The 57,671-nt window shown below is 53.9% G+C and carries 54 protein-coding genes (1 of these 54 only partly in view); 32 read left to right on the top strand and 22 right to left on the bottom strand.

The genetic code is table 11. The annotated features are described in order from the left end of the window. Positions 1–212 precede the first annotated feature (212 nt). The 5 genes from ACTU44_RS21670 (at position 213) to ACTU44_RS21650 (ending at position 6,620) form a co-directional block, all read left to right on the top strand. The gene (locus ACTU44_RS21670; RefSeq protein WP_114096951.1) at positions 213–1,406 is read left to right on the top strand and encodes an efflux RND transporter periplasmic adaptor subunit; all 1,194 of its coding nucleotides are present in this window, start codon (positions 213–215) and stop codon (positions 1,404–1,406) included. Further along, complete coding sequence (locus ACTU44_RS21665; RefSeq protein WP_462096351.1) at positions 1,403–3,349, top strand: MacB family efflux pump subunit; 1,947 nt, start codon at positions 1,403–1,405, stop codon at positions 3,347–3,349. The genes ACTU44_RS21670 and ACTU44_RS21665 overlap by 4 nt, the downstream gene beginning before the upstream one ends. A 2-nt stretch (positions 3,350–3,351) precedes the next feature. After that, positions 3,352–4,746 (top strand): efflux transporter outer membrane subunit, encoded by a 1,395-nt coding sequence (locus ACTU44_RS21660; RefSeq protein ID WP_462096350.1) that lies wholly within the window; start codon positions 3,352–3,354, stop codon positions 4,744–4,746. Between the two features lie 118 nt (positions 4,747–4,864). Further along, the gene (locus ACTU44_RS21655; RefSeq protein ID WP_114097182.1) at positions 4,865–5,563 is read left to right on the top strand and encodes a response regulator; all 699 of its coding nucleotides are present in this window, start codon (positions 4,865–4,867) and stop codon (positions 5,561–5,563) included. Beyond that, positions 5,553–6,620, top strand: coding sequence for an ATP-binding protein (locus ACTU44_RS21650; RefSeq protein WP_181850153.1), 1,068 nt, complete (start codon positions 5,553–5,555; stop codon positions 6,618–6,620). The genes ACTU44_RS21655 and ACTU44_RS21650 overlap by 11 nt, the downstream gene beginning before the upstream one ends. A gap of 216 nt (positions 6,621–6,836) precedes the next feature. Here the strand turns inward: ACTU44_RS21650 and bglB are convergent, their stop codons facing one another. Next, entirely contained in the window at positions 6,837–7,925 is a 1,089-nt protein-coding gene (gene bglB, locus ACTU44_RS21645; protein WP_336083315.1) for a beta-galactosidase BglB, read from the bottom strand. A gap of 49 nt (positions 7,926–7,974) precedes the next feature. After that, positions 7,975–8,949, bottom strand: coding sequence for a TRAP transporter substrate-binding protein (locus ACTU44_RS21640; RefSeq protein ID WP_462096349.1), 975 nt, complete (start codon positions 8,947–8,949; stop codon positions 7,975–7,977). Between the two features lie 446 nt (positions 8,950–9,395). Between ACTU44_RS21640 and ACTU44_RS21635 the strand changes: the two genes are divergently transcribed. The 3 genes from ACTU44_RS21635 to kduD are packed head-to-tail and all read left to right on the top strand — an operon-like array spanning position 9,396 to position 12,005. Beyond that, the gene (locus ACTU44_RS21635; RefSeq protein ID WP_336083311.1) at positions 9,396–9,899 is read left to right on the top strand and encodes a TRAP transporter small permease; all 504 of its coding nucleotides are present in this window, start codon (positions 9,396–9,398) and stop codon (positions 9,897–9,899) included. Position 9,900: 1 nt separating this feature from the next. Then, positions 9,901–11,223: a TRAP transporter large permease gene (locus ACTU44_RS21630; protein WP_258548610.1), complete on the top strand. Its 1,323-nt coding sequence runs from the start codon at positions 9,901–9,903 to the stop codon at positions 11,221–11,223. A gap of 41 nt (positions 11,224–11,264) precedes the next feature. Next, entirely contained in the window at positions 11,265–12,005 is a 741-nt protein-coding gene (kduD, locus tag ACTU44_RS21625; protein WP_220150274.1) for a 2-dehydro-3-deoxy-D-gluconate 5-dehydrogenase KduD, read from the top strand. A 41-nt stretch (positions 12,006–12,046) separates the two neighbouring features. On the opposite strand, the gene ACTU44_RS21620 is transcribed toward kduD, so the two are convergent. Then, positions 12,047–13,069, bottom strand: coding sequence for a LacI family DNA-binding transcriptional regulator (locus ACTU44_RS21620; RefSeq protein WP_114096958.1), 1,023 nt, complete (start codon positions 13,067–13,069; stop codon positions 12,047–12,049). Positions 13,070–13,261: 192 nt separating this feature from the next. Between ACTU44_RS21620 and kduI the strand changes: the two genes are divergently transcribed. The 6 genes from kduI to ACTU44_RS21590 all read left to right on the top strand — a co-directional run bounded on the left by kduI (position 13,262) and on the right by ACTU44_RS21590 (position 21,308). Beyond that, entirely contained in the window at positions 13,262–14,092 is an 831-nt protein-coding gene (gene kduI / locus ACTU44_RS21615; protein WP_462097446.1) for a 5-dehydro-4-deoxy-D-glucuronate isomerase, read from the top strand. A 3-nt stretch (positions 14,093–14,095) separates the two neighbouring features. Further along, entirely contained in the window at positions 14,096–16,564 is a 2,469-nt protein-coding gene (locus ACTU44_RS21610; protein WP_462096348.1) for a hypothetical protein, read from the top strand. A 318-nt stretch (positions 16,565–16,882) separates the two neighbouring features. Next, complete coding sequence (locus ACTU44_RS21605; protein ID WP_462096347.1) at positions 16,883–17,815, top strand: L-lactate dehydrogenase; 933 nt, start codon at positions 16,883–16,885, stop codon at positions 17,813–17,815. Positions 17,816–17,887: 72 nt separating this feature from the next. After that, positions 17,888–18,832, top strand: a complete 945-nt coding sequence (locus ACTU44_RS21600) for an alpha/beta hydrolase (protein WP_462096346.1) — start codon at positions 17,888–17,890, stop codon at positions 18,830–18,832. A 325-nt stretch (positions 18,833–19,157) separates the two neighbouring features. Further along, positions 19,158–19,571, top strand: a complete 414-nt coding sequence (locus tag ACTU44_RS21595; RefSeq protein ID WP_336083300.1) for a universal stress protein — start codon at positions 19,158–19,160, stop codon at positions 19,569–19,571. 66 nt (positions 19,572–19,637) lie between these two features. Then, a complete protein-coding gene (locus ACTU44_RS21590) occupies positions 19,638–21,308 on the top strand; it encodes a BCCT family transporter (RefSeq protein WP_462096345.1) in 1,671 nt (556 codons plus the stop codon). Between the two features lie 104 nt (positions 21,309–21,412). On the opposite strand, the gene ACTU44_RS21585 is transcribed toward ACTU44_RS21590, so the two are convergent. Then, positions 21,413–21,868 (bottom strand): META domain-containing protein, encoded by a 456-nt coding sequence (locus tag ACTU44_RS21585; RefSeq protein WP_462096344.1) that lies wholly within the window; start codon positions 21,866–21,868, stop codon positions 21,413–21,415. 279 nt (positions 21,869–22,147) lie between these two features. On the opposite strand from ACTU44_RS21585, the gene ACTU44_RS21580 reads away from it, so the two are divergent. The 6 genes from ACTU44_RS21580 (at position 22,148) to ACTU44_RS21555 (ending at position 27,743) form a co-directional block, all read left to right on the top strand. Beyond that, a complete protein-coding gene (locus ACTU44_RS21580; RefSeq protein WP_462096343.1) occupies positions 22,148–23,143 on the top strand; it encodes an Ldh family oxidoreductase in 996 nt (331 codons plus the stop codon). Between the two features lie 302 nt (positions 23,144–23,445). Then, positions 23,446–24,291 carry a phosphonate ABC transporter ATP-binding protein gene (gene phnC, locus ACTU44_RS21575; RefSeq protein ID WP_336083292.1) on the top strand — a complete coding sequence of 282 codons (846 nt, stop codon included), beginning with the start codon at positions 23,446–23,448 and terminating at the stop codon, positions 24,289–24,291. Positions 24,292–24,359: 68 nt separating this feature from the next. Then, positions 24,360–25,376, top strand: coding sequence for a phosphonate ABC transporter substrate-binding protein (gene phnD, locus ACTU44_RS21570; protein WP_114096968.1), 1,017 nt, complete (start codon positions 24,360–24,362; stop codon positions 25,374–25,376). Positions 25,377–25,445: 69 nt separating this feature from the next. Next, positions 25,446–26,258 (top strand): phosphonate ABC transporter, permease protein PhnE, encoded by an 813-nt coding sequence (gene phnE, locus ACTU44_RS21565; RefSeq protein WP_114096969.1) that lies wholly within the window; start codon positions 25,446–25,448, stop codon positions 26,256–26,258. Between the two features lie 4 nt (positions 26,259–26,262). After that, positions 26,263–26,910 (top strand): LbetaH domain-containing protein, encoded by a 648-nt coding sequence (locus ACTU44_RS21560; protein ID WP_462096342.1) that lies wholly within the window; start codon positions 26,263–26,265, stop codon positions 26,908–26,910. 134 nt (positions 26,911–27,044) lie between these two features. Then, entirely contained in the window at positions 27,045–27,743 is a 699-nt protein-coding gene (locus ACTU44_RS21555; RefSeq protein WP_462096341.1) for a DUF1045 domain-containing protein, read from the top strand. A gap of 62 nt (positions 27,744–27,805) precedes the next feature. On the opposite strand, the gene phnN is transcribed toward ACTU44_RS21555, so the two are convergent. The 8 genes from phnN to phnG are packed head-to-tail and all read right to left on the bottom strand — an operon-like array spanning position 27,806 to position 34,179. After that, complete coding sequence (gene phnN / locus ACTU44_RS21550) at positions 27,806–28,411, bottom strand: phosphonate metabolism protein/1,5-bisphosphokinase (PRPP-forming) PhnN (protein ID WP_462096340.1); 606 nt, start codon at positions 28,409–28,411, stop codon at positions 27,806–27,808. Continuing rightward, a complete protein-coding gene (locus ACTU44_RS21545; RefSeq protein ID WP_462096339.1) occupies positions 28,408–29,550 on the bottom strand; it encodes an alpha-D-ribose 1-methylphosphonate 5-triphosphate diphosphatase in 1,143 nt (380 codons plus the stop codon). The genes phnN and ACTU44_RS21545 overlap by 4 nt, the downstream gene beginning before the upstream one ends. Further along, on the bottom strand, positions 29,543–30,247 hold the full coding sequence (phnL, locus tag ACTU44_RS21540) for a phosphonate C-P lyase system protein PhnL (RefSeq protein WP_220150275.1): 705 nt from the start codon (positions 30,245–30,247) through the stop codon (positions 29,543–29,545). The genes ACTU44_RS21545 and phnL overlap by 8 nt, the downstream gene beginning before the upstream one ends. 13 nt (positions 30,248–30,260) lie before the next feature. After that, on the bottom strand, positions 30,261–31,043 hold the full coding sequence (gene phnK, locus ACTU44_RS21535) for a phosphonate C-P lyase system protein PhnK (protein ID WP_462096338.1): 783 nt from the start codon (positions 31,041–31,043) through the stop codon (positions 30,261–30,263). Then, positions 31,043–31,969, bottom strand: a complete 927-nt coding sequence (locus tag ACTU44_RS21530) for an alpha-D-ribose 1-methylphosphonate 5-phosphate C-P-lyase PhnJ (protein ID WP_114096973.1) — start codon at positions 31,967–31,969, stop codon at positions 31,043–31,045. Before ACTU44_RS21530 ends, phnK begins: the two co-directional genes overlap by 1 nt. Positions 31,970–31,973: 4 nt before the next feature. After that, positions 31,974–33,107 (bottom strand): carbon-phosphorus lyase complex subunit, encoded by a 1,134-nt coding sequence (locus ACTU44_RS21525; RefSeq protein WP_114096974.1) that lies wholly within the window; start codon positions 33,105–33,107, stop codon positions 31,974–31,976. A 2-nt stretch (positions 33,108–33,109) separates the two neighbouring features. Then, positions 33,110–33,718 carry a phosphonate C-P lyase system protein PhnH gene (gene phnH, locus ACTU44_RS21520; protein WP_114096975.1) on the bottom strand — a complete coding sequence of 203 codons (609 nt, stop codon included), beginning with the start codon at positions 33,716–33,718 and terminating at the stop codon, positions 33,110–33,112. Beyond that, complete coding sequence (gene phnG, locus ACTU44_RS21515) at positions 33,715–34,179, bottom strand: phosphonate C-P lyase system protein PhnG (protein WP_462096337.1); 465 nt, start codon at positions 34,177–34,179, stop codon at positions 33,715–33,717. Before phnG ends, phnH begins: the two co-directional genes overlap by 4 nt. A 183-nt stretch (positions 34,180–34,362) precedes the next feature. Here phnG and phnF point away from each other — a divergent pair, with 183 nt between their 5' ends. Beyond that, on the top strand, positions 34,363–35,076 hold the full coding sequence (gene phnF / locus ACTU44_RS21510) for a phosphonate metabolism transcriptional regulator PhnF (protein WP_258548611.1): 714 nt from the start codon (positions 34,363–34,365) through the stop codon (positions 35,074–35,076). A 104-nt stretch (positions 35,077–35,180) separates the two neighbouring features. On the opposite strand, the gene ACTU44_RS21505 is transcribed toward phnF, so the two are convergent. Both ACTU44_RS21505 and ACTU44_RS21500 read right to left on the bottom strand, forming a co-directional pair. Beyond that, positions 35,181–35,816 (bottom strand): trimeric intracellular cation channel family protein, encoded by a 636-nt coding sequence (locus tag ACTU44_RS21505; protein ID WP_114096978.1) that lies wholly within the window; start codon positions 35,814–35,816, stop codon positions 35,181–35,183. 10 nt (positions 35,817–35,826) lie between these two features. After that, positions 35,827–36,780, bottom strand: coding sequence for a LysR family transcriptional regulator (locus ACTU44_RS21500; RefSeq protein WP_114096979.1), 954 nt, complete (start codon positions 36,778–36,780; stop codon positions 35,827–35,829). Between the two features lie 101 nt (positions 36,781–36,881). On the opposite strand from ACTU44_RS21500, the gene pcaH reads away from it, so the two are divergent. From pcaH to map, 4 genes are all read left to right on the top strand, one after another. Next, on the top strand, positions 36,882–37,595 hold the full coding sequence (gene pcaH, locus ACTU44_RS21495; RefSeq protein WP_114096980.1) for a protocatechuate 3,4-dioxygenase subunit beta: 714 nt from the start codon (positions 36,882–36,884) through the stop codon (positions 37,593–37,595). A gap of 3 nt (positions 37,596–37,598) precedes the next feature. Beyond that, positions 37,599–38,228 (top strand): protocatechuate 3,4-dioxygenase subunit alpha, encoded by a 630-nt coding sequence (pcaG, locus tag ACTU44_RS21490; protein WP_114096981.1) that lies wholly within the window; start codon positions 37,599–37,601, stop codon positions 38,226–38,228. 206 nt (positions 38,229–38,434) lie between these two features. Next, entirely contained in the window at positions 38,435–40,105 is a 1,671-nt protein-coding gene (locus ACTU44_RS21485; protein ID WP_336083262.1) for a GGDEF domain-containing protein, read from the top strand. 98 nt (positions 40,106–40,203) lie between these two features. After that, on the top strand, positions 40,204–40,953 hold the full coding sequence (gene map / locus ACTU44_RS21480) for a type I methionyl aminopeptidase (protein ID WP_114096983.1): 750 nt from the start codon (positions 40,204–40,206) through the stop codon (positions 40,951–40,953). Positions 40,954–41,059: 106 nt separating this feature from the next. Here the strand turns inward: map and ACTU44_RS21475 are convergent, their stop codons facing one another. After that, entirely contained in the window at positions 41,060–43,252 is a 2,193-nt protein-coding gene (locus ACTU44_RS21475) for a malate synthase G (protein WP_462096336.1), read from the bottom strand. Positions 43,253–43,482: 230 nt separating this feature from the next. Beyond that, positions 43,483–44,919: an MFS transporter gene (locus ACTU44_RS21470; protein WP_462096335.1), complete on the bottom strand. Its 1,437-nt coding sequence runs from the start codon at positions 44,917–44,919 to the stop codon at positions 43,483–43,485. Between the two features lie 437 nt (positions 44,920–45,356). On the opposite strand from ACTU44_RS21470, the gene ACTU44_RS21465 reads away from it, so the two are divergent. Continuing rightward, positions 45,357–46,313, top strand: a complete 957-nt coding sequence (locus ACTU44_RS21465; RefSeq protein WP_114097189.1) for a TAXI family TRAP transporter solute-binding subunit — start codon at positions 45,357–45,359, stop codon at positions 46,311–46,313. A gap of 73 nt (positions 46,314–46,386) precedes the next feature. Then, positions 46,387–48,153 (top strand): TRAP transporter permease, encoded by a 1,767-nt coding sequence (locus tag ACTU44_RS21460; protein ID WP_462096334.1) that lies wholly within the window; start codon positions 46,387–46,389, stop codon positions 48,151–48,153. Positions 48,154–48,217: 64 nt separating this feature from the next. Here the strand turns inward: ACTU44_RS21460 and ACTU44_RS21455 are convergent, their stop codons facing one another. The 3 genes from ACTU44_RS21455 to ACTU44_RS21445 form a co-directional block, all read right to left on the bottom strand. Continuing rightward, entirely contained in the window at positions 48,218–48,409 is a 192-nt protein-coding gene (locus ACTU44_RS21455; protein ID WP_336083253.1) for a PLD nuclease N-terminal domain-containing protein, read from the bottom strand. Between the two features lie 134 nt (positions 48,410–48,543). Further along, entirely contained in the window at positions 48,544–49,728 is a 1,185-nt protein-coding gene (locus tag ACTU44_RS21450) for a BaiN/RdsA family NAD(P)/FAD-dependent oxidoreductase (RefSeq protein ID WP_462096333.1), read from the bottom strand. 72 nt (positions 49,729–49,800) lie between these two features. Continuing rightward, positions 49,801–50,913 carry a GGDEF domain-containing protein gene (locus ACTU44_RS21445; protein WP_462097445.1) on the bottom strand — a complete coding sequence of 371 codons (1,113 nt, stop codon included), beginning with the start codon at positions 50,911–50,913 and terminating at the stop codon, positions 49,801–49,803. 177 nt (positions 50,914–51,090) lie between these two features. Between ACTU44_RS21445 and ACTU44_RS21440 the strand changes: the two genes are divergently transcribed. Next, positions 51,091–52,047: a TPR end-of-group domain-containing protein gene (locus ACTU44_RS21440; protein WP_258548613.1), complete on the top strand. Its 957-nt coding sequence runs from the start codon at positions 51,091–51,093 to the stop codon at positions 52,045–52,047. A gap of 100 nt (positions 52,048–52,147) precedes the next feature. Here the strand turns inward: ACTU44_RS21440 and ACTU44_RS21435 are convergent, their stop codons facing one another. Further along, a complete protein-coding gene (locus ACTU44_RS21435; protein ID WP_462096332.1) occupies positions 52,148–52,825 on the bottom strand; it encodes a D-lyxose/D-mannose family sugar isomerase in 678 nt (225 codons plus the stop codon). 271 nt (positions 52,826–53,096) lie between these two features. Between ACTU44_RS21435 and ACTU44_RS21430 the strand changes: the two genes are divergently transcribed. The 3 genes from ACTU44_RS21430 to ACTU44_RS21420 are packed head-to-tail and all read left to right on the top strand — an operon-like array spanning position 53,097 to position 55,682. After that, positions 53,097–53,831: an SIMPL domain-containing protein gene (locus ACTU44_RS21430; RefSeq protein WP_462096331.1), complete on the top strand. Its 735-nt coding sequence runs from the start codon at positions 53,097–53,099 to the stop codon at positions 53,829–53,831. 27 nt (positions 53,832–53,858) lie between these two features. After that, a complete protein-coding gene (locus ACTU44_RS21425) occupies positions 53,859–54,788 on the top strand; it encodes an rRNA large subunit pseudouridine synthase E (RefSeq protein WP_462096330.1) in 930 nt (309 codons plus the stop codon). Positions 54,789–54,794: 6 nt separating this feature from the next. Then, on the top strand, positions 54,795–55,682 hold the full coding sequence (locus tag ACTU44_RS21420; RefSeq protein ID WP_462096329.1) for a 23S rRNA (adenine(2030)-N(6))-methyltransferase RlmJ: 888 nt from the start codon (positions 54,795–54,797) through the stop codon (positions 55,680–55,682). 71 nt (positions 55,683–55,753) lie between these two features. Here the strand turns inward: ACTU44_RS21420 and ACTU44_RS21415 are convergent, their stop codons facing one another. Together ACTU44_RS21415 and ACTU44_RS21410 are read right to left on the bottom strand one after the other, a co-directional pair. Then, positions 55,754–56,458 (bottom strand): ChrR family anti-sigma-E factor, encoded by a 705-nt coding sequence (locus ACTU44_RS21415; RefSeq protein ID WP_336083246.1) that lies wholly within the window; start codon positions 56,456–56,458, stop codon positions 55,754–55,756. Beyond that, the gene (locus ACTU44_RS21410; protein ID WP_258548614.1) at positions 56,455–57,045 is read right to left on the bottom strand and encodes a sigma-70 family RNA polymerase sigma factor; all 591 of its coding nucleotides are present in this window, start codon (positions 57,043–57,045) and stop codon (positions 56,455–56,457) included. The genes ACTU44_RS21415 and ACTU44_RS21410 overlap by 4 nt, the downstream gene beginning before the upstream one ends. Before the next feature lie 213 nt (positions 57,046–57,258). On the opposite strand from ACTU44_RS21410, the gene ACTU44_RS21405 reads away from it, so the two are divergent. Then, positions 57,259–57,671, top strand: partial view of an NAD(P)/FAD-dependent oxidoreductase gene (locus ACTU44_RS21405; protein WP_462096328.1) — the 5' portion only. The gene runs 931 nt beyond the window's last position; the window shows 413 of its 1,344 coding nt (coding positions 1–413); its start codon is at positions 57,259–57,261; its stop codon lies off the right edge, out of view.

Below are 57,671 nucleotides of genomic sequence, written 5' to 3'. Positions count from 1 at the left end.
GCGCGTCCACCAAATCTCCACACAATGTCGACCTAACTTTCACTGCGGCGTGGGATGGTGCGTGAAGAAAGTGATCATCTTCGTGGGAACTTTTAAATCTTGCAAAGGACCGGTCCACAGTTGGCCATATCAGTCACGTCGTGGCGAGAGTGGAGCTGATGGGGCGATGGGCATTTTCCCTGGTAAATAAACTTCGGTTGGTAACAGCAAGAATGAAACTGTTGGATAGCATTGGTCGACCTCTGATCATCGGAGGCATAATTGTTGTAGCACTGGTCGCAATTGCGTCGGCCAGTGGTGTTTTCGAAGAAGAGCCGCAGGCATCTGTGCTTACCGAACGTGTCTCGCGCGGCACGATCGAGGAAACGGTTCTTGCGAACGGAGAACTCGAACCTGTCCGGGTCGTAAGCGTTGGTGCACAGGTTTCGGGCCAGTTGAAAGCGCTACACGTTGAATTGGGCCAGAAAATCAAGGCCGGGGACCTGATCGCCGAGATTGATCCGACAGCGCAGGCATACGCCCTGCGCATCGCAGAGGCAGCGCTTGCCAACGTCAAGGCCCAGCGCAAGGCCCGCGGCTTTGAATTCAAACGCGCCGAGCAAGCCTATAACAGACAGAAGAGTATGGCTCTTCAGCGTGCTGCGTCTGTGGCTGAGCTTGAGACGGCGGAGGCGGCGTTCAATGTCCTGGCGGCTGATATTGAGGCATTGGAAGCGCAGATCGCCCAAGCCGCGGTGGAGGTTGAGAATGCAAAAGCCAACCTTGGCTACACGAAGGTTGTCGCACCAATGGATGGTGTGGTGGTTGCGGTCGTGACCAAGGCTGGCCAAACCTTGAACTCCAATCTGGCCGTACCGACGATCATTGTGCTGGCTCAGCTGAACGTGATGCAGGTTAAGGTAAGGATATCAGAGGCCGATATCACCCGCGTAAAACCCGGTCAGACGGTGCGTTTCACAATCATGGGCGAAACCCATTTTCCGACAGTTGGCAGATTGGAGCAGATTGCGCCTGCCCCGACATCGATCGCGACGGATTCCGCGACCGCCTCCACAACCGGTGGGCAGGTGGCACAGGCTGTTTATTTCAACGGATTATTTACAACACCAAACCCTGATGGCCGACTGCGCCCAATGATGACAACTCTTGTAACCATTGTGGTGGGGCATGCAGAGGACGTCCCGCTTGTGCCCTGGTCAGCACTGACCGAGCGAGATCAGAACGGTCGCTATCATATTCAAGTGCGCTCTCCTTCCGGCGAAATTTCAGAACGCCTTGTCTCAGTAGGACTGACGGACCGGATCAAAGCGCAAGTGATTGATGGTCTTGAGATTGGCGAGGAAGTTGTCATTCCGGCCGACGGTCAGGCGTCAGACTCAAACGCAAACGCTATGGAGATGATGTGAGCTCTTTACTGGAAATAGAGAACGTCACGCGGCTGTTTCAAACCGGCGAAGAGACGGTTTCCGCCCTCAAGGGGATAGACCTTCGTATCGACAGCGGCGAGCTTGTTGCGATTGTGGGTGCCAGCGGATCAGGCAAGTCGACGCTTATGAATATTCTTGGCTGCCTCGATCAGCCGACTGCGGGTGATTACCGTGTCGGAGGCCACAGTGTGGCCGGTTTGAGCGCTGACGAACTGGCGGCATTGCGAAGAGAGCATTTCGGCTTCATCTTCCAGCGCTACCATTTGCTAGGCACGCTCAACTCGGCCGATAATGTGGCGATGCCGGCTGTTTATGCAGGCATTGATTCTGTGACCCGACGAGAGAGGGCAAATTTACTTCTGGAGCGCCTTGGCCTTGGTGAACGTATAGATCACCGTCCAGGTCAGCTTTCCGGTGGTCAGCAGCAGCGCGTGTCCATTGCGCGCGCGCTTATGAATGGCGGGCGTATCATCCTTGCCGACGAACCGACCGGTGCGCTGGATAGTAAAAGCGGTGAAACTGTTCTCGAGATCCTCAAGGAGCTTCATCGGGACGGCCATACAGTCATTATGGTTACCCATGATATGGAGGTCGCCTCCCACGCCGATCGTATTGTAGAAATCCGTGACGGCCTTGTTCTGTCTGACAAGCGGTGCCGCGAACCGGTCGTTGATGCGCCTTTACCTTCCTTTTTAAACTCAGATTCTGTTGGTGTTCTGGCAGGTTTCCATCGACGGGTTGCGGAAGCTTTTCCCATGGCGGTGCGCTCCATGGCGGCACATCGGGTTCGCACATTCCTTACCATGCTCGGGATCATCATTGGCATTGCTGCCGTGGTTTCAGTCGTTGGTTTGGGCGAGGGAACGCGCCAGAGGGTGCTTGCCGAGATCAGCGAACTTGGTGCCAGCACACTTTCGATTTTTCCCGGACATGGCTGGGACGATGAACGTGCCGAAAGCATCACCTCTCTGGTTGTGGCCGATGCTGAGGTGTTGTCTGCGCAAAACTATATCGACAGCGTCACACCTCTGGTGTCGACGAGTACGCGCATTCGGCTCGGTCGCACGACCATGTCAGCTAATGTTGACGGTGTTGGTGAGGATTACTTTCGGGTAAACGGCCTCAGAATCGTGCTGGGCACCGGCTTCTCGGCCGACAGTATCGCTGAACGCCGGCAGGAGGCCGTTATCGAGGAAAGAGCCGCATCTACGCTTTTTCCGGGAGATGAATCTCCGCTTGGCAAGGTTATCATGATCGATCGGGTGCCGGTGGTGATCATTGGCACGGTTGCGCAGCGGTCCGGGATGTCCGGCAAAACCCTGCAAATCTACCTTCCCTATACTGCCGTGACCGGCAGGTTGCTTGGGGCGGCAACAAGCCTTGCCGGGCTGACTGTTCGTATCTCTGACGATGTCGACACAATCGTTGCCGAACGTGCAATCGTCGGCCTGCTGACACGCCGTCACGGTACGCAGGACTTCTTCGTGTTCAATAGTGACCAGTTGCGCCGGATCATGGAAAAGACGTCGCAGACCATGACGCTGCTGATTTCGTCTGTCGCGGTGATCTCTCTGATCGTCGGTGGCATTGGCGTCATGAACATCATGCTGGTTTCCGTCACCGAGCGTACCCGTGAAATAGGTCTGCGGATGGCAGTCGGTGCTCGTCGTATCGACATCATGCTTCAATTCCTGATTGAGGCAGTCACGATTTGTATTGCGGGTTCTTTCCTCGGTGTTGGGCTGGCACTTGGTGCAGCCATTGCCTTTGGTGGACAGGGCAGCCAGTTCCCGATGATCATCTCTTTCGACGCCATCCTTTCAGCCTGTCTGGTTGCGCTTCTCATCGGCCTCGTTTTCGGTTTTCTGCCAGCCCGCAATGCCTCACGCCTCGATCCGGTCGATGCGCTTTCCAGAGAGTAGTCATGGTTTTCGTCAGATTGATTATCCCTTGTCTTTTTATTGTTCTTGTCGGTTGTACGAGCCAGTCTACAGCCTATCTGCGCCCGGATTTGCCAGAAGGGCCGACATGGTCTGCCCCGATCTCCTCAGACACTGCCAAAGTAAGTACAGATCAGTGGTGGATCGCTTTCGGAGATCGGGAACTCACCACGCTGATCCAAGAGGTGGTCGCTCGTAACAATGACATTTTCACCGCGACCCTTCGGGCGCGCAGAGCGCTCTTGCAAGCTGATCTTGCGGCGAATGCCCTGTTCCCGAAATTGAGCGGGAATCTTAACAGTTCCAGAGCAAAGCCTCTCGATGGAAATGTCGCTGCAACCTCATCCTCGTCTGCGTCTATCTGGCTCTCTTATGAAGTTGATTTATGGGGGAAACTTGCAGCGCAGCGAGATAGTTCGAGCTTTGAGGCCGAGGCAACACGTGAGGATTACGAGGCGGCTCGCCTTGCAATTATCGGCATGACCGTCGAGACCTATTTTCGTATTGCTCATGCGAATGAAGCGATTGCGTCGGCCGAAAGCAGCCTTGACTATGTAAGGCAAATACAGGACCTCGTCCGAAAACAGATGGATGTTGGCGGGGTTTCCGAACTTGAGATTTGGGAAGTTGAACAGACTGTCGAGACACAGGCTGCGCGCGTATCCGAGTTGCAGCAGGCACGCCTTGTTTTGCGAAATGTGCTTACGGTTCTTTTGAACGGTGGGCCAAATCCGGTTCCCGAACTAAACAGATTGCCACGGCAGAAGTTGCCAGAGATCACGCCAGGTTTGCCTGCTGATCTTCTTGCCCGCCGTCCAGATCTTCGTGCGGCAGAAGCACGGTTGAAGGGGGCGTTGAAGAATGTGGATGCGACGCGGACCAGCTTCTATCCGGGGATATCGTTGACTGGTGGCTTGGGGACGAGCAGCGATCAGCTCATATCTTTCATCTCCAACCCGGTCGCGACACTGGGGGCAGGGACTGTTCTGTCCTTCCTGAACCTGAAGGACATGAATCTGACGATTGCGGTTTCGCAAACACAATATGAAGAGGCTGTCTCTACGTTTCGAACCACCTTGCTCAATGCGTTTGCAGACGTTGCCAATACGCTGGGTGCGCGCTCAAACTATGCCGAGCAGTCACGTCGGTTGAATAGTGCCTATGAGGCCGCGCAGGGAGTCGAGAAGCTGACCGAGATACGTTATCGGGCAGGCGCGATAACCCTGCGCATCTGGCTTGATGCACAGGAACGTCGTCGGTCCGCTGAAGTGGCTCTCGCCGACGTTCGGCTTGCACAGTTCGTGAACGCATCAACCCTGTATCGCGCTCTTGGGGGGAGTACAGCAGTCGCTAATGACGAGGTCGCGGCAGCACGGTGATGAAGTGCATTCTTCAAGACAGAGAATTTATCGTATCAACGCCAAAAACCTTGAAATGAAACGCACCTCAATCAATTGAATTCTTGTGAGTCGAAAACCAAAGATTGAAAATATGGTCATGAACAATGCCTTAATCCTGATCATCGAAGACGAACCCGAGATTGCCGAAATTATCGGGACGTATCTGTCACGCGAAGGTTTCCGGGTGGTCACCGCTGGTGATGGCACTGTCGGGCTTGCTCATCACCAGCGCTTGCGACCAGACCTTGTGGTGTTGGACATCAAGCTGCCGGGGCAGGACGGTTATGAGGTGCTTGCTACGATACGCCGCCGGGGTGATACGCCCGTCATCATGGTCACGGCGCTCGCGGAGGATCTCGACAAGTTACAAGCACTACGCATTGGTGCAGACGATTATGTGGTTAAGCCGTTCAACCCGCTTGAGGTTGTCGCACGCGTAAAGGCGGTCTTGCGGCGAACCATCGCCCGCGATACCGGGCAGATGTTGCGCGTTGGACCGTTAACCATCGATCCGCAAGCCTATCGGGTCGAGGTCGAAAGCGCGGACGGCGCGGTTACACTTGGCCTTACCAGAACCGAATTTCGTATTCTGGCGTTTATGGCATTGAGGATAGGTCGAGTGTTCGAGCGCTCGGAACTGGTCGATGCTTGCTTGCCGGAGGGCGAGGCTCTCGATCGAACAGTGGACAGCCATGTAAGCAATCTTCGTCGCAAACTGGCTGCTGCCGGGGCTGATGGCATGCTTGTAGGTGTTCGTGGTGTCGGTTACCGACTGGACAACGCACATGGCCAATAGTCTGAACTCCCGCATCGTTCGCGCGATGATTATGCTTACCCTGCTTGCTTTTGCCGTCGTTTATTTCGGGCTGATTGCATATTTTTTCTTCATTTATGAATGGCTTTATCCCGAATTTACTGACGACGATGTATTGCGCACCGGTGATATTGTCACCTTGGGCCTCCTGCTGGGGATCGGTTTATTTACCGCCTCATTGATGGGATGGGTACTTGCGCGACGGATTGCCGATCCACTGAAATCCGTTGCTGCGGCTGCGCGCAAGGTTGCGAACGGAGATTTTTCGGCACGCGCTTCATTGAGGCGGGGCAACTTTGGAGAGGCGAGCGACCTCGTCGATGACTTCAATCAGATGGCAGGGCGACTGCAGCGGGCAGAAGCCGAGTTGAAATACTCGAACTCGGCAATAGCACATGAATTGCGAACACCCTTGACCATTTTGCGCGGGAGGTTACAGGGATTGCTCGATGGCGCCTTTACACCCAGTCCCGAACTGTATGGTCGTTTGATTAACCATGTGGATGACCTGTCGGCCATCGTAGAGGAGTTGCGAACACTGGCGCTGAGTAACGCGGGACAGCTGGATCTGCAGTATTCATCTCTGGACATTGCGACGGAGGCCGAGGCGGCACTTGCTTCGCTTGAGGGGCATTTCGATGCAGCCGGGATTACAGTAACGCGACAATTATCCAGTGCCGTTCTGAGTGCTGATCGCGCGCGGTTGCGGCAGGCTTTCGTGGCGGTTCTTGAAAACTGCTGCCGTTACGCACCGCAAAGCACGGTTCATGTCGAGACCGGCATGGACGAGAAGCATGTCTTCTTCCGCTGTACGGATACAGGGCCAGGCCTTTCCAAAGAGAGCCGCGCGCGCGCCTTCGAGCGGTTCTGGCGTGCAGATGATTCGCGGGGACGTAGCAGCGGCGGCTCCGGCTTGGGCTTGTCGATTGTCAAGGCCATCGCACAGGCGCATGGGGGTGATGCGTTGATATTCCCGGCCAACCAACCCGGTCTTGCCGTCGAAATCCGGCTGCCTTGCCAAGTGCAACCTGTCGTCTGATTGTACCAATGTCCAAAAATCCTGACTACGCCGATGACTATGCCGGTCTTGCAGAATGGGTGATCTGTAAACGTGTCAAGTCGTCTAGAGAGGAAACTACCACCTCGGCAACCTGAATATGTGGTGCAGGGGCAACAGGCGCAAAGTTCTGTTGAAACCCGTTTCCTTCAGATAAGGCGCCTGGTTCCATCAAGGGGCCAGGGCTTGTTCATGCCCTCAGTGATTGAGCGCTTCGACGAGGCATAGAAGTGCCATCGACTGTCCGTAACCGGTCGGGTGCAGCGGGATATTTTTGTAGAATTCAAGATCATGCCCCATACGGGTACCATAAGAGACTTGTTGCACGACACCATTACCGTCGATGTTGTCCAGCACAGCATGCAGAGCCTTCTGGCCGGCTGTTTTCCAACTTTGAGGCCCGAGACCCAGCCTATATCCTTTGAGCAGTGCATAGCCGATTGCAGAGGTCGCAGAAATCTCCTCGTAGGAGCTCGGGTCATCGACCAAAGTATGCCATGTGCCGTTTTCCGTCTGATATTCTATCAGGCTCGATAGTTGGGCCTTAACAACCCAGAGCAGATAGCGGCGTGTTGCTGCATCGAGATCGGCAAGATCAATCAGATCCAGTATTCCGGCGGAAATCCAAGAATTCCCACGTGCCCAGCGGGCTCGGGCGAAATTGTGATGTCCATCGAAGGTCCAGCCATGGAACCATAATCCGGTTTCGGGTTCGCAAAGATAGTGAGTGTGCACCAGAAACTGGAATTTGGCTTCTTCGACCAGATCTTTTCGACCGGAAGCCTGACCGTAGGACGCCAGAAACAGGGCGAGCATGAACAGGGTATCGTCCCAAAGTTCCCCATCGTTGATCTTGTCCGAAACGTCATGTTGGAAACCGCCTGATGTGGTGCGCGGGGCTTCCGCAATCAGCCGGTTGGCCCAATCGTCAAGCACGGGTTCCCAGCGAGGATCCCGGGTCTTATGCCATAGAATGGAAAGCGCCAGCATGGGGGCCGTCGTGTTCACATTCTGGGACGGCAGACCTAGGGAAAGTTGTTTTTCGTACCAATTTTCCAGAATGCTCCGCGCCTCTTCATCTCCGGTCTGGAGCCAGAGTTGCGCAATTCCGTACAGACCGACACCCTGTGGCCATTCCCAACTATCGAAACTGACATAATCACCGGCTGTTCCATCAAGGTTCGGCTCGTTGAACTGTCCTTCGTCTCGCAGGTTACGCAAGCCTGTCACTATCTGAGAGATTTTCTCTTTCAATTCGTCGCGAAGGCTGACGGTATCGGTTCCCATTATTGTGTCTCGCTTTTTTTGAGGAATTTGGTCGGCGCGGAGCGGAAAATTATTCTGTTTCGAGGATCTGGGTCAGGAGGCTGCCGAAATCTGGATCGTTGCGATACTCGTCAAGCAACGGCATGACTTTTTCGCGGAAAGGTGCCTGATCCGGTGAGACAAAGGTGACGCCCATTTTTTCGGCTTCTGCCGAAGCGTCTTTGACGGCTTGACCCCAGATCGCACGGAAGGACTCTGTTGCGTGAAGAGCAGCTTCCTTGACGATGGTATTCTGTTCATCGGTGAGTTTTTCGGCTGCCGCTTTGGAGATCACCAGGAAGTCCGGAATGCGAAGATGTTCGTCTTGTGAATAGAATTTTGCAACTTCGCCGTGACGTCCGATAGTCAGTGCCGTGACGTTGTTTTCCGCGCCATCGATCACGCTCATCTGCAGGGCAGTATAGATTTCGGCATAGGGCATTGGAGTGGGCGTGCCGCCCATCATTTCAACCATGCGGATCGAGCTGTTGGAGTTCAGAACCCGGATTTTCTGACCGGCGAGGTCCTCTGGCGTGTTGATCGGCTTGTCGACGGTATAGAAGGAACGTGCGCCGCTGTCGAAGAAGGTCAGGCCGACAAAGCCGTTGCTTTTTGTGGCGTTATAGACCTCATCTGCAACCGGTCCTGTCATGACCCGGTAGAAATGGTCTTCACCCTTGAAGATATAGGGAAGGGTGAATGCCTTGAATACCGGATCGAAGTTTTCGAGGTTGCCGGCGCTGACACGGGTCATGTCAACTGCACCGTTCTGAAGCTGTTCAAGAACCTCACGCTCGGAACCCAGAACCGCGTTCAAAAACAGCTGGATGGTTACTTCGCCATCTGTGCGTTCTTTGACTTCATCAGCGAATTGCTGCAGGGCCGTGCTGGTTGGATGGTCTGCCGATAGCGAGTTGGCCAGAGTCAGGCGGGTTTTGGCTTCTGCCTGGGCGGTCACAAGGGTTGCGACTGCGGTTAAGGCAAGAGCAAGTTTTTGATATTTCATTGTTTTCCTCCCTTAGGCTTCTTTCCGCCTGAATGGCGGTGACGAAAATGCCAGCGCGTTTCATCGATGGCATGTGGATAAAGCTGTCACTATGAAAATAAAATTTCTATATGTAATAAATTTTCATTTTTGGAGCGTGCTAGGAGGTGCATTGAAGCAGCTCAGAACGGCAGTCAGCATTCGAATTTATGGGCTGCAGCGCGCCAATATCTTTGTGACTGCAAATTTGAGGCAGTTACATCGTGTTGTGAATGTGATGGTGGGCGTAATGGTTTCTTGGATGCTGTTGTATCATCCAGTTTTAAAGTGTGAACCCGGCAATGAGTTGGGTGTGAAAATAATTTTCAGATTGCAGATTCTTTTTTCACATCGCATGGTCTCGAGATAATCGAAATAAAAATAATACCTGAACGTGCGCCAGGTAACTTCGACGGAGGAAACGCGAAGTGTTGCAATCTCTCAAGCATGGTATTGAGCGCCTGCTGCTGGTGATTATTTCAATCACGCTGTGCTGCATGGTGGTCCTGATGCTGTGGCAGGTTTTTACCCGCTATGTGCTGGCAACGCCCGCCTTGTTCACGGAAGAAACGCTTCGGTTTACAATGATCTGGATGGCGCTTCTGGGGTCGGCGTACTGTTTTGGCAGCCGTAAACATTTGTCACTTGATCTGTTGGTTTTTCTGGGGCCGATGTGGTGGCGTAAAGGATTGGCAATGCTGAATGGGATCATTTCCATTGCATTTGCCAGTTTTACGATGCTGATCGGCGGCTGGGGGGCAAGCATGTCGGCGATGGCACAGCTCTCACCGATCATGCAGGTCCCGATGGGGATGGTTTACCTTGCTGTTCCGGTATCGGCGGGGCTGATAATTTTGTTGCAGGCCCTTAATATTGTTCTGATCGGTCTGGGGCAACTGGCGCCGGTTGAAGACGTGCAGGAGACAGTTTGAAATGGATGTCCTTGTTGATTTCATGCTTGATCCTGCGGGCGCGGCAATTGTCCTGTTTGTTCTGTTTTTCGGTCTCTTAGCCTTGGGTACGCCGATTTCGATTGCGATCGGTGTTTCGTCGGTCGTGACGGGATTTGCCTATCTGCCGTCGAGCGTTATCAGTTTTGTCAGTGCTCAAAAGATGTTCTCGGGCATCGACAGTTTCACGCTTTTGGCAATCCCGTTTTTTGTGTTGGCAGGTAACATCATGAACAAGGGTGGCATTGCCATCCGATTGATCAATTTGGCGAAATTGCTGGGCGGGCGTATGCCCGGTGCATTGGCCCATACGAATGTGTTGGCCAATATGCTGTTTGGGTCGATTTCCGGATCTTCTATTGCAGCTGCGGCCGCTGTTGGCGGCGTTATGGGACCTTTGCAGCGAAAAGAGGGTTATGACCCTGCTTTTTCTGCAGCGGTGAATATTGCATCGGCTCCGACGGGCATTCTGATTCCGCCGAGCGGACCGTTGATCCTGTTTTCCTTGGTGTCGGGGGGCACGTCGATTTCTGCCCTGTTTCTTGGAGGGTATCTTCCGGGAATCTTGATGGGACTGTCGGTTATGATGGTCATTACCTTTTTTGCCGTGCGCCGCGGTTATCGCACGGAAGGCAGTGTCAGTTGGTCGGAAGTCCTGCAAGTGATATGGCAGGCTCTGCCGCCACTGTTGATGATTATCCTGGTCATTGGTGGCATTGCGATAGGAGCTTTCACCGCCACAGAAGGTGCCGCGGTTGCAGTTCTGTATTCATTTGTTTTGTCGCTAATGTACCGGATGGCAAGCTTGCAGGAATATCTGGAAGCTTTGAAATCGTCGGCAGTTACCAGTTGCTCAATCCTGTTTCTGATCGCGGCATCGGGCATAATGTCCTATGTCATGACGATTGCCGGTATTCCCAATGTTATTGCAGAAGCCATTCTGACTTTTGATAATCCCATCGTGATCTTGCTGGTGATGAATATCTGCCTGCTGATCATCGGATTCTTTATGGACCTGACACCGGCAGTGTTGATTTTTACCCCGATCTTTTTACCGATTGCGACCGAGATTGGCATTCATCCGGTGCATTTGGGGATCATCATGATATTTAACCTTGGGGTTGGATCGATGACACCGCCGGTCGGTAGCGTACTTTTTGTCGGATGCGCTGTTGCCAATCTGAGAATTGATCAGGTGGTAAGGCCGATCTTGCCGTTCTTCTTTGCGACATCTGCAGCCTTGCTTCTGACCACGTATGTCCCGTGGATCACATTGGCATTGCCGCGTTTCCTCGGGCTGATGTGACGCTTCACCCAACCCTAATCCTATTCAAGCGGAGTTATATCATGAATGCGTTCTCGCTGAGCGGTCGAAAAGCTTTGGTAACCGGTGCCAATGCTGGAATAGGGCAGGCTATTGCCGTTGCAATGGCACGTGCTGGCGCCGAAGTTGTCTGCGCGGGACGGCGAACCTGTGGCGAAACGGTCTCGGTGGTTCGCGATGCGGGCGGTGTCGCAAGCGAGGTTGTTGTCGATTTTGCGGATCCCATGGCAGGTGCAGCCCTGTTTGAAGGGGCCAATATCGACATTCTGGTCAATAATGCAGGCATCATCCGCCGTGCCGACTGTATCGATTTTACGGAAGAGGACTGGGATGCGGTCATGGATGTAAATGCCAAGGCTGTCTTCTTTACCTCGCAGGCGTTCGCCAAAGAGATATTTGCGCGAGAAGGGCAGGGCAAGATTGTGAATATCGCGTCGCTTCTGTCGTTTCAGGGCGGCATTCGGGTTCCGTCCTATACCACGTCCAAGCACGGCGTAGCCGGTTTGACTCGCATTCTTGCAAACGAGTGGACCGCGCGCGGCATCAATGTCAACGCGATTGCGCCGGGTTATATCGCCACAAGCAATACACAAGCATTGCGTGACGATCCCCAGCGGTCAGCGGCTATTTTGGATCGTATTCCAGCTGGTCGTTGGGGGCGTCCTGATGATATTGCGGAAACCGCAGTTTATCTGGCGGCCCCCGCATCAGACTATGTTTCGGGCGCAATCCTGAATGTTGATGGCGGTTGGCTTGCACGTTAGTGCGGTTTGCAGCGCTGATCGCGGTTAACCTGACATCTCAGTCAGCGTAGTTTTGCCGGTGGCGGGCATACGCTTTCGCGGCTGATCAGTTCGCATGCCAGTTCAATCCGGCGTGCGGGCATATCAATATCGGCGTTGGTCAGTCGGCAGGTTTCAATTAGCAAGTCCAAAGACAGGGCGCCGACTGATTGCATCGGAATTTTGACAGATGTCAGTGCGGGTGACATGTACTGGCCTTGCGGCAGGCCATCAATGCCGACCACTGAAACATCTTTGGGGACGTTGTAACCTTTGGCTTGCAGGGCGGAAACAGCGCCCACGGCCAGGATATCGCCTGCTGCGACAATGGCACTGAAGGACAGGTTGGTCTCAATGACCTCGGCAATGCGTTGGCTTGCGGCTTCGGCGGTCCAGTCATCGATATCGATCACATAGGCGGGATTGTAATGTTCGGCCATAGCATCGCGCCATCCTTCAAAGCGGCGCTGAATCGTGCGTCTGCCGGGACGGTTGAGAAACAGGATATGGCGGTGCCCCTGATTAATCAGATGTTTGGTTGCCAAAGATGCCGCAGATCGGTTGCATGGTGTGACCGAGCTTAGCTGCATTTCCGGATCATCACCGTTGACCAATACGGCGGGCATATCCGATACGCGCACAAAATCGAGTGTTGCGTCATCGACCGAGACGAGTAACAGACCAATCAAATCAGGAGCCTGCGCCGCCTTGTAGAGATCTTCGAAGGGTTGATTGGGCTGATAGATGTAAGATTCTATCCGTATATCCCGGCTTTCGGCGCGTTCCCGTACCCCTTCGAGAACATACATGGTGAATTGGCTGCGCTTGAAGTCGATCATCGCCTCTTGTGAGGAGACAATAAGGACTTTTTGTCCGGCAGCAGTGCTGGAAACGGCATAGTTCATTTCAATGGCAGCTGCGCGGATTCTGGAGGCGAGATGTTCCCTGACGTAGCCGTTGCCGCTTAGGGCACGTGAGACAGTTGCCGTAGAAACCCCAAGACGCGAGGCGATGTCACTGATTTTGGTGCGTCCACTGACTGCCATGTTCTTTCCTTTCCTGATTTCCATCAGTTTGTGGAATTTATTTACATATTGCACGAAAAATTTCTTGGTGTGATGTTTTTTTCTTGTATGGAGCAGGAAGCCACCTTCCTGTTTCTTCTAATTTATAAGTGCGCCGCTGAGAAAAGCAGTGGCTGAACGTGCAGGAACATCCTTAGGAGATATCTCGTGGCTATGGAACAACGCTATGGTGCCGGTCCCGATCAGATCAATGGAATGAACACGACCCAGTTACGCGAGAATTTTATGGTCGAGCGGCTCTTTACGCCGGGACAGATCAGCTTTGCGTATACTCATTTTGATCGGATGGTTGTTGGTGGTGCCGTGCCCACAGAGAAGGCGCTTAGCTTTGGTGATGGCAAAGATGTCGGAACGAACTTGTTCTTTGATGCACGTGAAATGGGGATCGCAAATCTTGGCGGTGCAGGCTGGGTCGAAGTCGATGGAATGCGCTATGACCTTGGGAACCGGGATGTTTTGTATGTTGGTCGCGGTGTGGAAGTCGTGACGATGGGGAGTATTGATGCAAAAAGTCCGGCGCGCTTTTACATGAACTCTGTCCCGGCCGGGCACTCTGTGCCGACGCGTCTGATCACCCGTGCCGAAGCCAAAGTCCTTGAGATGGGGGATACAGAGCAAAGTAATCGCCGTTCTCTGGCGATGTATATTCATCCAGAGGTCGCACCATCCTGCCTGCTGCTGATGGGGATTACCGATCCCGCAAAGGGTTCTGTCTGGAACACGATGCCGCCGCACCTGCATGAGCGTCGTATGGAGGCGTATTGCTATTTCGATCTTTCGGATGAAGATCGGGTTATGCACTTTATGGGGCGCCCTGATAATACCCGCCATCTGGTTGTAGCTAATGGCGATGTTGTCTTGTCTCCGGCCTGGTCTATTCACATGGGCGCCGGTACAGGACCTTATGGTTTCGTGTGGGGCATGACCGGGGAAAATCAGGAATATACTGATGTTTCGCCGGTTGCCATTAAGGAGCTGCGTTAAGTCATGCTGCTTAAATCCGGGGCATCTGTTCCTTACTGGCAGGTCACGTCACTTGAGGAACGGGCATATGATGTGGCGGACATGCCGATGGAAGGCGAGATGGATTCAACATTCTTCCTCACAAAGGAGAAGAATTTCATCCCGCATACCTATCCTTGCCGGACGGCTTATATTGCCGAACGCCGGGGGAAAGAGATTGTGGAATTACCTTTTCCTGACTGGCGCAAGGCGAGAAACATTTTACCAGGAGGATCACCGTTCCTTGATCTTTCGGGTTTTTGGTTTCGAGCAACTCATATTCAGGGTTGGGCCAGAACGGCGATCAATGCCATTGATGCGGGACCCGCCAGGTTGCGCTTGGGAATTTGCGGGGCCGCGCGTGTTTATGTGAATGAACAGGCTGTCGCCTGGCTTTCACCTGCCAGCCGTAACGCAATGGACGAGTTCGAGTTCGAGGCCAATCTGTTGCAGGGCCATAACGAGATTGCGGTTCAGTTTGAAGACCTGTGCGAGCGAGATGCGGTTATTCGCATTGCCCTTGTCTGGATTAGCGGACCAAAGGCCGAGGCTGGAAATTGTTTTCCGGCTGCAGCTGATACCGTGTCTGCGGTCGAGGCAGCTGTTGATGTCATGCATCTTGATCGAAAATTCTATGACAACGATGATATTTGGCTTGTCATGCCAGTGCCGTTTCCTGACAAGGTTTGCTGCCGGGTCAGGGTTGCCGGTCATTTCATGTCGCATGATCATGATGATGTGACGTTTGAAATTCCTGCGGGGGCCAATCGCGTGCGGCTGGCGTCTTCAAGTAATTTTCCGGCCGATTATCGGTATTTTGGATTTTCGTTCCAATGCGGCGGTTTTGAGTCCGAAGCGCGGCTTGGCGCGGAGGTCAGTCGGCGTTCTGTGACGGGGCCTGCACCTGAAAGCCTTGAGGCGCGCATTGCCGAGAGCCTTGCATGGATTGCAAAGAACGGTGAAACCGATACCGAGACCGCACTTGCCTGTGCTGCCGTCGGGGATGAGATGTCTTTGGCGCGCGCCGAGGCTATCATTGAAGAAGCTTTGCCCGGGATCGAGCAGTGCTTTGATTGTGCTGATTTTGCACTTGTTCCACTTTTGTGGACCCGCATTGTTTTTGCAGACCGGTTGTCGGACGCTTTGATTGAGCGTATCGATGCCACCATTCTGGAATTCCGTTATTGGATGGATGAACCGGGGAATGATGTTCAATGGTACTTCTCGGAAAACCATGCATTGTTGTTCCATACTTCTGCCTATCTGGCCGGCGATCTGTTGCCGCAGTCTCATTTCAGGCGCGCTGACCGTAACGGCATCGCACAGAAACAGGCGGGACTTGAACGCTTGATGGCGTGGTTCGATCACTTCGAAGCGGCGGAAATGGCGGAATTCAATTCCGGAACCTATTTCCCGATTGACCTTAAAGGATTGGCAGCCCTGTTTGCGCTTGCGCCTGACGATGTCATTCGAAACCGGGCATCCAAAGCCATTACGCGACTGGTCACCATGATTGCCAACTCGGCCCATCATGGCGTTATTACCGCGGCGCAAGGCCGAAGTTATGAGCATTCACTTTGTGTTGCTGATACTTTGGAGTTGAACGGGCTTGCCAGATTACTGTGGGGAAAAGGTCAGTTTGGGGCACATGTGAATTGTCTGGCCCAGATGGCTTTGGCATTGCGGGATCACGGGCTTGAGTTGCCAGATCTTGCCGATATTGCATGCTGGGAGAAAAGCGATACCGCGCAGGAATGGACTTTCTGGCAAGGCGAAAATGCGTTTTGCCGGCTGTATCACTACAAAACCAGTGAAACAGCGATGGGTAGTGCGGCACTTTATCGCTGGGGGGACTGGGGATATCAGGAAACGCTTCTTCAGGCCCGGATCGGACGTGAAGCGGGGGCCCAGATATTCATCAACCATCCCGGCGAAATTGTTCAGTCCGGTTTTGGACGGCCGTCTTTCTGGGGGGGATCAGCAAGTGTTCCACGTGTTCAACAATATCGTGATCTTGCGATAGTCCGGTTTGAAGGGGTTGCACCGCAACCCGATTTTACCCATGCATGGTTCCCCACATTGGCCTTTGATGAATGGCACCTTGACGGACATCGTGCGTGGGCACGCTCGGGCGACGGAGCGTTACTTGTATCGGCTTCGGGGGCATTGGAGCTTGTGAAAACAGGCGGATCGGCCGGACACGAGTTGCGTCTTTCCGGCCGTGATGGAACATGGGTTGTTCGATTGGGGCATGCCCGTGATTTGGCAAAGTTTGCCGCAAATCACGATCTCAGCGTTCACATCGATACCAACGGCACATATCGTATTGAAGATGCGCAATATGGCACGGTGCTGTTCCACCAGGACGGCGTTGTGTTAGCAGAAGGTCGCACCCTTGATCCTGCGGAATGGACGCTTGAGGGCGACCGCAAGGAATTGCCGATAGTTCAGTGAGGGAGCTGTGGCCTCCCGGCGGCTCCTGAATGATGAAGGCAGGAATGGCAGAAGTGCTGTTCCTGCCTTTTTTATATCTTTGCAGATTTTGGCATATTTTTTGATCTAACGATAAAAGCGGAATTGTTGTCAGCCAGATAGTTGGAGCGGGGCTTGTTTCCTGAACATAGGAAACTGTAGACCATATATCGGTTATGTAAGGGGAGGGGTTAATTGCACTCCTCCACAACCAACAAGGAAACCTGCCCTTCTTTTGCCCCCTCAGGAGCAGAATGGCATTATGTTATTGATAGAAATCGGGAATCAGGAGCGCAGGTGATGAGGGTCGGGATTGTCGGGGCCGGGATGGTGGGAAGTTCGGCCGGATATGCGCTGGCATTGATGGGACTTGCCAGTTCGGTTGTGCTGGTTGATCAGAACCATGATCTTGCCGTTGCACAGGCGCAGGATATTGCCCATGCCGTGCCCTTCATGTCTTCCACAATTGTCGAGGCCTCAGATTATGACGGTCTTGTCGGTGCAAAGATTGTGATCCTTGCTGCAGGTGTCAGTCAGAAACCCGGTGAAACCCGTCTGGCGTTGCTTGAGCGCAATGCGGCTGTCTTCAAGGATGTGGTTGGCAAGGTGTTGAGTGTCGCGCCTGATGCGATCCTTCTGATTGCGTCCAATCCCGTCGATATCATGACCCAGATCACCCAGCGCATTTCCGGATTGCCCGCAGGGCGGGTGATCGGATCCGGGACGATCCTTGATACTGCGCGGTTCAGAAGTCTTTTGGGACGGCATCTTGGGATTTCACCGCAATCGGTTCATGCCTATGTACTGGGCGAACATGGTGATAGCGAAGTGCTGGCCTGGTCCAATGCCAAGGTAGGGTCGTTGTCACTGGCCGAGATTGCTGCACAGGTTGGTGCCCCCATCACCCAGGATGTCAGGGTGTTGGTTGATGATGGTGTGCGCAATGCGGCCTATAAGATCATCAAGGGCAAGGGGGCGACCTATTACGGCATCGGAGCGGGGCTTGCGCGTATCGTCAAGGCGATCGCGCGCGATCAGCGTGATGTCCTGACGGTATCCTGCGTGACGAATGAGGTCGGCGAGGTCAGGGATGTTGCCTTGTCGATCCCGCGTGTGATCGGGGCAGATGGCATCTGTGCCGATCTGATGCCCGATCTGAATGATGACGAGCATGCAGGACTGGTAAAAAGTGCACGGCTTTTGAAAGGCTCAGTCGAGAGCATTGCACTTTAGGGAGACAGAAACCTTTTAATGATCGGGCATCCGCGCTAGTTTTGAGATGTCCCAACTCGCAAAGGTTTCCCGATGTCGGAATCCGGCCCGGTTTCATTTGATATCAGTTATGACCCGATGCCCGAAGAAGACGGCATTCGGGCATTCATTGCCAAATGTGACAGCTTTTTCCCGCCTGATGCAGTTGCCGCCGGTATAGAGCAGCAACGGATGTGGTATGGCGCGCTATGCGCGCAATTTGCATTTCCTCATCCCGATGGCATGCAGGTTGAGGATGATGAGATCGGGGATGTTCCGGTGCGTCATTATCGTCCGGCCAGGGTCACATCGGAGCATCGAATTCTTTATATGCATGGTCGCGGCTTTGTCGTTGGTTCCCGCGACAGTCATGATGCAATCTGTGCCGACATTGCCCAAGCCGCAGAGGCAGAGCTGACATCGGTCGAATATCGACTGGCGCCGGAATATGTCTGGCCGGCCCAGCACGAAGATTGTCATCGGGTGATGCAAAGCTTTCTGATGGCGGGCAGGAAGATTGTTCTTGTCGGGGATAGTGCCGGCGGCATGCTGGCCGCAGGACTGGCTGTCCGTGCCCGTGAGGATGGCTTTGGTGATCGGGTTCTGGGGCAGGTCCTGATTTATCCGGCATTGGGTGGGGATTTGAACTGGCCAAGTTATGGCCAGATGGCCAATGCGCCGGGGCTGAGCACGGATGACGTCATCTATTACCGTGATGTGCTTAAGGCGCCGATGGATGATCCGTATGCCCATGCCCTGTCGGTGGATGATTTGCGCGGACTGCCCGCAACATACATTACGGCGGCCTATTTTGACCCGTTGCGTGATGACGGGCGGGAATATGCGGCCAGACTGGCCCGTGCTGGGATTTCAGTGCAATATCGCGAGGAGCCGCAAATGGTTCATGGCTGGCTTCGGGCCCGAAAAATGAGTGCCGGAGCAAAAGACGCGTTTAGCAGATTATGCGCAGCCATCCAGACCATGGCGGCGCAAGGCTGATCTTTCAGGCAATGAAGCACGACAATAGACAAGGACCGGAAATCCGGTCTTTTTTTTATGTTTTGGGTGTTAGAAAATTTTTTGTCGGCTTCTTTCAGGTTAATGGATTATTTGTGAAAGATTTCATTGGGATGTTTGATAAATAAACGGGGGTAAAGATGTCTTTTATATTCCGTTCTCTGGCGGGGTATTTTTAGAGGTTTACCAAATTCTCATGAATTTTGAGGTTTTTTGATTTATTTTCAACGAGCTGTTATCATCTCTGGACTGTAATTTCGACCGAAGGCCATTTGCCAATATTGGCGCGCGCACAACGGAGGAATGAATGTATCAGAAGATGCTGGTGCCTGTTGATCTGGCCCATATCGAGAAACTCGACAAGGCCGTAAAGACGGCCACTGATCTGGCAGCGCATTACAAGGCAGAGATTTGCTTTCTTGCCGTGGGGACGAATACCCCGTCCGAGGTTGCCCATAATCCCAAAGAATTTGAACAGAAGATCTCGGTCTTTGCAGAAGATGTGAGCCGCAAGTCGGGTATTGCAACCTCGGCTGTTGCTGAAATCGCGCATGATCCGGCCGTTGACCTTGGCAAGATACTCGTCAGCAAGGCCGATGAATTGGGGGCGGATGTCATTGTGATGGCATCACATGTGCCAGGTGTCGCGGATCATATTTTTTCATCGCATGGCGGATATGTCGCATCGCACTCGGATCATTCTGTGTTCCTCGTGCGTTAAACAACCGAGCCTTTGTGCAAAGACGGCTAGGGGTAGCTGTTTCTTCACCAATCTAGGGAGTTTGAAATGGGGGCAGAAGCTGATACGGGCATTGAAAGCCCGGATGGTGCAGCGAACCCGATCGATACCGATTATGAAATCGGGCAAGACAATATTCAGACCGAGATCGGACCATTTGGTCTTGATGTGCATAACCCGGTATTCCTTGTTTCCGGGTTGGCCATTGTCGCATTCGTTTTCCTGACTCTGGCCTTTCAGAGCAGTGTCGGGCCGATGTTTAATGATCTACGCGGCTGGCTGACATCGACTTTTGACTGGTTCTTCCTGTCAGCAGCCAATGTTTTTGTGATTTTGTGTCTGTTTCTGATTGTTTCGCCGCTTGGACGTGTGCGTCTTGGCGGCGCAGATGCGGTACCGGATTATTCCTATTCCGGCTGGTTTGCGATGCTGTTCGCAGCTGGCATGGGCATTGGTCTGATGTTCTATGGCGTTTCCGAGCCGATCTCGCATTTCACCTCTTCTATGGGTGGGGTTGCGGTTGGCGATGACGGCTTGCGTACCGACTGGGCCCCATTGGGGGCGGCGGCCGGTGATCCGGATGCAGCCTTTGATCTGGGTATGGCTGCAACCATTTTCCATTGGGGACTTCATCCCTGGGCAATTTACGCAACCGTTGCACTGGCGCTGGCGCTGTTTTCGTTTAACAAGGGGCTGCCATTGACCATGCGGTCGGTATTCTATCCGATCTTTGGCGAGCGTGTTTGGGGATGGACCGGTCATGTGATCGACATTCTTGCGGTGTTTGCCACTTTGTTTGGTCTGGCAACATCGCTTGGTTTCGGGGCAGAACAGGCCAATGCCGGGCTTGATTTCCTGTTTGGCATTCCGGTTACGGATGGATCAAAGGTCTTTCTGATTATCGCGATCACGGGTGTTGCCCTGATTTCAGTTCTGGCGGGGCTCGATGCCGGGGTCAAACGGCTGTCAGAAATCAATATGGTGCTGGCCGCGCTGCTGCTGGTGTTTGTTGTTCTGGTTGGTCCGACGATGGAAATCATCAAGGGGTTCTTCACCTCCCTTGTGGCCTATGTCGAATATTTGCCCGCCCTTTCAAATCCGGTCGGGCGGACGGATGCCAATTTCAGCCAGGGCTGGACATCATTTTACTGGGCCTGGTGGATTTCCTGGTCGCCGTTTGTCGGCATGTTCATTGCCCGTGTCTCGCGCGGACGCACCGTGCGTGAGTTTATCACCTGTGTCCTGATCATTCCGTCGCTGGTGTGTGTGTTCTGGATGACCGCTTTTGGCGGGACAGCGGTTCATATGGTCAGTGAAGGTGTCACCGCAATTGCCGAGGCGGGCCTTCCGATCAAGCTGTTCACGATGCTTGAACAATTGCCGATGCATGCAATCACCTCGTTTCTTGGCATCGTTCTGGTGATTGTTTTCTTTGTGACGTCATCAGATTCCGGATCGCTTGTGATTGATACCATCACAGCAGGCGGCAAGGTCGACGCCCCGGTGCCCCAGCGCGTTTTCTGGTGCACCTTTGAAGGGCTTGTGGCGATTGCATTGTTGCTGGGCGGCGGGCTTGGTTCCTTGCAGGCGATGGCTGTGTCAACGGGCTTTCCGTTTGCGATTGTACTGCTGCTGGCCTGTTATTCGATTATTCAGGGCTTACGAAGCGAGCCGCATGCGGTCGGACCCAAGTCCGAGGCAACTCCAAGCGAAGACTAGGACCGTCTCGTTTGGGTAATCTTGCCAGTCAACGTAGAAGGGCGCCAAATGGCGCCCTTCTTTTTGGGGATGATGAACGGCAAACCGTCGCCAAGCTGATTGGCTCAGGGGGCCGTCGGCGCAAATGTCATTACAGCTTTTCCGCTGCCATCAAGCAGAACAAGATTGCCGTCTGAAAGGGTCCAGCTCGCTACCTGCCCGGTTGCAGCATTAAATGCGGTTTCGATTTCCATCGCACCATTGACGCACATCTTTCGGGTTGCCCCCAGCGGGGAGAAAGTCAGCTGATCCGCCGTTTGGGTGTATGTTCCGAAGTAATTGTTGCAGCCTGACGATCCACTTACCTTGCCGTCAGCCGCAAATAGCGCACTTGGCTGGATCGGGGCTGTCGGGGTCAGGGTCTTGTCCCCGTTTGTCAGCATGGTCAGTTGCCAGTTCTTGCCGGTTACATTCGACCAATCGGCTGTCATGTCGGTTTGTCCGGTTGTGTTGCAGGCCGACAGGAACAATGTCGCGGCCACAGCCATGGAAGAAAACACGATTGGTTTGATGTTGCGCATGTTCGGTATCCTGTGTTGATCGTTGTCCCGTGTCATTGCATGTCAATGAACTGTGCCCGTTACAGGAACGGCTGGAATGTAAATATTCACGTTATTCGGGAAGTCTGAAACACGTTTGCGGCAAGATTTTAGCACAAAGTCAGATATTTATAAGCCTCAGAAAATGGGCCGGGGCAAAGATCACCCGTTAAAACTTCTTTGCCTGAGGGCGGGGCTTGCGACTATTGTCAGGGTACCCGCCACTGGCTGCTCAAGCCGTAATCCAAGGTCCAGATCCCGATGAAGATATCACTCGCAGATGCCCACACCCTTGTTCGTACGACTTTGATGCGCTGCAATGTCGCTGAAAAAAATGCAGCATCGGTTGCCACTGCATTGGTCAATGCCGAGGCGTCCGGGCAGGGCGGGCATGGTTTCAGACGTGTTCCGGCCTATTCGGCACAAGCCCGTGCAGGCAAGGTCGACGGACAGGCGACACCGGTTATGGAGAAAACGGCACCCGGGGTGCTACGGATTGACGCCCAATACGGGTTTGCCTATCCCGCACTTGATCTGATGATGGATCATTTGCCGGACATGGTGCGCTCACAGGGAATAGCTATTGCCTCTATTCACAAGTCCCATCATGCGGGGGTGATGGGGCTGACGGTCGAACGGTTGGCAGAGCAGGGGCTGGCCGCAATGATGTTTGCCAATGCGCCGGCGGCAATGGCCGCCTGGGGCGGGCGTCGTCCGATGTTTGGCACAAACCCGATCGCCTTTGGTATCCCGGTCGGGGATGCAGGTGATCCGATCATCATTGATCTGGCATTGTCAAAGGTGGCGCGGGGCAAGATCATGGCGGCCAAACAAAAAGGTGTCGAGATTCCCGATGACTGGGCGCTCGACCCTGATGGCAACCCGACAACTGATCCGGTCAAGGCACTTGACGGTACGATGGTTCCGGCGGGCGGGGTCAAAGGGGCGGCCCTTGCCATGATGGTGGAACTGTTGGCCGCCGGTTTGACCGGGGCGCAGTTTGGTCACCAGTCTTCATCACTGTTTGATGACAAGGGCAAGCCACCAGCACTTGGGCAGATGATTATCGCAATAGACCCGATCGCAACCGGCGGTGTTGGGGTTATTGATCATCTTGCCGAGATTGCAAACGAGATCTCGGCCGAAGATGGCGTTCGTCTTCCGGGGCGTCGCGGCAAGTTGGCGCAGCTTTCAGCCCAGACCGAAGGTCTGGAAATCGAAGATGACGTGATTTCAGCGATCAATGACATAAAATAATACTGTTGGAATCAGACGATTAATTTGTGAATTTTACGGAGTTTATCACGGTGAAAATGAAAAATATTTTCGTCTAATCTTGTTTTGGATAATTTAATTTTTAAATTTTCACAATTTGTGACGGTATTTATTTTTAGATATGACGTGATAATTTGATTTAATATTTGATGTATAGACAAGTTTGATTGTTGTTGGCGGGAATTAGCCCTCGGAATCATCGAACTGTAACATCAGTGTCACTGTAGAGTCGCCGTTCATGCGTAGTTTCTTCATCCAGCGAAACACATGCAGGCGATTTCTTGATGCTGGTTGTAGACATCTCTGGACTGAACAAAAGCTTTACCCGTGACAAGCGCGCGCTAAGCGACGTCAGGTTGCAGGTACGCGAAGGCGAAATGGTGGCGCTGATTGGCGCATCGGGTTCAGGAAAATCGACACTCATCCGTCACATCGCCGGTTTGCTGCGCGGAGATCGCGATGGCGGCAAAATCGTCGTGTTTGGCGAAACCATTCAGGAAAACGGCAAGATTTCGCGCGGTGCGCGCAAGGTGCGTGCAGAAATCGGCGTTGTCTTTCAGCAATTCAACCTTGTTAGCCGACTGTCGGTTTTAACCAATGTGCTGATGGGGCTTTTGGGGCGGGTGCCGGCCTGGCGCGGGTCGCTTGGTCTGTTTACCAAATCCGAAAAAATGCGTGCCATGGCAGCTTTGCATCGTGTCGGCATTGATGCACATGCGACCAAAAAAGCCCGCAATCTTTCCGGTGGCCAGCAACAACGTGCAGCGATTGCACGCACAATCACACAAGGTGCGCGCCTGATCCTTGCTGACGAGCCGATTGCGTCACTTGATCCAGCCTCGTCGCGGAAGGTAATGAACACGCTTGATCGCGTTAATCGCGAAGACAATGTCACCGTGATCGTATCGCTTCATCAGGTCGACTACGCCAAGGATTATTGTAAACGCACCATCGCCATGCGCGATGGTGTTGTCGTTTTTGACGGACCTTCGACCCAGTTGACGCCGGAATTCCTGCGCGAACTTTACGGCGAATATTCTTCCGAGCTTTTTGCAGATGGTTCCGGGGACGAACAACGTCCAGCGGCTGAGCCGGTTGCGAAAAAGGATCTGGCTGTGGCGCAAAGCTAGCCGGGTCACCTTATGACTGCCTTGCCTCATCGAAACACGTCCAATTCATATCTGACAGGGGACTTCCTATGATCCGTAAGACAATTGCATCCGCAGCTCTGGCTGCAACCTTGCTTGCATCCGGTATTGCAGCGGCTGATGTTGAGTACAAGCCGCTCGAACAGGACCCGGAGAAACTGGTATTCGGTTTCATCTCGACTGAGTCGAGCTCCAACCTCAAAGCCCAGTGGCAGCCGATGATCGACGACATGGAAAAGGCACTCGGCAAGGAGATCGAGGCATTCTTTGCGCCGGATTATGCTGGCATCATCGAAGGCATGCGTTTTGGCAAGGTTCATGTTGGCTGGTTCGGTAACAAGTCGGCAATGGAAGCCGTTGATCGTGCGGGTGGCGAAGTTTTCGTTCAGACCTCGAAATCCGATGGCACCAATGGTTATTATTCCCACATCATCACCCAGGCAGATAACGACAAGCTCAATACGCTTGCCGATATGCTGAAATGTGATGGTTCGCTGAATTTCGGTATCGGTGATCCGAACTCGACTTCGGGCTTCCTGGTTCCGACTTATTACGTTTTTGCCCAGAACGGTGTCGATCCGAAAGATTGCTTCAAGACCGTTCGTAATGCGAACCATGAAACCAATCTGATGGCGACGGCCAACAAGCAGGTTGATGTTGCAGCCAACAACTCCGAACAGCTTGCCCGTACCAACATGAACAAGCCGGAAATCACCGACAAGGTCAAAGTCATCTGGACCTCGCCGCTGATCCCGTCTGATCCGATGGTTTATCGCAAGGACCTGTCACGCGAACTGAAATCCGAAATCAAGGCATTCTTCCTTGGTTATGGTCGTATGGGTGACGTTGAAGGTGCCAACAAGGTTCTGGCTGGTATCCAGGACGGTATGGGCAAATTCATGGAAAGCTCGAATGCTCAGCTTTACCCGATCCGTCAGCTGGCACTGTACAAAGACAAGCTGAAAATCCAGAACACCGAAGAACTGTCCGCTGACGAGAAAGCAGCTCGCGTTGCTGATATCGACAAGAAACTGGCAGAACTCGATATCCTCGTTTCCTACGAGTAATCGGCCTTTTGACAGGGAGCACGCGCAAAGTGTGCTCCCTGTTTGCATTTACCATCCGGGATTAACACGATGAACAGCAGCATTTCTTCCGCATCATCTGTCGCGACGGCCATCCCGCCGCGGGATTTGAAACGGTCTGCGTCAAGCTTCCTGCTTTGGGCCGTTATTCTTGGTCTTCTGGCCATGTCGTGGGAAGGTGCGGATATGCGTCCCATGGCCCTGTTTGAAAACAGTGGCAATATGGTCGATTTTGCCGAGGGGTTCTTTCCACCGGACTTCCTGATGTGGAAGACCTATGTCGAAGAAATGTGGATCACGATCCAGATCGCGATCTGGGGGACGGCGCTATCCATCGTCTGTTCCATCCCGTTTGGAATTCTGTCTTCTGAGAATATCGTACCGGTCTGGGTGTATCAGCCTGTGCGTCGCCTGATGGATTCCTTCCGTGCGATCAACGAAATGGTCTTTGCCATGTTGTTCGTTGTTGCGGTTGGTCTGGGGCCGTTTGCCGGTGTGCTTGCGCTGTGGATTCATACGACCGGTGTTCTTGCCAAATTGTTCTCCGAGGCGGTTGAGGCGATTGATCCCGAACCGGTCGAGGGCATTCGCGCAACGGGTGCCAATGCACTGCAGGAAGTTATTTTCGGGGTGATCCCGCAGGTGCTTCCGCTCTGGATTTCCTATTCGCTGTACCGTTTTGAATCCAATGTACGCTCGGCCACTGTTCTGGGGATTGTTGGCGCCGGTGGCATCGGTATGGTGCTGTGGGAATATATCCGCGGCTTCTATTATGCGGAAACGGCTGCGGTCATGATCATCATCATCATTTCGGTCAGCCTGCTTGATATGGTTTCCCAGCGTCTGCGCAAACTGGTGACCTGAATAAATGAGATTTCAAATTTCGCAGGCCAAGCCTGCCATGAAGTCCCTGTCGGAAACGCCGACGATTGATGCCAGTGCGACGGTTGTCGATAGCGAAATGGGTGTCTGGACCGAAGTTGGCCCACGGACATCCATGCGCGAAACGAAAATGGATGATTACTCCTATGTCGTGAATGATAGCGAGATCATCTATTCCGATATCGGGAAGTTCGTGAATATCGCGGCCCATACCCGGATCAACCCCGGACAGCATCCGATGGACCGCGCGTCGATGCATCACTTTCAGTATCGATCAAGCGCCTATGAGCTTGGCGATGATGATCCGGCCTTCTTTGACTGGCGCCGTGAAAAGCGCGTCAGACTTGAACATGATGTCTGGATCGGGCATGGGGCGATTGTTCAGGGTGGTGTCACAATTGGCATCGGGTCCGTTGTCGGATCGGGGGCCGTGGTGACCAAGGATGTTGCACCATACACCATCGTAACCGGTATTCCGGCCTGTCCACTGCGCCCCAGGTTCGAAGCCGATATCGTTGATGCCCTTTTGCGCATCCAATGGTGGGATTGGTCCCATGAGATGTTGCGTGAACGACTAAGCGATTTCCGAACGCTTCCGGTGCGCGATTTTTGTCTGAAATATGATACTGTCTGACGCTGTAAGTCAGGAAAACTTGAGATCGCGCCGGGAAGGAATTCTTCGGCGCTTTTTCGTGAAACTTGATGTTGCGCTGCGTCGTAACTGTTTCCAAGATGGGGCTTGGCCTCGCAATCTATCAAAGAGAAATCATGTCTGATTATCAGCGTTACGCACTTTACTATGCTCCGTCGTCACAAAGTGCGCTTGGGCGGTTCGGGGATGCCTGGCTGGGGCGTGATGCGGAGACGGGGAATGACATTGCGCGTCTTGCAATAGACGGACTGGACGGGGGCGAGATCGTTGCTGCAACAACCTCGCCGGTGCGGTACGGATTTCATGGAACGCTCAAACCGCCCTTTGCACTGAAGGATGGGCAAACCCGATCTGGTCTTGAGGTCGCGATCAACGATCTTGCCGTGCGGCTCACACCGGTTCGCTGCGGACCATTGACCCTGAAAGCAATTGGCCGGTTTCTGGCGCTGGTTCCAACGGAACCGGTTGGGGAACTTGGCGAACTTGCGGCATCACTGGTGCGCGTCCTTGATGACTTCCGCAAGCCCGAAGACGAAGCGGCGATGAACAAGCGCCGTGCGGTTGGGCTTACGGATCGGCAGGAAGCCTGTCTGGTGCAGTGGGGCTATCCCTATGTGATGGAGGAATTTCGCTTCCATCTGACCCTGACCAACAAACTTGATGAGGAGCAGGCGCAAAGATTTGAAACAGCCTTGCGGCCGGTTGTTGCCCCGCTTTGTCAGGACCCGTTTATCGTTTCCGATATCTGCCTGTTTGGCGATCCGGGTGATGGAAAACCGTTCCGGTTCCTGAAAAGATTTTCGCTTGGGGGATAGCAAAAATGCTGCAGCAAAAACTGCAGCATTTTTTTTGCAAGTTCAGTGCGTCGCGGAAGGATCTATGCCCGATTGGCGATTGCCTGATCAATCTTGATCGCGGCAATGAAGCGGGCGATACCGGTTTCAAGGTCGGCATCATTATCGACATGAACGATATTGTTGCCATCAACCTGATAGGCCGATGCACGCGCAAGGCGACGTTCGATATCAAGGGCATCTTCGCGGCCACGTGCTTCAAGGCGCTTGCGCAACACATCGCGATTGGCCCGAATGTTCAGAACCCGAACATGATCATGTCCAAGCAATGCACAGGCATCATCAATCACACTGCGTGACACATTGACGATCACGGTTTTGCCATGTGCGACATCATCCTGCACATGGCGCGGTATGCCATAGCAAAGATCATGTGCCTTCCAGCTTAAAAGGAAGGCCCCCTGTCGGGCCATCTGGCTGAAATCCTCGGGCCGGACCGGAATATGGATCTCGCCAACCGATCCGGCCGGACGGGTGATGCAGCGCCGTGGAAAGCAGATATGACCAACGCCCTTAAGACGTTCGCGTGCTGCATCAAGAAGGGTGTCCTTGCCAACGCCACTTGGGCCGACGACAAGGACAAGAAGTCCGGTTTTTGCGATGCCATCCTGTGCATGGCGATCGGTCATGACACGCGCACACCTTCACGCCAGACACCACGCACAATCGGGTGGTGTGGTGAATGATGCACCCGGATCAGGTCGCCACGTTTTCCGGTGGCAATTTCACCACGATCCGTCAGATCAACTTGCGTTGCGGGATTAAGCGAAACGGTGCGAATGGCACGCGGCAGATCATAGCCATCAAAATCATCAAACAGTTTCATCGCCCCATGCAGCAAGCTGTGCGGGACATAGTCACTTGAAATGATGTCAAGATAGCCATTCTTTGCCAGATCGCCCGCCGCGACATTGCCGCTATGTGACCCGCCGCGTACAAGGTTCGGTCCCCCCATCATCACACCAAGACCTGCTTCGTGCGAAGCCCTGGCGGCTTCAAGCGTGGTCGGGAATTCGGCCACGGTCATCTTGTCCTGAACGGCCTCGGCAACATGTTCGACGGTTGCGTCATCATGGCTTGCAAGGGCAAGGTTCCTGGCGTGCGCCAGATCCACGACATGACGACGATGCTTGACGGAATAAAGTTCGGAATCGCGTTTGCGCGATGCGATGAACTTGCGCATTTCTTCGTCGCTCATGCCGTATTTGCCCTGATAATAGGTGTAATAGGCATCAAGGCTGACGAACTGACGCTGACCCGGGGTGTGATCCATCACCGAGAGCATCTTGACCAAAGGCAGATCAACCAGATTATCAAGTGCCTCGATCAAGCCGCCATAGGATGTTTCACACCGCAGATGCAGTTTGTGATCTGCACGTAGCAACTTGTTTTCAAGGGCATGCTCAAGGGCGGTGACCGATTCAATCAGACGTTCGATACGTTCTGAACCGTCGGTCACATCGCCAACCGAAATCGCATCAAAAACCGTGGTGATCCCGGCACTGGCAACCTGATTGTCGTGGGCGATAACGGCCGCTGTGGCCGGCCAGCGGGTTTTCGGGCGCGGGGTCAGATGCTTCTCAAGGTTGTCGGTATGAAGTTCGACCAGGCCGGGCATCAGGTAATCGCCATCCATGTTTTCGGCACCCGGAATGTTTGATGGCCGATCAGACACATCAACAATCATTCCGTCCTTTATCTGGATGGCACCATCAATGACCTCATTTGCCAGAACGAGTTTGGCATTGGTAAAAATCTGTTCAGTCATTGGCCCCAACTTTAAACGAAGTCACATCAAACGATCCGGTGCAGACCGCATCGCGGGTTTCATGGTCATGGAAGATACCGGCAATTGCGGCGCCGCGTCCCTTGGCTTCTTCAATCAACGCCAAAACAGTGGCACGATTTTGGGCGTCAAGCGATGCGGTCGGTTCATCAAGCAGCATGACCGGATAATCGGCAATAAAGCCGCGCGCAATATTCACGCGTTGTTGCTCGCCCCCGGAAAAGGTCAGCGGTGAAAGCTGCCACAGGCGTTCAGGAATACGAAGCCGGGTCAAAAGATCGCGCGCCTTGTCCATCGCAATCTCGCGGGCGGTGCCCAGTGCAACAAGCGGTTCGGCGACGATTTCAAGGGTCGGAACACGCGGGATCACGCGCAGGAACTGGCTGACATAACCCATCGTGCGTTTACGCACCTCAAGGATCGAATGCGGGCTGGCCGTGGTGATGTCCAGCCAGTCACCATCATGGAACACCTTGATGGACCCTTCTGAACATGTGTAATTGGCATAAAGCATGCGCATAAAGGTACTTTTCCCCGAACCCGATTCACCGGTCAGCGCAATGCATTCTCCGGCTGACAGGGTGAATTCCACACCTTGAAAAACCGGAATGGTCACGCTGCCCTGGGTATGGAGCGTAAAGCTTTTGCCAACGTTTTGAGCATGAAGCATTTCAGACATTTTCTCGCCCCGGTCAGTTCTGAAGAATGGAAGAAACAAGCAACTGCGTATAGGGATGCTGCGGGTCATCAAGAACCTGATCGGTCAGACCATGTTCAATCACCTTGCCCTGCTGCATTACCATCAGCCGGTGCGAAAGAAGCCTCGCAACTGCCAGATCATGGGTGACGATAATCACCGCAAGATTAAGGTCGTGAACCAGCCCGCGCAGCAGATCGAGCAATCTGGCCTGAACAGAGACATCAAGGCCACCCGTGGGTTCGTCCATGAAGACGAGACGCGGGCTGGTTACGAGGTTACGGGCAATTTGCAGACGTTGCTGCATGCCGCCCGAAAAGGTTGATGGCAGATCATCAAGGCGCTCGGATGCAATTTCGACCTTGCCAAGCCAGCTGTCGGCGTTGCTGCGGATATTGGCGTAATGACGATCCCCGATTGCCATCAGGCGTTCGCCAATATTGGCCCCGGCACTGACATTCATGCGCAACCCGTCACGCGGGTTCTGGTGAACAAATGCCCAGTCGGTGCGCATCAACAGACGACGCTGGGCTTCGGACATCTGGTAAACATCGCGCACGCCATCAATGCGGGTGTGGTATTCCACTGTCCCCTTGGTTGGTTCCTGCTGGGCGGAAATGCTGCGCAGCAAAGTGGATTTTCCCGAACCGGATTCCCCCACAATGCCAAGTACTTCACCGGGGCGCAGTTCAAAGCTGACATCCTTGCAACCAACCCGGTCGCCATACATCATGGTCAGGTTGTTAACGCGCAAAAGCGGATCAGTCATCTGGGTCATTATTCTGCTGCCTTTTCGCGTGATGCATTGCCAAGAGGTTGGTCGTGATGTTGCGGGCCGCGATGGCCTGCTTCCTGTCGCTCGGCACAGTAATCGGTGTCCGAACAGACAAACATCCGGTTGCCTTGATCATCGAGAATGACTTCATCAAGGTAACTGTCATGTGCACCACACATGCCGCATTCGTCTTTCCATGTCTGGACTTCGAACGGGTGGTCCTCGAAATCGAGGCTTTTGACCTTGGTGTAGGGCGGCAGGGCATAGATGCGTTTTTCGCGCCCGGCCCCAAACAGCTGAAGGGCCGCCATATTGTTCATTTTCGGATTATCGAACTTCGGCGTTGGTGATGGGTCCATCACATAGCGATCATCGACCATCACCGGATAGGCATAGGTGGTGGCGATGTGGCCATGGCGTGCAATATCTTCATAAAGTTTCACATGCATCAGGCCGTATTCTTCAAGCGCATGCATCTTGCGTGTTTCGGTTTCGCGCGGTTCAAGGAAACGAAGTGGCTCGGGGATCGGTACCTGATAGACAAGAACCTGATCTTCGCGCAGTTCCTTTTCCGGGATGCGGTGGCGGGTTTGAATGATCGATGCCTCGGCGGTCTTTTCGGTCGTCGCGACATTTGCCGTCTTGGCAAAGAACTGACGGATCGAAACTGCATTGGTGGTGTCATCCGCCCCCTGATCAATGACTTTAAGGGTATCATTCGGGCCAATGACGGCGGCGGTCACCTGCACGCCGCCCGTGCCCCAGCCATAAGGCATCGGCATTTCACGACCGGCAAACGGAACCTGATAGCCCGGAATTGCGACGGCCTTAAGAAGGGCACGCCGGATCATCCGTTTGGTTTGTTCATCAAGATAGGCGAAATTATAGGCCGTTGCCCCATCCGCCGGATTATTCGCAAGTTGTTCCATGGAATTACTCCGCGGCTTCGGGTTGGGATTTCGCTTCATCGGCTTCAAGCTTGGCCAGTCTTTCTTCGACTTCGGCCCGCATGCGACGGACAAGTTCAAGTTCGCCCTGAAAATCGACGTAATGCGGCAGCTTGATATGTTCGACAAAGCCGGTCGACTGGACATTGTCGCTGTGTTCCATGACGAACTCGCTGTCCTGTGCCGGGCCCATGATCTGTTCGCCCATTTCATCGGCGCGCATGGCGCGATCAACCAGCGCCATGGAAATCGCCTTGCGCTCGTTCTGGCCAAAGACAAGGCCATAGCCACGGGTAAATTGCGGAAGCTTCGTCTTCGATCCCTTGAACTTGTTGACCGTTTCACATTCGGTCAGTTCGATATCGCCGATATCAATGGCAAAGCCGAGTTCTTCGGGCTCGATCTCAACCGATACGGTGCCATAGCGGATTTCACCGACAAAGGCGTGGCTGTTGGCATAGCCGCGCTGGGTTGAATAGCCAAGGGCAAGGACAAAGCCCTCATCGCCGCGGGTCAGGTTCTGCAAACGAAGGTCTCGACCAGCCGGGAACTTGATCGGTTCGCGCGTCAGGTCGGCGACCGGCGCGGTGTCATCGACCGGTACCGGTTCATCCTGAATAAGGCCTTCGTAATTCAGTATGTCATCCAGAACGCGCGGCATGTTTTCATCGACCGGATGTTCGCCACTTGGTGCATCAAGCGGGTCTTCACTATTTGCCATCAGGGTGAAATCGAGAAGGCGATGGGTATAGTCAAAGGTCGGGCCCAAAATCTGACCGCCCGGGAGGTCTTTGAACGTTGCCGAAATGCGGCGGGACACATCCATATCCGCGGTCCTGATCGGTTTGGAAAAGGCAAAGCGCGGCAATGTCGTGCGATAGGCGCGCATCAAAAAGATCGCCTCGATCAAATCACCGCGTCCCTGCTTGATGGCAAGGGCGGCCAGATCGCGGTCATAAAGCGATCCTTCGGCCATGACCCGGGTGACGGACAGCGACAATTGCTGTTCGATCTGATCGGTTTCGATCTCGGCAATTTTCTTGTCGCCACGGCGCTGTTCGGCAAGCAGCCGGTGGGCATTGTTGATGGCGCGTTCGCCACCTTTAACGGCAACATACATGGTTAAATGACCTCAATCCGGGTGGTGCGCGAAAGGGCGGCAATCTTGGTCGGGCTTGCGAAAATCACATCAACCCCGCACGGGAACATGTGATGGTTTTCCGCACGCCATGCGTGGAAGCTTGCGGGCAGTTTTTTGATATCAAGATCATGGCTGTCCTTGATCCCCGGTCCGGTCAGTTTCATGGCCGGGGCGTTGGAAATCTCATCAACCATCAGGATCAGGGTTGCCGATTGATCAGGATATTCAGCATTGCCAACCGAAAGGTGGGTGATGAAGGAAAGATCATCATCAATGCGGGCGACTGCGAAATCGGCCTTGGCTACGTCATCGCTGATCGGGCAACCGCAATGGAATTTCAGATGATCCGTTGCGGCCTTGGTCACGCAGGTTGGCGATAACCATATGGTGGTGTCCATATCGGCCATGGCAAGAAGGGTGGCGGTGGTGGTTGCATTCAGGCCATCGGGTGTCGCCACCGAAACGGGCACATCATAGATGCGCCCCGGACGGGACAGGGCATCTAGCAGAACACGAAAAACCGCATTGGAATCAAATGCGGCATGGTCAAAGCCCGGCAGCAGCTCGCTTGTCTGGGATTGCAGGGTCATTCGTCTTCTCCGCGGACAAGGGTAAAGAAATCAACTTTGGTGGCCGCGACCTTGCGCGCATGTTCGTGTTTGGCATTGGCCTGTGCGGCGGCAAGATCATCAATGAAATCGCAGGCCGATCCATCGCGCAGCATGATTGCATCAAACAGGGCGGCATATTGTGCCTGCAACCGGTCGCGGCCTTTGACATAGGAATGGCCGACAGTGCCGTCAGACAGGGTCACGGCACAGCGCGTGACAGTCATTTCACCCAGATTGAAGCGCTGTCCGGCACCGCCAGCACGACCGCGTACCATGACCATGCCGATTTGTGGTTCGCGCAAATGGGACCATTTCACGTCGCTATAGGTATCAGCCCATTTTGTTTCCAGCACCGTACGCGGCGTGCGGGCAAGAACCGACATCCAGCGCTGCCTTGCGGCAGTCACACCATCAACGGCCTTTGTCTGGGGGGGATTCAATGGATTGTGATCCTGGCCGGGCCCAGCGGTCTGGGCAGTTTGCGCCGTCATCTGTCTGATCCTTTTTCAAGCATGTCGACAAATTTAAAATTTGTCTAGACGTCTATACATATTCACGTTATAAGACGATTTATCGACTTTGGCAAAGGTCTTGCGGTGAAAGTTTTGTGAATGGGAAATGAGATGGATTGGGAGCCGGGGCTATCTATCTGGAAGCAAATTGAAAAACAGCTTCTTGCCGATATCGCGGAAGGTGTGTTTTCACCGGGGGACAAGATGCCGACCGAGATGGAACTTGTCCGTCGTTTCGGAGTGAATCGCCATACAGTGCGCCGGGCAATGGCGGCACTTGTCGATACCAATGTGGTCCGCGTTGAACAGGGGCGTGGTGCCTTCGTTCAGGAACAAATTCTTGATTATCCGTTGGGATCAAAAACCCGTTTCTCGCAAATTGTCTCGGGGCGTCATCGCCTGCCCGACAAACGACTGATCTCTTCAGAAGTCCTGAAGGCCAGTGTCACGGTCGCGCAGTTTCTTGATGTCAAACCGGGCACGCGCGTGATCGAGCTGTTTTCGGTATCGGAGGCCGATGGTGTGCCGCTTGCGGTGGCGACAAGCTACCTTCCGGCGGCGCGCTTTGACGGGATTGTCGAAATATTCGCCCAGACCAAATCCCTGACCGAGGCCCTGAAACGGTTCGGGATTGATGATTACAGCCGCAAGACGACCCGCATTTCTGCAACCTTGCCATCATCGCGTGTGGCAAGCCTGCTAAAACAGGCCAAGAACCGACCGGTTATCTCGACCGAAAGTGTCGATATCGATTCAGCCGGGGTGCCGATTGAATATGGTGTGACGGCCTTTTCGAGTGATCGCGTGCAATTGATTGTCGAATAATCGAGCCTTTCAGTCCCCGCCCGCAAGGTGCGGAAAATAAAAGTGAGTTAACTAACTATCTCCGGGGTACTAGATTCAGCGACCGTCGATAATACATATACGCGTCAATATTCCCGACCGGGACGGGCTTTATAGACCGGGAAGCTGAGCTTGAATTTGATGGCGCAGGCCCGCAGCATGAACGCACAGAAAAATGCGATGAAGGCAACGGGGCCGCGTGGCAAATCAAGAAGGGCTGTGCCCACGACATAGATGCTCGCGCCCAGAAGTGCGCAGCTGATATAGATTTCCGGACGCAAGATCAGCGGGATTTCGTTACAGACCACGTCGCGAACCATGCCGCCAAAGGTCGCGGAAATCATACCCAGAATGATCGCGACAAGTGGCGAAACCCCAAGGTTAAGCCCGATTGCTGCACCGGTGACACCAAACATGGCAAGACCCAGCGCATCAAGCCAGATCAGGGCGACATAACGTCGTTCAACAAGATGTGCAGTGAAATAGGTAAACACCGCAGCCCCGATGCATGTCACCACCCAGGCCGGATCGCGGATCCAGAAAACCGGCGTTGCCCCGGTAATCACATCGCGTACCGTACCGCCCCCGATCCCTGTAAATGTCGCAATCAGAATGAAACCGACAACATCCATCTGACGTCGGGATGCTTCCAGCGCGCCGGTAATTGCAAAAACCGCAACCCCCGCCAATTCAAGCCAATAGATAATCTGGGTAATGGTCATGACGTCCTGTCTAGCTTGTCTGTTGCGGAAGCGGGCGTTTGGTCGGTGTGCGCAACTTGGCAGCAACCACGTCTTCAAGCTGGTTGCGCAGCCATCGATGCGACGGATCATGCTGATAGCGTTGATGCCAGCACATATAGATCGGCAGATCAATCGTACCGGCCCGAAGTGTTGATAAAGGAACTTGGCTGCGGGCAAAGTCGCGCAGGGCATGTTGCTTTAGCAGGCTTGGCAATGTTGCGATCATCTGACTGCCCCGCAGAAATTCGGCAATGGCCGTGAAATTCGGCACCCGCAATACGATGTTACGATCAATCCCCTGATTTTCAAGAAGATCATCGAATTCAAGTGTGCGGTTATTGCCATATCTGACGGTGATATGGCGCGCTGACAAATAGTCATCCTGACTGGTCGGGGCTTCGCGCATGTCAGGGTCATAAAAGACCATATAATGGTCGGTCAGAAGCCGTTTCTGAACAATATCGACACCTTCGGGCGGGCGCGGCGAAATCAGAAGATCACAGCGGTTTTCGCGCAACAAGGCGGGGCCCGGCAAAAGCGACGGCACCACGGTCATGCGAATGTCGGCAAGCTGGCCTTGCAAGCGTGAAAACAGGCTTGGCAGTAAAAGATCTCGCTGCAGATCATTTGCGGCAATCGTCAAAGTCATCTCGGCTGCTTCGGGATCGAAATCCGCCCCGCTGGCAAAGGCCTGCATCTGATCAAGAAGAAAGCGTGCCTGTTCGGCCAGGCTTTGGGCATGGGCCGTTGCAACAATTCCGCGCCCGGATTTGGTGAAAAGCGGGTCACGCATGATCCGGCGCAGCTTGGTCAGATTGTGACTGACTGCTGACTGGGTGACGCCAAGCCGCTCGGCGGCGGCTGTTACCGATCCTTCTTCAAGGACGGCAAGAAACAGTCGCAAAGCATGACCGTCCAGTTCCAAATGATCGAAATTACTCATGAGTTAGATGATAAATCATGCATTTATTTTATGCAATCGGCTGCGCAGGATGATCACAAGACCGGCAAGAACCGGTTTGTTCATTTTGCGGAGGAAGATCTATGGAATTCTATCAGCGTGACAGAACGCTTCAGCCAGCGGGCTATACCCCGATTTACAAGACATCGGTAGCGCGGTCCCCGCGTCAGGCAATGTTGTCATTGCAGGGGTCCCTGTCGGAAACCACTGGCCCGGTGTTCGGTCAGAATGAATTGGGGCCGCTTGATAACGATCTGATCCGCAATTATGCCAAGGATGGTGATCCGATTGGCGAGCGTATTATTGTGCATGGGCGTGTTCTTGATGAAAACAACCGCCCGGTTCCCCATACGCTGGTGGAATTCTGGCAGGCAAATGCCGGTGGCCGTTATCGCCACAAGAAGGATACCTATCTTGCCCCGATTGATCCGAATTTCGGCGGATGTGGTCGCGCGCTAACCGACGAGAACGGCTATTATTTCTTCCGCACCATCAAGCCGGGCCCTTACCCCTGGCGCAACTACGTCAATAGCTGGCGTCCGGCCCATATCCATTTCTCGGTCTTTGGGTCCGGCTTTGCGCAGCGTCTGATCACCCAGATGTATTTCGAAGGTGATCCGCTGATCAAGGAATGCCCGATTGTCCATGTTATCCCGGATGAAGATGCGATCAACCGTCTGATCGCGCCGATTGATCTGAACGGATCAATACCGCTCGATACCATTGCCTACAAATTTGACATCGTTCTGCGTGGTCGCCGTTCGACCCTGTTTGAAAACCGTCTGGAAGGGAACTGATCCATGGTGCAGTCACTTGATTATCTCAAAGAAACCGCATCCCAGACGGCGGGGCCCTATGTTCATATCGGACTGATCCCCAAACAGGCCGGCTTTGATATTTTTGAAAACAACTTCACCAATATCATGGCCGATGAAAACACCCGGGGTGAACGGATCATCATCGAAGGCAGGGTGATTGACGGAACAGGCACGCCGCTTCGCGATGCGCTTCTGGAAATCTGGCAAGCCAATTCAGACGGGCGCTATAACCATGAACTTGACCGTCAGAAGCAAGGCCAGATCGACGAGCGTTTCCGTGGCTGGGGCCGTGCAGGGACCGATTTCGATACCGCTGTCTATCGGTTTGAAACCATCAAGCCCGGCGTGGTATCGGGGCGCAATGGTCTGGATATGGCCCCGCATATCAATTTCTGGATTGTCGCACGTGGCATCAATATCGGGTTGAACACCCGGATGTATTTTGCCGATGAGCAGGAAGCGAATGCCACTGATCCGGTCCTGAACCTGATTGAGCAAACCGAACGACGCAAAACCCTGATTGCCAACCGTGATGATAGCGGTCCTGTGCCGGTCTATCGGTTCGACATTGTTTTACAGGGTGAAAACGAAACCGTGTTTTTCGATGTCTGACGGGCGTTTAAACCGGCATTCTGGCTGATTTTAAGGAATGGCAGTCATGCTCAATGGCTGCCATTTTTTGTTGGAACTTCTTCTTCAAAACCGTCTCTGCAATTCTTATATTCCCAACATTGCTGACGTGGTGGGTCAACCCGTCGCACCGAGGGCCGACAGACAACAAAAACGGACCCCGGTTTTGGAGAGTGAGAGGATCAGCCTTGGCTAAGGTCTTTGAGGTCGGAATCCGTGTGCAAGTTGCACTGGCAACCGCGCTTTTGGTTGTTGGTTTGGCGGCGCTGATGAGCTTTGTCATCAGCAAGCGCTCTGGGGCGGATTTGCAAAACCAGATTGGCATCGGGGTTTCTGATATTGCGCTTCAGATGGCTGACGAGCTTGACCGTACGATGTGGACACACCGTGGCGAGGTTTCTGTTCTCAGCACATTACGCGTATTGCGCGAGATGCAGGACGTCCGCGAAATCAGTTCTATTATCAACCGGTTACGCCATGAAATTCCTATATTTACCTGGATCGGTGTGCTGGATCGCGACGGCACGGTAGTTGCCGCGACGAATGATCTGCTGGTTGGGGCCAATATCGCCCAGCGCCCGGTTTTCCAATATGGCAAAAATGGTCAGTTCATCGGCGATGTTCACGATGCCAAACTGCTTGCCGAAAAATTCCCGCTTTATAATGGCGAACCGATCCAGTTCGTTGATATCGCCGTCCCACTTGTCAATGACAGTGGCGAATTCACCGGTGTTCTTGCCACCCATCTGAGCTGGGAATGGGCCGATGCCGTCCGCAAGTCCCTGTTTAGCGGACAGGGCATTCATCAGAATGTCGATATCTTTGTGATCTCGCAGGATGGGACGGTGCTTTTGGGGGGTGATGGCAATCTGGTTGGTTCCAAGCTTTCCCTGGATGCGTTGAGTGAAGCACAGAGTAAGCATATTGGTTGGAAAATAAGCACTTGGTCTGACGGGAAAGAATATCTGACCGGTTATGCCCCGGCAGACGGGCATCTCGATTACAAAGGGCTGAGCTGGTCCATTCTTGTTCGACAGCATGTCGAGGACGCTTTGGCGCCAGTCTATGACTTGCGCCGCGATATCCTGTTGTGGGGATTGCTTCTGGCTTTGGTCTTTAGCGCCATTGCATGGTGGGCTGCGGGATTTCTGGTCGGGCCTATTGGCAAGATGGTCGATGGCATCGAAGCCATGAAGCGTGGCGAAATCAGCAATCTTCCCGATGTGCGCGGGGCACGGGAAATCAACATTCTGTCAAAAAACCTGCAGGCACTATTGACCAAGCTGACCGAAAAAGATGCCGCACTTGGTGAAATGAAACGTATCGCACACCATGACAAACTGACCGGTCTGGGCAACCGGTTGGCACTTGATGTCTATTTTGAGCATGCAGTTGCGCGTGCGGACCGCAAGGGGGCCGAGATCGCGGTTCTGATGCTTGATCTTGATGACTTCAAGCCGATCAATGACCGGTTTGGTCACGCCGCAGGCGATGATGTCCTGCGCGAGGTCGCAAAACGCCTGCGCCGTTGTGTGCGCGGTGGTGATCTGGTGGCACGGCTGGGCGGTGACGAGATGGTGCTGGTTTGCCATATCGACCAGAATGGCAAGGAGGAAGCCGCCATACTGGCCGAGCGCATCCTTCATGAAATTCTGATGCCGTTCATTACCGGTGGGAACCGTGTTTCGATCAGTATGAGCATCGGTATTGCACTATATCCCAATGACAACCGCGAACCTGAGCAGCTTCTGGAACATGCCGATGCGGCACTCTATGCCGCCAAGGCGCGGGGCAAGAACGGATACATCGTGTTTTCCGATATCGAAGACCTGACAGACAATTCGTCGTCCTGCGCATAATCGAGTGACTGTTTGGTCTAAAGGTCGCGGGTGGTTGCGGCCAACGCAACTAGAACAGGTTTCTTGACTTTGGTTCAGGGCGTCGTAATAAGCATTTCATGACAGTTTCATCAGAAAAAGATCTCGACCATCTGCGTCGGATCGGCCGAATTTGCGCGCGCGCCCGCGACGTGATGGGGGCCGCCGTTGTTCCCGGTATTACAACCGCGGAACTTGATCATATCGGTCGTAAAATCCTTGAAGATGCGGGCGCTGTTTCCGCACCTGAGGCCGAATACAAGTTTCCGGGTGCGACCTGTATCAGTGTGAACGAAGCCGTGGCACACGGCATTCCCGGTGATCAGGTTCTGGCTGATGGCGATCTGGTTAATATCGACGTATCGGCGTCGCTTGACGGATATTTTTCCGATACCGGTGCCAGCTTCATTTGCGGCACGCCAAAGCCTGAAATCGTCAAGCTGTGTGAAGATGGCAAAAAAGCAATGTGGGCGGGCATCAAGGTCGTACGCGACAAGGCCCCGATCCGCGAAATCGGTCTTAAGATCGAAAGCTTTGCCCGCAAGGGCGGCTATACCCTGATTCGTAACCTTGCCAGCCATGGCATTGGCAAATCCCTGCATGAACATCCCCATACCATTCCGACCTGGGATGATCCCAAGGAACGCCGCTCGCTTAAAAAAGGGCAGGTGATCACAATCGAACCGTTCCTGTCCTATGGCGCGAAATGGGCGCTGGACGGAGATGACGGCTGGACATTGTTTGCCGATACCGGTGATGCCACTGTTCAGTATGAACATACCCTTGTCGTGACCGATAAGGGCTATGAGATCATGACGCTGGGCGGATAAGAGAGTCAGGAATGCTGCAATTCATGTTGCAGCATCTTTTGCAGCAAAAAAGCCGCCCGAATGATCCGGGCGGCTTTTATTTTTGGTTGGTCTATAAGCGGGTTGCTTATGCGCCGTATTTCGCCTTGGCTTCGCGGCGGCGGGCATGCAGGACCGGCTCGGTATAGCCGTTTGGCTGTTCGCGACCCTTGAAGACCAGATCACAGGCCGCTGCAAAGGCAACGCTGTCATCAAAGTTCGGGGCCATGTTGCGATAGGTCGGATCGCCAGCATTCTGTTTGTCAACGACGGCTGCCATGCGCTTCATGGTTTCCGTCACCTGTTCTTCGGTGCACAGGCCATGATGGAGCCAGTTTGCAATATGCTGGCTTGAAATACGAAGCGTCGCGCGGTCTTCCATCAGGCCGACATCATTGATATCTGGCACCTTGGAGCAACCCACGCCGCTATCGATCCAGCGGACAACATAGCCAAGGATACCCTGGGCGTTGTTATCCAGTTCTTCCTGAATTTCGCTTGGCATCGGTTTGGTGTCACCCATGCGCGGGATCGCCAGAATGTCATCAAGGCTTGCGCGTTCACGTTTGCCGATCTCGTCCTGTACGGCGCGCACATCAATCTGGTGATAATGCATGACATGCAGGGTTGCGGCCGTCGGCGACGGAACCCATGCACAGTTGGCACCGGCTTTTGGATGGCCGATTTTGGCAACCATCATTTCTGCCATACGGTCCGGCTTGGCCCACATGCCTTTACCGATCTGGGCAATGCCCTTCATGCCGCATTCCAGACCGACATCAACGTTCCAGTTTTCATAAGCCGAAATCCAGTACTGGTCTTTCATGGCTTCCTTGCGGACAACCGGACCAGCTTCCATGCTGGTGTGGATTTCATCACCAGTACGATCAAGGAAGCCGGTATTGATGAAGACAACGCGGTCTTTTGCAGCACGGATGCATTCCTTGAGGTTCACCGTCGTGCGGCGTTCCTCGTCCATGATGCCGACCTTAAGGGTGTTTTCCGGAACATTGATCGCACCTTCGACAAAGGCAAACAGATCATTGGTCAGGGCGACTTCCTCGGGGCCGTGCATTTTCGGCTTTACGATATAGACGCTGCCATGGCGGGAGTTGGAAAGCTCGTTCTTGCCTTCCACATCATGCTTGGAAATCAGGCCGGTGATCATGGCATCAAGGAATCCCTCGGGGATTTCATTGCCATTGGCATCAAGCACCGCATCCGAGGTCATCAGATGGCCGACGTTACGCACCAGCATAAGGCTGCGTCCCGGAAGAACGACTTCGTTGCCGTCAAATCCCTGATAGGAACGGTCTGCATTCAGGCGACGGGTAACTGTCTTGCCACCTTTTTCGAATTTTTCTTCAAGCGTGCCTTTCATCAGGCCAAGCCAGTTGCGATAGACAAGGGTCTTGTCTTCGGCATCAACGGCGGCGACTGAATCCTCGCAATCCTGAATGGTTGTCAGTGCAGATTCGAGAATGACATCGCAAACACCCGCGGCATGTTCCTTGCCAATCGGATGGGTCGGATCAATGCGGATTTCGATGTGAAGGCCGTGATTGCGCAGAAGGATTTCCGCAAGCGCACCACTCTTTTCGTTGTAACCGATGAACTGTGAAGGCTGTGCCAGCGCACTTTCGCTGCCATCAGTCAGGGTCACGACCAGCGTCCACCAACCCGATCCGTCTTCGCGGACTTCGTATTTTGCGGCATCGGCATGTTTTCCGCTGGCAAGCGGCACTGCCTTGTCGAGGAAGTCCGCCGCATAGGCCACAACAGCAGCACCACGTTTCGGGTTAAAGCCCTTGGTCTTTTCCTTGCCATCGGCATCATCGATCACATCGGTGCCATAGAGCGCATCATAAAGGCTGCCCCAGCGCGCATTGGCTGCATTGAGTGCGTAGCGTGCATTCATCACCGGCACAACAAGCTGCGGGCCAGCAACGCGGGCAATTTCCGGATCAACATTGGTGGTGCCGATATAGAAATCATCACCTTCCGGAAGCAGATAACCGATCTCGGTCAGGAATTCCTTGTAGGCGGCCGGGTCGCGGGCCTGATCCTGACGTGACAGGTGCCATTCGTCGATCTTTGCCTGAAGTTCGTCGCGCTTTGCCAGCAGCGCCTTGTTGCGCGGGCCAAGCTCGGTGACGAGTTTTTCAAAAGATGCCCAGAACTGATCGGCATCGATCCCGGTTCCGGGAATGATTTCATTGGCAACCAGATCATGCAAAACCGTTGCAATCTGAAGGCCGCCTTTTTGAATACGTTGGGTCATGTTTTCTCTCACCAGACTTGGAACCGCCGCGGGTGTGGGTGTCTGTCCGAATATGGGCGACATCCTCGTCACGTCTCCGCGCTTTCATTTGCCACAACATATGGGTTGAATCCCCGATGGGTCCACAGTCGGTTTTATTATTTTGGGATGTTTTCCGTATTATGGAATTAAACCCGGTACGGATTTGTGCATCCATGCCGGGATCAAAGACATCATATCAGGTGATGGCATCAGCCGCGCGGTTTGTCTGAACCGGTATCATCCTGCTCGTTTTTATCTGCAACACCAGTTGCTTGCACTTGTCCGTCAACCGGTACTTGTCCGATGTCATCAGGATGCGCGGTGCCATCCGGTGTCATCATCCCGGCGATTTCATCGGCATCCAACGTCTGGTTTCCCGGTGTGCTGCCATCCGGTTCGATATGGCCCGGATCATCGGTGATCGGGGATAATTCAAACGCCATCGGCGTTGTGCGTGGTACGGCAACGAACTGTCCCTGTTCCTCGATACTGATGCGACGGCCAAAGCCGGCACGATAGATCGCGAAACTTGCGACGCAGACACCGATGATTGCAAAGAATACCGGAAGCGCCCACGGGCCCATCTGCCCGATGGCACTGGCACCCAAAAGTGGGCCGGTGGCGGCCGACGCACCATAAATAATCAGAAGACCACCCGATGCCGGGACGATATCCTCGGGTTCGAGATAGTCGTTCACATAGGCCACAGCCAATCCATAGATCGGCATGATAAAGACGCCGGTGATCCCGCCCCAGAGTGTCAGGTTGTTTCTGATCATTTCCGGGGCTGCCAGTGGCAGAAGACCACAAATCGCAAGTCCGAGCAAAACCACGATCATCACATACTGGCGCGGCACCATGTCCGATATCTTGCCAATCGGGAACTGCATGATCATGCCGCCCAGAATGACAAAGAACATGAAATAGGCAACATCCTGTGTCGGCAGACCAAGGTCGGCGGCAAAGACCGGACCGACACCATAAACCGCGCCCGACAGGACGCCAGCACCCGACGCGGCAACAAAGCCAAGCGGGGAAATATTGTAAAGGCGACGGAATGTCATGCGCTCGCCACTGACTGCGGTCGGTGGTGGTTGACGGGTCAGGGCAAGCGGCACCAAAGACAGCGACAGCAAGACCGAGGCGACGGTAAACAGCTCAAAGCTGTCAATTGGCGAGACATTGAGCAACAACTGACCAATCGCAAGCCCGCCAAGTGATACCGTCATGTATATTGCAATTGTGCCGCCGCGTGACGTGTTATCAGCCTGTGCATTCAGCCAGCTTTCAATCACCAGATACAGGCCCGATACACAAAGACCGGTTAATGCGCGAAACAGCGACCATGTAATCGGATCAACGATGACTGCATGCAGCAATGTAATAGCTGACCCGGTTGATGCCAGTGCGGCAAATGTCCTGATATGCCCCACCCGGTTGACAAGACTGGCACCCCAGACGATTCCGGCAACAAACCCGATATAATAGGATGCCATGATGATACCGGTGAAGATCGGTGCGAATCCTTCGGACGAGGCGCGCAGAGCCAAAAGTGATGATTGCAGTGACGCACCACTATTAAGCGCAAATGCCGCAAATAATGTGGCTGACAGTGCAATGATCAGTGCGACCGGCGAGCGCGGCATGGCATCCTCGTCTGAGTTTTGTGGGGTAATGATACCCTGCGGTATGGGTGCAAAGCATGTCAATCCAAACAAGCCGTTGAGGCAAAAGGATTGTCATCCATTTTGGAGCTAACGTTGGCTTGCACAATAAGTTCCCGTGCAAATTCATCGCATCCTTTAAGCGCGAAGCCTAACCGCGAACAGTGCCTGTTTTGCGCAACTGGCATGTGAAATGCGGACTGCTTGGTGGTCAATCAATGGACGGTCATGCCAACAAGCTGCTTGACCTTGACGCGATTGATGCTTTCTATGACCGGGAATTTGGTTCTTTTTGCCAAAACCATCCCGAAACCGGGCTGGATTTTGCGCGATTTCGCCACCAGCGAAACGGTTCACCTTCAAGTTCGGCAGTCAAAGCCGACCGGTGGATCACCATACGAGGGGAGGAAACCTTGAAAATGAAACGTACTCTTGGCGCTATTGCCGCCGGTGTGATGGCACTGTCCATGGCGACTGCGGCACAGGCCGAAACCCGTGTAACCCTTAAATCGGCCAAGGCAGCGTCGTCTTATTACCAGATGGCTGCCCAGTTTGCCGAAGCAATGAAAGTCGGCACCAACGGCGATGTGATCGTCACTGTCGAAGAAAGTCAGGGTTCGGTCCAGAACGTCATGGAAGCCATGGTGCGTCCGGGCAATTATGTGTTTACCTCCCCGCCCGGTCTGGTCGGTCTGGCACAGGCTGCCAAAGGCCCGTTCAAGGACCGCCCGGCTGAAAAATTCGCCGGTGTCCGTGCTCTGTTCCCGATCCCGTCCCTGACCATGCATTTCGTGATGCGCGCAGATTCCGGCGTAACCGATTTCCCGGGTCTTGAGGGCAAAACCATTCTGCTTGGCAAGGGATCCTTCGGTGCAAGCGAAGGTGAAAAATACCTCAAGCTGTTTGGTCTTGAAGGCAAGGTCAATCTGGCAGATGCCGAACTGTCGAACGCCGTTGCTGCGCTTAAAAATGGTCAGATTGACGGTTTCGTCACGGCGGGCTCCTGGCCAGCACCGAACGTCATCGAAGCAGCGGCTGGCACAGATGTAAATGTTCTGTCGCTATCTGACGAACAGCTTGCTCTGACCAAACGCGACAAGACGGTTATTCCGGCAGGTACCTATTCCAATCAGGATCAGGACATCACCACGGCGTCGCTTTCGGTTGTTGCCTTTGCAACCGACCAGATGGATGACGATACTGCCTATCAGCTAACCCGGACCTTCTGGGAACAGAAAGCCAAAATGGGTGAAAGCTCTTCCTGGTGGAATGGTGTTGCGCCGGAAATGCTTGCCAATATTACCGGCAAAATCCACGCAGGTGCCCTGCGTTACTATGCCGAGGCAGGCTTCCCGATCCGTGACGATCAGCGCTAGGACCTGATCTTATCGCATATGACAGGCCCGGCAGTCTTGCCGGGCCATTCTTTATCAAACGTACTGAATAAACATGTCGGCCATTTCTCGCCCCTTCTGGATTACCCTTGGTGCAATCTCGATTGCATTTCATCTCTGGCTGATTTTTTCCGGCCTTGTTCCCAACCTTGTCAGTCGACCGATCCATATGGCGCTTGCCTTGCCATGGGCGCTGATCTTTGTTGCGAAAACACCTGCACAAAAGATTTCGGGCATCATTCTGACCGTGACCGGATTGATTGGCTGTGGCTGGATCGTATTCAATCAGTCCGCACTTGGGGATCAGTACGGATTCCTGATGGGCAATGGCCAGATCGCGATGGCTTCGGCACTTCTTCTTATCGTGCTTGAAATGGCGCGCCGGGCGATTGGATGGCCCTTGCCGCTGGTTGCTGCGATTGCTCTTATTTACGCACTTTACGGCGAATACATTCCCGGCGAGTTCGGTCATGCCGGTCTTCCGGTCGAAAGCATGCTTGGCACTCTGACCATTGCCGAGGGTGGTCTTTGGGGCAGCCTGACCGGTGTTTCGGTCAGCATCGTCGCGATCTTTGTAATTTTTGGTGCCGTCCTGAATGCCGGTGAAGCCGGGCAGGGCTTCATGAATGTTGCCGGTGCGGCGGCCGGACGCCTTAAGGGTGGTGCGGCGAAGGTATCGGTGGTGTCATCGGCATTGTTCGGGTCCATATCGGGATCGGCATCGGCCAATGTGGCATCGACCGGGGCAATTACCCTTCCTGCGATGACCAGGCTTGGTTATCCCAAACGTCTTGCAGCTGCGGTCGAGGCCGTTGCGTCATCGGGTGGCCAGATCATGCCGCCATTGATGGGGGCAGGTGCCTTTGTGATGGTCGAGCTGACCGGACGCCCCTATGTCGATATCATGGTGGCGGCGATCCTGCCGGCGATCCTTTATTTTCTGGCCGTCTGGGTCGGGATTAATGCCTTTGCCCAGCGCTATGACCTTCCCGGCGTTCCCGAGGAAGATCGCCCGCAAATGCGCGCGGTTGTCATTACGTCCTGTTTCTTCCTCGTCCCCTTTACAATCCTGCTGTGGGGGATGTTTGGCGGGGGTTACACACCGCAATATGCTGCATGTCTTGCTTTGATGGCCGGTGCAGCATTGCTGTTCTTTGATGCCGGACTGACCTTTGATCTCAAGCGTGCAAAAGACCGGTTTACCGATGTTTGCCTGAATGCCGGACGTCAGGTTGCAATGATCGGGTCGATCATTCTGTGTGCCTCGATTGTCATCGGTGTTCTGGGACTGACCGGGCTTGGGATCAAGATCACCTCGCTTCTGCTTTCAGGATCTGGCGGCATGTTGTGGCCGGCCTTGTTGCTGACGGCACTGGCCTGTCTGATCCTTGGGATGGAAGTTCCGACGACGGCGGCCTATGTGATCTGTGTGTCGGTTGCGGGACCGGCCCTGATCGAGCTTGGGCTTGAACCGCTTCAGGCACATTTGTTTGTGTTCTGGTTTGCGCTGCTTTCAACCATCACGCCGCCGGTCTGCGGGGCCGTGTTCATTGCCGCAGGCATGGTCGAGGAAAACTGGCTCAAGGTTGCCGGAACGGCGATGGCGCTTGGTGTCGGCCTTTACATCGTGCCACTGGCGATGATCGCCAACGCATCGCTGATTGATCTGGCCAATGATCCGGTCTGGGCCATTGCCGCGGGGCTTAAGGTCGCGGTTGGTTTGACAGCCATATCGTTTGGTTTGATTTCGCCGCGCTCTGCAGTGATACGTTCCGCACTGGTTGCAGTTGGCGGCATAGCCATCTTTGCTGCGGGAATCTGAATGGCAAAAGGTCGACAGGGAACCCTGTCGACCTTTTTGTTTTGCTCTTGCCGAAAAGCGTTTTCTAAGCGGATGCGCGTCCACTGCGCGGCCCGGCAAACAGCCAGATGATTAGACCAAGTACCGGCAAGACCAGAATAAGCACGGTCCAGATGACTTTCGATCCGGTGCTGGCACCGCTGCCCATCACATTGACGATGGCCCATACGTCGGCAATCAGAACCAACAGGCCAATAATTCCACCATACTCAACCATGTTCCAACCTCATCATTATTGCTGCGGCGATCATGGCCGCGCCTGAAGGATAAACGGTTGATTACCGCCGTTGTTCCCGTGCGGGGTAACTTGATGGCTTAACTTGGCAGTCAATCAGGGACAAAGATTAGTGATCAGACAACCTGCCCGGCCGACCAGCCCGATGACCAGGCCCACTGGAAATTGAACCCGCCAAGATGGCCGGTCACATCAACGACCTCACCGATGAAATAAAGGCCCGGCACATCGCGTGCTTCCATGGTTTTGGATGACAGGGCATTGGTATCTACCCCGCCAACCGTAACCTCGGCAGTGCGGTAACCTTCTGTCCCGCTTGGCGTAACCGACCATTGGTTGACATCCATGGCAAGTTTGCGCAGCGCCTTGTCCCCGGTTTCGCCAATCGGGCGTTCAAGTCTGTGGCGGGCAGTAATCATCTGTGCGAGCCGGTTTGGCAGAATGCGCGACAGAACATTATGAACGGCCTGTTTCGGATTTTCGGCCTTGGCCGATTTCAAAAGATCGAACGCGTCTTCTTCCGGGTTCAGGTTAACCGAGATGCTGTCACCTTCGTTCCAATAGGACGAAATTTGCAAGATCGACGGGCCAGACAGACCGCGATGGGTAAACAGCAATCCTTCGCGGAACTGCTTTTTGTTGCAGCCAACAATCGCATCCACCGAGATGCCTGAAAGTTCACCGGTTCTGGCGCGCAGGTCCGGGTCAAAGACAAAGGGTACAAGCGCCGCACGGGTCGGGATAACATTGATCCCGAACTGGCGGGCAATCTGATACCCGAACCCGGTCGCACCGATTTTCGGGATTGATAATCCGCCACAGGCAACGACAAGGGACTGACAGGTCCATTGTGCACCGGTGCGCGTGGTGACGTCAAAACCTTCATCATCACGCCGCATGATGTTTGATATTTCGGTATTGAGGCGGATTTCAACATTTGCCGCATCACATTCATCAAGCAGCATGTCAATGATCTGGAAGGATGACTCATCGCAGAACAGCTGCCCCAGCGTTTTCTCGTGCCAGGTGATATTGTAGCTGTTCACCAGATCCAGAAAATCATGCTGCGTATAGCGTTTAAGTGCCGATACACAGAACCGCTTGTTCTCGGAAATGAAGTTTTCCGGGCTGGTATGGATATTGGTGAAGTTGCACCGCCCGCCGCCGGAAATACGAATTTTCTCTGCGGGCTTGGCGGAATGATCAACGACGACGACAGAACGCCCGCGCTTGCCAGCTTCGATCGCGCACATCAGGCCAGCCGCACCTGCGCCAATGATCAGAACATCAATTTTTTTCACGTAAACCAGACCAGTTTGAATTGGATGAGTTGGCCAGCCTTATACGTGGAAATAAGGGTGTTGTCAGCGTTCTCAGGCGCAACGCTGATTTGCTGATTTGCCGTCGACGCTTTTGTTCTGCGTTACGTCGGGACTGCATTCGGCGGTGTCTGTTGCGATATCGCGTTCGCTTGCAACCTGATTACGGCCCTTTGATTTCGCATGATAAAGGGCCTGATCCGCGCGCTCGATCAGGCGGACAAGTGGCTCGCCAAACTTGAATGTGGCAACACCGATAGAGACGGTGACGCTGCCGATTACCTTGTTTGTCGTTCTACTGACGATTTTGTGGGTTTCAACACTTTGTCGCAGCAGATTGGCGAACTGTTTGGCGCATCCCAGTCCGGTTCCCGGAAGGATGATGGCAAACTCCTCGCCTCCGTAACGAGCGGCAAGGTCCTGTCCCTTGACATTGCGCTGAAGCGATTCAGCCATCAGACGAATGACCTGATCACCGGCCTGATGGCCGTGATTGTCATTGAAGTTTTTGAAGTGATCAATATCAAGCAACAGCAAGCTCATGGGCTTGCCATGCTCCATGGCAGACATCGCTTCTTTACGCAGTTGCTGATCGAACGCCTTGCGATTGGCAATGCCGGTCAGCCCGTCGGTCATGGCTTCGCGCTTCATATTTGCCAGATCCTGACGCAGACGGGAAATCTCCGTCGAGCTATGATCAAGGCTGTTTTCAAAGCTGTGATTTGCGCCTTCCATCTGCCGGGTTGCTCCCAAAAGACTGTCAAGCGAGTCTTCAAGATTGCTGAAATCTCGGCTGGCGATGTAGTCGCAGAAGTGATCCAGTGCCTTGCCATATTTGCTGGTATCGATACCGATTTTCTGCACGTTTGACAGGGTATCATTGATCTGGAGGCGTAAGTCCTCGGTAATCCTGCCAATGATCTTGCGTTCACGTTCAGCACCGAAAAAGCGGTCATGGATCGCCTTGCATTGCAGTTCGTCAAACTCGCAATTGTTGCTAAGCAGAATATCGATAGTCTGGTTCATATCCGGGTTGGTACCCGCGATGTAGGAATAGAAGATCAGAAAATTGTCAGGATGCGGAACCACACCAAGTTGCGCCATCAGGGTAAGCGCACTCTTGGAATGTTGCTGGGCATTCTCGTGACGAAGACCGTATGTGTGCATGGCCAACCTGGAAGATATTCCTGATTATGTGTCGGAACGGGCAGAATACTCTCTTTCCAGTTGTGCAGGTTTGATTTGGATCAGTGATTTCTTATGGAGGTGTCGAGCCCGGGTTTTATGGTTTGTTCATTCCGGAAAGCTATGTTCAGATCATTCAAAGGGCAGGAAACAAAGGGCATGCAAACAATGTCGAAATTCAGGGATGTCATCAGGATTGTTCTTCTGACGGGCGTGTTGCTCATCGGCGGGGCAAACCATCACGCCTTTGCGCAGACCGATGGCGATAGCAAGTCACAGACGGAAAGCCCCCTGCCACCTGATGGCATTGATTTCAGACCACTTGATCCGGCAGAACGATCAAACATGCCGCCATTGATGGAGCGTTATGTTCTCGACGAACTTAAAAACCTGCGCACCGAGATGCAGGGCATGCGCGCAGAACTTTTGCGTGAAGTCGTCAATCGTCAGCTGGAAGCCATCGACAAGGCAATTTCCTATTCGTCCAATACGGTGACCTATTTCTTCTATTTTGTTGCAGCGGTCGGTGCGCTTCTGACCATGCTGGGCTGGCAATCCTTGCGCGAACTGAAATCAAGCGTGCGAAATCTGGCCGACACGGAATTGCATCGTCTGTCCGAAGAATTCGAAGCGCGCCTTTCATCGCTTGAAGATGAACTGCGCCTGAAATCCAGGGTCATCAACGAACATCAGCACGAAATTGAACGGACCCAGACCATCCATGCCTTGTGGCTGCAAGCCAACCAGCTGTCAAACCCGCGCTCAAAAATCGAAACCTATGACAAGATTCTCGAACTGGCACCGGGCGATCCCGAAGTCATGGCCTATAAGGCCGACGCTGCCTTGCAACTGGGGGATCGTGACTGGGCGCTCAGCCTGTGCAACAGGCTGCTGGCCGAGGCGCCGGAAAATGCCAACGGATACTATCAGCGTGCTTGTGCGAATGCCGGTCTTGGCTTCCGCGAAGCAGCCCTTGCCGATCTGCAGCGTGCGGTGGAACTTTCTGAATCAATGCGACAACCAGCCTGGACCGAAGAAGAATTCGAACCCCTTCGCGATATGAAGGAATTCGAGGACATTCTTGGCGACAAGAATGATGCGAAACCTGCAGAATGATTTTACACCCCAAGGTGTCGGGGTAATACGGGTCGCGTCGAAAATGAAAAAGCCCCGCAGCAAAACTGCGGGGCTTTTTGCAATCTGAAGGTCGGATGCCTTATGCGGAAGGCAGCTCGTTCCAAAGCGGATGGATCGGTGCGACGTCTTCTTCGATCTTGGTGAAGCGTGCATCGCAATCAAAGAAATAGTTATCGGTCAGATCGTCATTGACCTGCGATACTTCGCCGACAATGACCGGGCCTTTGCCTTCCTGACCATAGAAGCGATGAACAAGTGTGCGCGGCAGCGTGACACTCTGTCCCGGTTCAAGAATCACCTTGCCACCGGCAGGAAGGATGTTGAGCTTCCCATCGGTGCGGACATGAACGTCATTGACGCGATCCATCTGGCCGTCTTCGGTCAGGTTGCAAAGCTCGATCACCAGATTGCCGCCGCCACGTACAATGATGTCTTCCATTTTGACCTTGTGGTAATGCCATGGGCATTCCTGATTTTCGCCAACAATCATGATCTTTTCGGCATAGGGGACTTCGCCCGGCTGACGCAGGATGCCGTTGCGCAGGCAGAAAAGAATCAGGCCGCGTTTGTCAAAATTGCCTTCGCCATAATCGGTCACGTCCCAGCCCATCTGATGGCCGCGGCACCATTTCGCAAGATCAGGTTCGGCGTCCCACTGTTGCGGGCTGTAATGTGCCCATTCCGGCAGTTTGAATGCGATGGATGCGTACAGCTCTTTGGCGTGCTCGATGCAGGCATTGATTTCAGAACGCAGCATGGAAGACCTCTTGTGGCTTATGGATGGTATGGGTCAGATACTGGAACAATGTTCTGGCCCTTAAACTGTTGGCGCGGTTTTAACATGACGGATATCAGAAAGCGATAGTTTTTGAATGCATTCAAAAACAGAGCTGGAAACAGATTTCAGGGAGCGGTGTCTGCTAAACGATGCCTCTCTATTGCCGCTTTTTCTGTCGATACACTGAGATAAGGAGTATTCTTCAAGACACAAAACACACGCAGTGGCTGTAGCATCAAGGGACAAGAACATGGCGCAATCTTCGGGCTTTGCAAATGTGGTCGCGGGAATTCTGGTTGCAGGCGGCATCGCGGCATCCGGATGGATGATCGGTCAGGGGATCGAAAACATGCGATCGCTTGATCGCTTTGTCACCGTCAAGGGATTGGCAGAGCGCGACGTGAAGGCCGACAAGGCTGTCTGGCCGATCACCTATGTTGCCACCGATGACGTGCTGCAAAATGCCCAGGGCAAGATCGATGCCGATACCAAAACCCTTCTTGATTTTCTGGCATCACATGGCATCACCCGTGAACAGACCGAACTGCAAAATCTGCAAGTCACCGACCAGCTTGCCCAAGCCTATCGGTCGGGTCCGGTCGAAAGCCGCTATATCGTCAATCAAACCATTCAGGTCCGAACCGATGATGTCGATGCGGTGATCGCAGCTTCGCAGGATATCGGCAAACTGCTTCAGGGCGGGATCGTTCTGGGCGGGCAGGGCTATAATCCGGGGCCGAGTTATCTGTTCACCGGGCTTAACGCCATCAAACCCGAAATGATCGCAGCCGCAACCGCCAATGCCCGCGAGGCCGCCCTGCAATTTGCAACGGACTCGGGTGGTCAGCTGGGCGGTATCCGGCGGGCGACCCAGGGACTGTTTCAAATTCTGGCCGGTGATGGCGCACCCAACATGACTGAATCCAGTCAGATCAATAAAACGGTCCGGGTTGTGACCACCATGGAATATCTGATCAAGGACTAACTGTCCCGAAGGCCGGATGCAGGTTGTATGGGCCAGTTGCTGCACCGATCTGTTGACAGTCAGGCCAAAGCTGGTTTTATGCGCGCCATGGCGCAATTGATCCTGTTTAACAAACCATATGGCGTTCTGACCCAGTTTACCGACCGTGAAAACGGTCGGGCGACTTTGGCCGACTATATTGATCTGCCCGGGGTCTATGCCGCTGGCCGACTTGATCGCGACAGCGAAGGTTTGCTGTTACTCACCGATCACGGGCCGCTTAATGCCCAGATTGCTCATCCGAAATACAAAAAGCCCAAAACCTATCTGGTGCAGGTCGATGGCGAACCGACGGACGAGGCCCTTGATGCCCTGCGTAACGGGGTTGAGCTGAAAGACGGTATGACGCTTCCTGCCAGGGTGCGGCGGATCGACGCGCCCGCCAATCTCTGGGAACGTGATCCGCCGGTACGCTATCGCAAGGAAATCCCGACCAGCTGGATTGAGCTTAGCATTACCGAAGGTCGCAACCGCCAGGTGCGGCGAATGACGGCGGCGGTGGGTTTTCCAACCCTGCGTCTGATTCGCCATGCCATCGGTGACTGGACGCTTGATGGCCTGGCGCCCGGCGAATGGAAAGTGATCGAAGTCGAAGCACCACCAGCAACCCATCGCCGTTTGTCGCCGGGCTCGAACAAACCACCGAAACGCGCAGAACTTGATGCATTGGCCAACATGGATGGTAACGCTGAACGACCGGTCCGCCCGTCGCGCCGCAAGGGTGGTTATAAATCCGCCCGTCAACGCCATGCAGCATCGAATGACGGCGAGACGGGAAACGCGCCAGCATTGGGTCGCAATAAGGGGCCTCGGACGGACAAATCCAAATCCGGAAACTGGTCAAATTCGCGCAGTGGATCAAAGCCACATTCGGCCAAGGGCAGTGGGCGCGGCAATGCGCGCCCCAAGAAAGGATAGACCGACATGTTAAGTTATCTGCACGGATTTCATGCCGGGAACTTTGCTGACATGCATAAACATGCCGCTCTTTGGCTTGTGCTGTCGCATTTGCGCAAAAAGAAAAAGCCGTTCTGCGTAATTGATACCCATGCCGGATCCGGCTGGTATGATCTTGGCAGTGAACAGGCCGCCAAGACCGGCGAATGGAAAGACGGCTATGCGCGGGCCAAGGCCGGTGCCAATCCACCAGAAATGTTGCAGCAATATCTTGATCACGTTGCCGGTTTTGACCCGATGGCAAAGGGGCGTGATTATGGTGTGCGCGAAGATGATGAATATCGTGGTCCGTTTTATCCGGGCTCGCCGTTTATTGTGCGCGAAATGCTGCGCGAGGACGATCAGCTTGTCCTGATGGAACTTCATCCGCGCGAATTTGAAACGCTGCATCACCGTGTAAAGCGCGATGACCGAATTCACCTGCATAAACGTGACGGATATGAAGGTCTGGTTGGCATGATGCCGCCTGCCATCCGTCGCGGTCTGGTGCTGATGGATCCGAGTTACGACGTCAAACAGGACTATCAGAAAGCAGCGGCCGCCATCCGGCAGGCATGGGACAAATGGCCAACCGGGACATTCATGTTGTGGTATCCGATCCTTGAGGACGGCTTTGATGTCGACCTTCGCAGATCATTTGGCGCCATCAAGTCAGCAGGGGGCGTCCTGTGTGCGGAACTTGCAAGCCGTGATGGCGGGGCAAAGGGCCGGATGCGTGGCACCGGGTTGCTTGTGATCAACCCGCCCTGGCAATTTGATCAGCAGCTTGATGAAATCGGGAACTGGCTTGCAAAGACATGCAAGCTCCCCGGTCCGGCCAAACATTCAGTGCACTGGCTGGTTGCAGCCGAATAAAACAAGCCCCGCGACAAAGATGTCAGCGGGGCTTGATGCGTTGGGACGCAGTGGTACTCGTTTGCGGGAAGTCAGATCCCGAAGAAGGGCTGCAGCAATTTGGGCAGCAGTCGATTGAATTTCATCGGCGCGTCGGTTGCGATCAGACAGATGCATTCCTCGGCGGTGTCGGCAATCGGCTGATGATCGACATCGTCGTCAAGATCGGCAACGTCACCGGCACGGAACCGGCCGATCTCGTCGATATATGATCCCTTGATCAAAAGCGTCATCTCATGACCATGATGGCCGTGATCGGGAATGGAAATTCCCGGCGCTATTTTAAGCAGACGGACAGTGCCCTTGCTTTCAATCGATTTCAGCTGAAAATGCTTTACACCCGGTGCCAGCGTTTTCCAGGGAATGTCATCGAGTGACGTGACATTTTCCGGAAGCAATTCGGCCAAGGGGCGCGGCAAAGCCGCCATCGCGCTGCCCGTAATGCTTTCGCCAACCGCAATACGCCGCAAGGATGGCAGTTTTTCCGTGACGATATTCTCGTTGGTGGCTTCACGTTCAAGCATGGCCATCACGTGATCGAGCGAGTGGGCTGTCATTTCCATGCTATCGGCATTTTCAAGCACAGCACCGCCCATGGTTTCAAACCCGTTGACCTTGCTGCGGCATTGCGGGCAGACAGTCATGTGGGTTGCCACCAAAAGTTCCATCGCCTGCGACAATGCGCCGCTGGAATAATCCATCAGGGTCTGGTCTGTTGGATGATGTTTGATATTCATGCGACACCTTCCAGTCCGCCACGTAACTTGCCAAGTGCAAGTCGCAACCGCGATTTCACGGTTCCCAGCGGGATATTCAGACGCTCGGCAATTTCGCTGTGTGAGCAATCTTCAAAAAACGACAATTCAACAACCACCTTCTGGTCAGCTGGCAATTCTTCCATCGCTGCCTTGACGAGAACGGCTTCCTGATCGCGGCTGACGACTTCGTCTGCCAGCGGGTCTTCGTCAACAATCAGCGTCGGGTCGGAATCATCAACCTCGATATGTTTGCGTTGCCGGAACCGGTCAATGCGAAGGTTCCTGGCAACCGTAAAAATCCATGTACTTGCCGCGGCCTTGGAGGGATCAAACAGGTGCGCCTTGCGCCACACCTGCATCATTGCTTCCTGTGCGAGTTCTTCGGCGGTTTCGGCGTTTCCGCCAAACCGGAACATATAGGCCTTAACGCGCGGGGCAAAATGCGCAAACAATTGCGCAAACGCCTCGCGGTCACGTGTCATCGCAACAGCAACGATCCAATCGGCACATTTTTTTGCCTCCACCGGGTCAACCGGACCGGGGCGTTTGGGCTTGGTGCCGTTCATTCTGGTTTCGGGTCCCCTTTGGGGCCGCGCCAAGATCATGTTCATCATACATATCTTACGGCGGCCGCGTTCATTTGGATCAGAAGAAATTGTACGTTTTCTGCCAGATACTTACAATGTCAGCAGGTAAATAATATTCAGTGATCCGCATGTTGTTGTGATGCGTATTCATATGTAGCTTTGAAATCATAACTGCAAGCAGGCCGGGCTCATATGAACGTTGTCACATCGGGGAAACTCAACATCGCAGTCGTCGGTTCCGGCATTTCCGGTTTATCGGCCGCATGGCTATTGAGCCAGTCCCACAATGTGACGCTTTATGAAAAGGATGACCGGCCCGGCGGGCATTCCAACACGGTTGATGCTGGCCAGACGCCGGTCGATACGGGATTTATTGTCTATAACACCCGCTGTTACCCGAACCTTTGTGCATTGTTTGACCATCTCGGTGTCAAAACCGTACCAACCGACATGTCCTTTGCCGCGTCGATGGATGAAGGCGGGCTTGAATATGGTGGGGGTGACCTCAAATCCCTGTTTGCACAGAAACGCAATCTGTTTCGTCCGCGCTTCTGGAAGATGGTGCGCGACATCTTGCGCTTCTACCGCGAGGCGCCCGCCGCACT

Source organism: Thalassospira sp. SM2505 (assembly GCF_054901115.1).
The sequence above is the reverse complement of the archived record's forward strand: the minus strand, read 5'-3'. Positions and strand labels throughout refer to the sequence as shown.

Excerpts from the sequence above, each read along its gene's own strand:
- phnH (WP_114096975.1), bottom strand. The coding sequence starts at position 33,718 with ATGACCCTGCAATCCCAGACAAGCGAGCTGCTGCCGGGCTTTGACCAT.
- ACTU44_RS21670 (WP_114096951.1), top strand. The coding sequence starts at position 213 with ATGAAACTGTTGGATAGCATTGGTCGACCTCTGATCATCGGAGGCATA.
- ACTU44_RS21545 (WP_462096339.1), bottom strand. The coding sequence starts at position 29,550 with ATGACTGAACAGATTTTTACCAATGCCAAACTCGTTCTGGCAAATGAG.
- ACTU44_RS21560 (WP_462096342.1), top strand. The coding sequence starts at position 26,263 with ATGAGATTTCAAATTTCGCAGGCCAAGCCTGCCATGAAGTCCCTGTCG.
- phnN (WP_462096340.1), bottom strand. The coding sequence starts at position 28,411 with ATGACCGATCGCCATGCACAGGATGGCATCGCAAAAACCGGACTTCTT.
- ACTU44_RS21525 (WP_114096974.1), bottom strand. The coding sequence starts at position 33,107 with ATGTATGTTGCCGTTAAAGGTGGCGAACGCGCCATCAACAATGCCCAC.
- ACTU44_RS21610 (WP_462096348.1), top strand. The coding sequence starts at position 14,096 with ATGCTGCTTAAATCCGGGGCATCTGTTCCTTACTGGCAGGTCACGTCA.
- kduI (WP_462097446.1), top strand. The coding sequence starts at position 13,262 with ATGGAACAACGCTATGGTGCCGGTCCCGATCAGATCAATGGAATGAAC.
- ACTU44_RS21655 (WP_114097182.1), top strand. The coding sequence starts at position 4,865 with ATGAACAATGCCTTAATCCTGATCATCGAAGACGAACCCGAGATTGCC.
- ACTU44_RS21430 (WP_462096331.1), top strand. The coding sequence starts at position 53,097 with ATGGCGCAATCTTCGGGCTTTGCAAATGTGGTCGCGGGAATTCTGGTT.
- phnL (WP_220150275.1), bottom strand. The coding sequence starts at position 30,247 with ATGTCTGAAATGCTTCATGCTCAAAACGTTGGCAAAAGCTTTACGCTC.
- pcaG (WP_114096981.1), top strand. The coding sequence starts at position 37,599 with ATGGTGCAGTCACTTGATTATCTCAAAGAAACCGCATCCCAGACGGCG.
- pcaH (WP_114096980.1), top strand. The coding sequence starts at position 36,882 with ATGGAATTCTATCAGCGTGACAGAACGCTTCAGCCAGCGGGCTATACC.
- ACTU44_RS21440 (WP_258548613.1), top strand. The coding sequence starts at position 51,091 with ATGCAAACAATGTCGAAATTCAGGGATGTCATCAGGATTGTTCTTCTG.
- bglB (WP_336083315.1), bottom strand. The coding sequence starts at position 7,925 with ATGGGAACCGATACCGTCAGCCTTCGCGACGAATTGAAAGAGAAAATC.
- kduD (WP_220150274.1), top strand. The coding sequence starts at position 11,265 with ATGAATGCGTTCTCGCTGAGCGGTCGAAAAGCTTTGGTAACCGGTGCC.
- ACTU44_RS21460 (WP_462096334.1), top strand. The coding sequence starts at position 46,387 with ATGTCGGCCATTTCTCGCCCCTTCTGGATTACCCTTGGTGCAATCTCG.
- ACTU44_RS21585 (WP_462096344.1), bottom strand. The coding sequence starts at position 21,868 with ATGCGCAACATCAAACCAATCGTGTTTTCTTCCATGGCTGTGGCCGCG.
- ACTU44_RS21410 (WP_258548614.1), bottom strand. The coding sequence starts at position 57,045 with ATGAACGGCACCAAGCCCAAACGCCCCGGTCCGGTTGACCCGGTGGAG.
- ACTU44_RS21465 (WP_114097189.1), top strand. The coding sequence starts at position 45,357 with ATGAAACGTACTCTTGGCGCTATTGCCGCCGGTGTGATGGCACTGTCC.
- ACTU44_RS21505 (WP_114096978.1), bottom strand. The coding sequence starts at position 35,816 with ATGACCATTACCCAGATTATCTATTGGCTTGAATTGGCGGGGGTTGCG.
- ACTU44_RS21475 (WP_462096336.1), bottom strand. The coding sequence starts at position 43,252 with ATGACCCAACGTATTCAAAAAGGCGGCCTTCAGATTGCAACGGTTTTG.
- ACTU44_RS21590 (WP_462096345.1), top strand. The coding sequence starts at position 19,638 with ATGGGGGCAGAAGCTGATACGGGCATTGAAAGCCCGGATGGTGCAGCG.
- ACTU44_RS21425 (WP_462096330.1), top strand. The coding sequence starts at position 53,859 with ATGGGCCAGTTGCTGCACCGATCTGTTGACAGTCAGGCCAAAGCTGGT.
- ACTU44_RS21580 (WP_462096343.1), top strand. The coding sequence starts at position 22,148 with ATGAAGATATCACTCGCAGATGCCCACACCCTTGTTCGTACGACTTTG.
- ACTU44_RS21445 (WP_462097445.1), bottom strand. The coding sequence starts at position 50,913 with ATGCACACATACGGTCTTCGTCACGAGAATGCCCAGCAACATTCCAAG.
- ACTU44_RS21595 (WP_336083300.1), top strand. The coding sequence starts at position 19,158 with ATGTATCAGAAGATGCTGGTGCCTGTTGATCTGGCCCATATCGAGAAA.
- ACTU44_RS21420 (WP_462096329.1), top strand. The coding sequence starts at position 54,795 with ATGTTAAGTTATCTGCACGGATTTCATGCCGGGAACTTTGCTGACATG.
- ACTU44_RS21415 (WP_336083246.1), bottom strand. The coding sequence starts at position 56,458 with ATGAATATCAAACATCATCCAACAGACCAGACCCTGATGGATTATTCC.
- ACTU44_RS21555 (WP_462096341.1), top strand. The coding sequence starts at position 27,045 with ATGTCTGATTATCAGCGTTACGCACTTTACTATGCTCCGTCGTCACAA.
- ACTU44_RS21640 (WP_462096349.1), bottom strand. The coding sequence starts at position 8,949 with ATGAAATATCAAAAACTTGCTCTTGCCTTAACCGCAGTCGCAACCCTT.
- phnC (WP_336083292.1), top strand. The coding sequence starts at position 23,446 with ATGCTGGTTGTAGACATCTCTGGACTGAACAAAAGCTTTACCCGTGAC.
- ACTU44_RS21630 (WP_258548610.1), top strand. The coding sequence starts at position 9,901 with ATGGATGTCCTTGTTGATTTCATGCTTGATCCTGCGGGCGCGGCAATT.
- phnD (WP_114096968.1), top strand. The coding sequence starts at position 24,360 with ATGATCCGTAAGACAATTGCATCCGCAGCTCTGGCTGCAACCTTGCTT.
- ACTU44_RS21605 (WP_462096347.1), top strand. The coding sequence starts at position 16,883 with ATGAGGGTCGGGATTGTCGGGGCCGGGATGGTGGGAAGTTCGGCCGGA.
- ACTU44_RS21455 (WP_336083253.1), bottom strand. The coding sequence starts at position 48,409 with ATGGTTGAGTATGGTGGAATTATTGGCCTGTTGGTTCTGATTGCCGAC.
- ACTU44_RS21660 (WP_462096350.1), top strand. The coding sequence starts at position 3,352 with ATGGTTTTCGTCAGATTGATTATCCCTTGTCTTTTTATTGTTCTTGTC.
- phnK (WP_462096338.1), bottom strand. The coding sequence starts at position 31,043 with ATGACCCAGATGACTGATCCGCTTTTGCGCGTTAACAACCTGACCATG.
- ACTU44_RS21530 (WP_114096973.1), bottom strand. The coding sequence starts at position 31,969 with ATGGAACAACTTGCGAATAATCCGGCGGATGGGGCAACGGCCTATAAT.
- map (WP_114096983.1), top strand. The coding sequence starts at position 40,204 with ATGACAGTTTCATCAGAAAAAGATCTCGACCATCTGCGTCGGATCGGC.
- ACTU44_RS21620 (WP_114096958.1), bottom strand. The coding sequence starts at position 13,069 with ATGGCAGTCAGTGGACGCACCAAAATCAGTGACATCGCCTCGCGTCTT.
- phnE (WP_114096969.1), top strand. The coding sequence starts at position 25,446 with ATGAACAGCAGCATTTCTTCCGCATCATCTGTCGCGACGGCCATCCCG.
- phnF (WP_258548611.1), top strand. The coding sequence starts at position 34,363 with ATGGATTGGGAGCCGGGGCTATCTATCTGGAAGCAAATTGAAAAACAG.
- ACTU44_RS21500 (WP_114096979.1), bottom strand. The coding sequence starts at position 36,780 with ATGAGTAATTTCGATCATTTGGAACTGGACGGTCATGCTTTGCGACTG.
- ACTU44_RS21600 (WP_462096346.1), top strand. The coding sequence starts at position 17,888 with ATGTCGGAATCCGGCCCGGTTTCATTTGATATCAGTTATGACCCGATG.
- ACTU44_RS21650 (WP_181850153.1), top strand. The coding sequence starts at position 5,553 with ATGGCCAATAGTCTGAACTCCCGCATCGTTCGCGCGATGATTATGCTT.
- ACTU44_RS21435 (WP_462096332.1), bottom strand. The coding sequence starts at position 52,825 with ATGCTGCGTTCTGAAATCAATGCCTGCATCGAGCACGCCAAAGAGCTG.
- ACTU44_RS21470 (WP_462096335.1), bottom strand. The coding sequence starts at position 44,919 with ATGCCGCGCTCGCCGGTCGCACTGATCATTGCACTGTCAGCCACATTA.